General features: G+C 52.7%; 58 protein-coding genes (1 of these 58 running past the window's edge). 31 read left to right on the top strand and 27 right to left on the bottom strand.

Going from position 1 to position 57,233, the window contains the following annotated elements:
• The 3 genes from ACO0LF_RS18240 to ACO0LF_RS18230 all read left to right on the top strand — a co-directional run.
• Positions 1-1,250, top strand: the 3' portion of a protein-coding gene (locus tag ACO0LF_RS18240) for a tetratricopeptide repeat protein (protein WP_423016519.1). Its footprint begins 181 nt before the window's first position; only the last 1,250 of its 1,431 coding nucleotides appear in the window; its start codon lies beyond the left edge, outside the window; the stop codon is at positions 1,248-1,250.
• Positions 1,251-1,378: 128 nt separating this feature from the next.
• Complete coding sequence (locus tag ACO0LF_RS18235) at positions 1,379-4,489, top strand: tetratricopeptide repeat protein (RefSeq protein ID WP_423016517.1); 3,111 nt, start codon at positions 1,379-1,381, stop codon at positions 4,487-4,489.
• A gap of 191 nt (positions 4,490-4,680) precedes the next feature.
• Positions 4,681-5,694 carry a tetratricopeptide repeat protein gene (locus tag ACO0LF_RS18230; RefSeq protein WP_423016515.1) on the top strand — a complete coding sequence of 338 codons (1,014 nt, stop codon included), beginning with the start codon at positions 4,681-4,683 and terminating at the stop codon, positions 5,692-5,694.
• Between the two features lies 1 nt (position 5,695).
• Here ACO0LF_RS18230 and ACO0LF_RS18225 read toward each other — a convergent pair whose 3' ends face one another.
• The 3 genes from ACO0LF_RS18225 to ACO0LF_RS18215 form a co-directional block, all read right to left on the bottom strand.
• Complete coding sequence (locus ACO0LF_RS18225; RefSeq protein ID WP_423016513.1) at positions 5,696-6,286, bottom strand: DUF4865 family protein; 591 nt, start codon at positions 6,284-6,286, stop codon at positions 5,696-5,698.
• A 523-nt stretch (positions 6,287-6,809) separates the two neighbouring features.
• Entirely contained in the window at positions 6,810-7,214 is a 405-nt protein-coding gene (locus ACO0LF_RS18220) for a tautomerase family protein (RefSeq protein ID WP_423016511.1), read from the bottom strand.
• 3 nt (positions 7,215-7,217) lie between these two features.
• The gene (locus tag ACO0LF_RS18215) at positions 7,218-7,586 is read right to left on the bottom strand and encodes a carboxymuconolactone decarboxylase family protein (protein WP_423016509.1); all 369 of its coding nucleotides are present in this window, start codon (positions 7,584-7,586) and stop codon (positions 7,218-7,220) included.
• A gap of 126 nt (positions 7,587-7,712) precedes the next feature.
• Between ACO0LF_RS18215 and ACO0LF_RS18210 the strand changes: the two genes are divergently transcribed.
• Complete coding sequence (locus tag ACO0LF_RS18210; RefSeq protein WP_423016507.1) at positions 7,713-8,612, top strand: LysR substrate-binding domain-containing protein; 900 nt, start codon at positions 7,713-7,715, stop codon at positions 8,610-8,612.
• Positions 8,613-8,744: 132 nt separating this feature from the next.
• A complete protein-coding gene (locus ACO0LF_RS18205; protein WP_423016505.1) occupies positions 8,745-9,119 on the top strand; it encodes a VOC family protein in 375 nt (124 codons plus the stop codon).
• A 4-nt stretch (positions 9,120-9,123) separates the two neighbouring features.
• Here the strand turns inward: ACO0LF_RS18205 and ACO0LF_RS18200 are convergent, their stop codons facing one another.
• Together ACO0LF_RS18200 and ACO0LF_RS18195 are read right to left on the bottom strand one after the other, a co-directional pair.
• The gene (locus ACO0LF_RS18200) at positions 9,124-9,537 is read right to left on the bottom strand and encodes a hypothetical protein (RefSeq protein WP_423016503.1); all 414 of its coding nucleotides are present in this window, start codon (positions 9,535-9,537) and stop codon (positions 9,124-9,126) included.
• Positions 9,538-9,564: 27 nt separating this feature from the next.
• Positions 9,565-11,040, bottom strand: coding sequence for a DUF6892 domain-containing protein (locus tag ACO0LF_RS18195; protein ID WP_423016501.1), 1,476 nt, complete (start codon positions 11,038-11,040; stop codon positions 9,565-9,567).
• A 136-nt stretch (positions 11,041-11,176) separates the two neighbouring features.
• Between ACO0LF_RS18195 and ACO0LF_RS18190 the strand changes: the two genes are divergently transcribed.
• Positions 11,177-11,365, top strand: a complete 189-nt coding sequence (locus ACO0LF_RS18190) for a hypothetical protein (protein WP_423016499.1) — start codon at positions 11,177-11,179, stop codon at positions 11,363-11,365.
• A gap of 367 nt (positions 11,366-11,732) precedes the next feature.
• Here the strand turns inward: ACO0LF_RS18190 and ACO0LF_RS18185 are convergent, their stop codons facing one another.
• The 8 genes from ACO0LF_RS18185 to ACO0LF_RS18150 all read right to left on the bottom strand — a co-directional run bounded on the left by ACO0LF_RS18185 (position 11,733) and on the right by ACO0LF_RS18150 (position 24,703).
• Positions 11,733-12,077 (bottom strand): hypothetical protein, encoded by a 345-nt coding sequence (locus ACO0LF_RS18185; RefSeq protein ID WP_423016497.1) that lies wholly within the window; start codon positions 12,075-12,077, stop codon positions 11,733-11,735.
• Between the two features lie 29 nt (positions 12,078-12,106).
• Positions 12,107-12,400 carry a hypothetical protein gene (locus tag ACO0LF_RS18180; protein WP_423016495.1) on the bottom strand — a complete coding sequence of 98 codons (294 nt, stop codon included), beginning with the start codon at positions 12,398-12,400 and terminating at the stop codon, positions 12,107-12,109.
• Between the two features lie 177 nt (positions 12,401-12,577).
• Positions 12,578-13,492 carry a hypothetical protein gene (locus ACO0LF_RS18175; protein ID WP_423016493.1) on the bottom strand — a complete coding sequence of 305 codons (915 nt, stop codon included), beginning with the start codon at positions 13,490-13,492 and terminating at the stop codon, positions 12,578-12,580.
• A 586-nt stretch (positions 13,493-14,078) separates the two neighbouring features.
• Complete coding sequence (locus ACO0LF_RS18170) at positions 14,079-14,732, bottom strand: hypothetical protein (RefSeq protein WP_423016491.1); 654 nt, start codon at positions 14,730-14,732, stop codon at positions 14,079-14,081.
• A gap of 140 nt (positions 14,733-14,872) precedes the next feature.
• The gene (locus ACO0LF_RS18165; protein ID WP_423016489.1) at positions 14,873-16,189 is read right to left on the bottom strand and encodes a c-type cytochrome; all 1,317 of its coding nucleotides are present in this window, start codon (positions 16,187-16,189) and stop codon (positions 14,873-14,875) included.
• Positions 16,186-17,250 (bottom strand): SCO family protein, encoded by a 1,065-nt coding sequence (locus tag ACO0LF_RS18160; protein ID WP_423016487.1) that lies wholly within the window; start codon positions 17,248-17,250, stop codon positions 16,186-16,188. Before ACO0LF_RS18160 ends, ACO0LF_RS18165 begins: the two co-directional genes overlap by 4 nt.
• A 23-nt stretch (positions 17,251-17,273) precedes the next feature.
• Complete coding sequence (locus ACO0LF_RS18155; RefSeq protein ID WP_423016485.1) at positions 17,274-19,241, bottom strand: hypothetical protein; 1,968 nt, start codon at positions 19,239-19,241, stop codon at positions 17,274-17,276.
• Positions 19,241-24,703, bottom strand: coding sequence for a hypothetical protein (locus ACO0LF_RS18150; RefSeq protein WP_423016483.1), 5,463 nt, complete (start codon positions 24,701-24,703; stop codon positions 19,241-19,243). The genes ACO0LF_RS18155 and ACO0LF_RS18150 overlap by 1 nt, the downstream gene beginning before the upstream one ends.
• Positions 24,704-24,945: 242 nt before the next feature.
• Here ACO0LF_RS18150 and ACO0LF_RS18145 point away from each other — a divergent pair, with 242 nt between their 5' ends.
• From ACO0LF_RS18145 to ACO0LF_RS18120, 6 genes are all read left to right on the top strand, one after another.
• Positions 24,946-25,383 carry a hypothetical protein gene (locus ACO0LF_RS18145; protein ID WP_423016481.1) on the top strand — a complete coding sequence of 146 codons (438 nt, stop codon included), beginning with the start codon at positions 24,946-24,948 and terminating at the stop codon, positions 25,381-25,383.
• Between the two features lie 50 nt (positions 25,384-25,433).
• Positions 25,434-26,165 (top strand): ATP-grasp domain-containing protein, encoded by a 732-nt coding sequence (locus ACO0LF_RS18140; protein WP_423016479.1) that lies wholly within the window; start codon positions 25,434-25,436, stop codon positions 26,163-26,165.
• Positions 26,166-26,198: 33 nt separating this feature from the next.
• Positions 26,199-26,669 carry a YbaK/prolyl-tRNA synthetase associated domain-containing protein gene (locus ACO0LF_RS18135; protein ID WP_423016477.1) on the top strand — a complete coding sequence of 157 codons (471 nt, stop codon included), beginning with the start codon at positions 26,199-26,201 and terminating at the stop codon, positions 26,667-26,669.
• Between the two features lie 51 nt (positions 26,670-26,720).
• Positions 26,721-27,215 carry a hypothetical protein gene (locus ACO0LF_RS18130; protein WP_423016475.1) on the top strand — a complete coding sequence of 165 codons (495 nt, stop codon included), beginning with the start codon at positions 26,721-26,723 and terminating at the stop codon, positions 27,213-27,215.
• Positions 27,216-27,372: 157 nt separating this feature from the next.
• A complete protein-coding gene (locus tag ACO0LF_RS18125; RefSeq protein WP_423016473.1) occupies positions 27,373-28,041 on the top strand; it encodes an O-methyltransferase in 669 nt (222 codons plus the stop codon).
• A 363-nt stretch (positions 28,042-28,404) separates the two neighbouring features.
• Positions 28,405-29,508 carry an SMP-30/gluconolactonase/LRE family protein gene (locus ACO0LF_RS18120; protein WP_423016471.1) on the top strand — a complete coding sequence of 368 codons (1,104 nt, stop codon included), beginning with the start codon at positions 28,405-28,407 and terminating at the stop codon, positions 29,506-29,508.
• Positions 29,509-29,514: 6 nt separating this feature from the next.
• Here the strand turns inward: ACO0LF_RS18120 and ACO0LF_RS18115 are convergent, their stop codons facing one another.
• Complete coding sequence (locus ACO0LF_RS18115) at positions 29,515-30,189, bottom strand: hypothetical protein (protein WP_423016469.1); 675 nt, start codon at positions 30,187-30,189, stop codon at positions 29,515-29,517.
• Positions 30,190-31,071: 882 nt separating this feature from the next.
• Here ACO0LF_RS18115 and ACO0LF_RS18110 point away from each other — a divergent pair.
• The gene (locus ACO0LF_RS18110; RefSeq protein ID WP_423016467.1) at positions 31,072-32,109 is read left to right on the top strand and encodes a serine hydrolase domain-containing protein; all 1,038 of its coding nucleotides are present in this window, start codon (positions 31,072-31,074) and stop codon (positions 32,107-32,109) included.
• A 15-nt stretch (positions 32,110-32,124) separates the two neighbouring features.
• Here ACO0LF_RS18110 and ACO0LF_RS18105 read toward each other — a convergent pair whose 3' ends face one another.
• A complete protein-coding gene (locus ACO0LF_RS18105; protein WP_423016465.1) occupies positions 32,125-32,916 on the bottom strand; it encodes an alpha/beta fold hydrolase in 792 nt (263 codons plus the stop codon).
• A gap of 138 nt (positions 32,917-33,054) precedes the next feature.
• Here ACO0LF_RS18105 and ACO0LF_RS18100 point away from each other — a divergent pair, with 138 nt between their 5' ends.
• From ACO0LF_RS18100 to ACO0LF_RS18085, 4 genes are all read left to right on the top strand, one after another.
• Positions 33,055-33,495, top strand: coding sequence for a MarR family winged helix-turn-helix transcriptional regulator (locus ACO0LF_RS18100; RefSeq protein WP_423016463.1), 441 nt, complete (start codon positions 33,055-33,057; stop codon positions 33,493-33,495).
• 432 nt (positions 33,496-33,927) lie between these two features.
• Positions 33,928-34,524: a hypothetical protein gene (locus ACO0LF_RS18095; protein WP_423016461.1), complete on the top strand. Its 597-nt coding sequence runs from the start codon at positions 33,928-33,930 to the stop codon at positions 34,522-34,524.
• A 35-nt stretch (positions 34,525-34,559) separates the two neighbouring features.
• Complete coding sequence (locus tag ACO0LF_RS18090) at positions 34,560-35,207, top strand: GNAT family N-acetyltransferase (RefSeq protein ID WP_423016459.1); 648 nt, start codon at positions 34,560-34,562, stop codon at positions 35,205-35,207.
• Positions 35,208-35,343: 136 nt separating this feature from the next.
• Positions 35,344-35,700: a hypothetical protein gene (locus ACO0LF_RS18085; RefSeq protein ID WP_423016457.1), complete on the top strand. Its 357-nt coding sequence runs from the start codon at positions 35,344-35,346 to the stop codon at positions 35,698-35,700.
• Positions 35,701-35,716: 16 nt separating this feature from the next.
• Here ACO0LF_RS18085 and ACO0LF_RS18080 read toward each other — a convergent pair whose 3' ends face one another.
• Positions 35,717-36,115, bottom strand: coding sequence for a GFA family protein (locus ACO0LF_RS18080; protein ID WP_423016455.1), 399 nt, complete (start codon positions 36,113-36,115; stop codon positions 35,717-35,719).
• Between the two features lie 129 nt (positions 36,116-36,244).
• On the opposite strand from ACO0LF_RS18080, the gene ACO0LF_RS18075 reads away from it, so the two are divergent.
• On the top strand, positions 36,245-36,871 hold the full coding sequence (locus tag ACO0LF_RS18075) for a GNAT family N-acetyltransferase (RefSeq protein ID WP_423016453.1): 627 nt from the start codon (positions 36,245-36,247) through the stop codon (positions 36,869-36,871).
• A gap of 633 nt (positions 36,872-37,504) precedes the next feature.
• On the opposite strand, the gene ACO0LF_RS18070 is transcribed toward ACO0LF_RS18075, so the two are convergent.
• The 7 genes from ACO0LF_RS18070 to ACO0LF_RS18040 all read right to left on the bottom strand — a co-directional run bounded on the left by ACO0LF_RS18070 (position 37,505) and on the right by ACO0LF_RS18040 (position 43,036).
• The gene (locus ACO0LF_RS18070; protein ID WP_423016451.1) at positions 37,505-37,864 is read right to left on the bottom strand and encodes a DUF1801 domain-containing protein; all 360 of its coding nucleotides are present in this window, start codon (positions 37,862-37,864) and stop codon (positions 37,505-37,507) included.
• A 114-nt stretch (positions 37,865-37,978) separates the two neighbouring features.
• Positions 37,979-38,401 (bottom strand): hypothetical protein, encoded by a 423-nt coding sequence (locus ACO0LF_RS18065; protein WP_423016449.1) that lies wholly within the window; start codon positions 38,399-38,401, stop codon positions 37,979-37,981.
• A 9-nt stretch (positions 38,402-38,410) separates the two neighbouring features.
• Positions 38,411-38,782, bottom strand: a complete 372-nt coding sequence (locus ACO0LF_RS18060) for a hypothetical protein (RefSeq protein ID WP_423016447.1) — start codon at positions 38,780-38,782, stop codon at positions 38,411-38,413.
• 116 nt (positions 38,783-38,898) lie between these two features.
• Positions 38,899-39,723: a hypothetical protein gene (locus ACO0LF_RS18055; protein WP_423016445.1), complete on the bottom strand. Its 825-nt coding sequence runs from the start codon at positions 39,721-39,723 to the stop codon at positions 38,899-38,901.
• 328 nt (positions 39,724-40,051) lie between these two features.
• Positions 40,052-40,702, bottom strand: coding sequence for a hypothetical protein (locus ACO0LF_RS18050; protein ID WP_423016443.1), 651 nt, complete (start codon positions 40,700-40,702; stop codon positions 40,052-40,054).
• Between the two features lie 259 nt (positions 40,703-40,961).
• The gene (locus ACO0LF_RS18045; RefSeq protein ID WP_423016441.1) at positions 40,962-41,768 is read right to left on the bottom strand and encodes a hypothetical protein; all 807 of its coding nucleotides are present in this window, start codon (positions 41,766-41,768) and stop codon (positions 40,962-40,964) included.
• 74 nt (positions 41,769-41,842) lie between these two features.
• Positions 41,843-43,036, bottom strand: a complete 1,194-nt coding sequence (locus tag ACO0LF_RS18040) for an HPP family protein (protein WP_423016439.1) — start codon at positions 43,034-43,036, stop codon at positions 41,843-41,845.
• Between the two features lie 140 nt (positions 43,037-43,176).
• On the opposite strand from ACO0LF_RS18040, the gene ACO0LF_RS18035 reads away from it, so the two are divergent.
• From ACO0LF_RS18035 to ACO0LF_RS17995, 9 genes are all read left to right on the top strand, one after another.
• Complete coding sequence (locus ACO0LF_RS18035) at positions 43,177-43,929, top strand: SIMPL domain-containing protein (RefSeq protein ID WP_423016437.1); 753 nt, start codon at positions 43,177-43,179, stop codon at positions 43,927-43,929.
• A 94-nt stretch (positions 43,930-44,023) separates the two neighbouring features.
• Positions 44,024-44,572 carry a DUF6714 family protein gene (locus ACO0LF_RS18030; RefSeq protein WP_423016435.1) on the top strand — a complete coding sequence of 183 codons (549 nt, stop codon included), beginning with the start codon at positions 44,024-44,026 and terminating at the stop codon, positions 44,570-44,572.
• Positions 44,573-45,200: 628 nt separating this feature from the next.
• Positions 45,201-46,349: a serine hydrolase domain-containing protein gene (locus ACO0LF_RS18025; RefSeq protein ID WP_423016433.1), complete on the top strand. Its 1,149-nt coding sequence runs from the start codon at positions 45,201-45,203 to the stop codon at positions 46,347-46,349.
• An 11-nt stretch (positions 46,350-46,360) separates the two neighbouring features.
• Positions 46,361-46,615, top strand: a complete 255-nt coding sequence (locus tag ACO0LF_RS18020; protein WP_423016431.1) for a hypothetical protein — start codon at positions 46,361-46,363, stop codon at positions 46,613-46,615.
• 133 nt (positions 46,616-46,748) lie between these two features.
• Positions 46,749-47,525 (top strand): hypothetical protein, encoded by a 777-nt coding sequence (locus ACO0LF_RS18015; RefSeq protein ID WP_423016429.1) that lies wholly within the window; start codon positions 46,749-46,751, stop codon positions 47,523-47,525.
• Positions 47,526-47,598: 73 nt separating this feature from the next.
• On the top strand, positions 47,599-47,940 hold the full coding sequence (locus ACO0LF_RS18010) for a low molecular weight protein tyrosine phosphatase family protein (protein ID WP_423016427.1): 342 nt from the start codon (positions 47,599-47,601) through the stop codon (positions 47,938-47,940).
• 98 nt (positions 47,941-48,038) lie between these two features.
• The gene (locus ACO0LF_RS18005) at positions 48,039-48,248 is read left to right on the top strand and encodes a YgaP family membrane protein (protein WP_423016425.1); all 210 of its coding nucleotides are present in this window, start codon (positions 48,039-48,041) and stop codon (positions 48,246-48,248) included.
• A 1-nt stretch (position 48,249) separates the two neighbouring features.
• Positions 48,250-48,834: an RNA polymerase sigma factor gene (locus ACO0LF_RS18000; protein WP_423016423.1), complete on the top strand. Its 585-nt coding sequence runs from the start codon at positions 48,250-48,252 to the stop codon at positions 48,832-48,834.
• Positions 48,824-49,030: a hypothetical protein gene (locus ACO0LF_RS17995; protein WP_423016421.1), complete on the top strand. Its 207-nt coding sequence runs from the start codon at positions 48,824-48,826 to the stop codon at positions 49,028-49,030. The genes ACO0LF_RS18000 and ACO0LF_RS17995 overlap by 11 nt, the downstream gene beginning before the upstream one ends.
• A 394-nt stretch (positions 49,031-49,424) precedes the next feature.
• Here ACO0LF_RS17995 and ACO0LF_RS17990 read toward each other — a convergent pair whose 3' ends face one another.
• Positions 49,425-49,925, bottom strand: coding sequence for a hypothetical protein (locus ACO0LF_RS17990; protein WP_423016419.1), 501 nt, complete (start codon positions 49,923-49,925; stop codon positions 49,425-49,427).
• A 260-nt stretch (positions 49,926-50,185) separates the two neighbouring features.
• Between ACO0LF_RS17990 and eat the strand changes: the two genes are divergently transcribed.
• The 3 genes from eat to eutC are packed head-to-tail and all read left to right on the top strand — an operon-like array spanning position 50,186 to position 53,801.
• Positions 50,186-51,604, top strand: a complete 1,419-nt coding sequence (eat, locus tag ACO0LF_RS17985; protein WP_423016417.1) for an ethanolamine permease — start codon at positions 50,186-50,188, stop codon at positions 51,602-51,604.
• Between the two features lie 2 nt (positions 51,605-51,606).
• Positions 51,607-53,004, top strand: a complete 1,398-nt coding sequence (locus ACO0LF_RS17980; protein ID WP_423016963.1) for an ethanolamine ammonia-lyase subunit EutB — start codon at positions 51,607-51,609, stop codon at positions 53,002-53,004.
• On the top strand, positions 53,001-53,801 hold the full coding sequence (gene eutC / locus ACO0LF_RS17975) for an ethanolamine ammonia-lyase subunit EutC (RefSeq protein ID WP_423016415.1): 801 nt from the start codon (positions 53,001-53,003) through the stop codon (positions 53,799-53,801). Before ACO0LF_RS17980 ends, eutC begins: the two co-directional genes overlap by 4 nt.
• Before the next feature lie 129 nt (positions 53,802-53,930).
• On the opposite strand, the gene ACO0LF_RS17970 is transcribed toward eutC, so the two are convergent.
• The gene (locus ACO0LF_RS17970) at positions 53,931-54,305 is read right to left on the bottom strand and encodes a terminase (protein WP_423016413.1); all 375 of its coding nucleotides are present in this window, start codon (positions 54,303-54,305) and stop codon (positions 53,931-53,933) included.
• Between the two features lie 138 nt (positions 54,306-54,443).
• Positions 54,444-55,208: an SDR family NAD(P)-dependent oxidoreductase gene (locus tag ACO0LF_RS17965; protein WP_423016411.1), complete on the bottom strand. Its 765-nt coding sequence runs from the start codon at positions 55,206-55,208 to the stop codon at positions 54,444-54,446.
• A 22-nt stretch (positions 55,209-55,230) separates the two neighbouring features.
• Between ACO0LF_RS17965 and ACO0LF_RS17960 the strand changes: the two genes are divergently transcribed.
• On the top strand, positions 55,231-55,887 hold the full coding sequence (locus ACO0LF_RS17960; RefSeq protein ID WP_423016409.1) for a Crp/Fnr family transcriptional regulator: 657 nt from the start codon (positions 55,231-55,233) through the stop codon (positions 55,885-55,887).
• Positions 55,888-55,905: 18 nt separating this feature from the next.
• Here the strand turns inward: ACO0LF_RS17960 and ACO0LF_RS17955 are convergent, their stop codons facing one another.
• Positions 55,906-56,754: a hypothetical protein gene (locus ACO0LF_RS17955; RefSeq protein ID WP_423016407.1), complete on the bottom strand. Its 849-nt coding sequence runs from the start codon at positions 56,752-56,754 to the stop codon at positions 55,906-55,908.
• Positions 56,755-57,233: the final 479 nt, after the last annotated feature.

Genomic DNA, 57,233 nt, shown 5'->3' with positions numbered 1-57,233 from the left:
AACAATACTTGCCCGTGCTGATCACGGCCATCAACCAGTTGGGCAATATCTATCACCATGCAAACCACTATCAGCAAGCCCATGCTGCCTATGCTGAAGCCTTGCAACTCTGTGAAAAAGCAGAAGCCGACAAGCCCGGTAAATTCCAGGCCCTGCTGTATATGCTGTTCAACAATCAGGCCCTGCTATTCGAGACAGAAAAAAACTGGACGCAAGCAATTCTGTTCAATGAAAAAGCGGTCGCTGTCAGCCGCCTGCAGGCAACAAAAGATAGTGAAACTTATTTACCACAACTGACCACGGTCTTATATAACCTGGCGACTCTGTACAGGGAACAAAGGCTTACTACAGAGGCAAAGGCAGCTTATGTTGAAGTGATAGAGCACTGTCGGAAGTTGATCAAAAAAGATGCAGCATCTTATGAGCCAGGCCTGGCCGCTGCCAACTTTTATCTGGGCTTGATACATTATGCTGAAGAAAATTATTCGACTGCAAAACAATGCTTTGAAGTTTCATTGCCGATATACCGGGCAGCAATTACCAGCGATCCACGCCGCAACAAAGAGCTTGCTATCATCCTGGGCAAGCTAGGTCACATCAACATGCTGGATCATCAGCATGTCAAAGCGCGGCAACTTCTTGATGAAGCCAGGCTGCTATATCAGACGGCGAGCTCCAAAAAAGACGCTGCTGACTTGTTTGATTTTGCCGAGGTACTCAAAGACCTGGGTGACTTGAACATGACAGAAAACCAGCCGGCACAAGCGCAAGCGGCCTATGAAGATGCTGCCAGCATCTATAGAAAGCTGCCAGCCAATATTCTGGACATTGCCCGCCCTTTGTTTGCCTCTGTACTGACAGAACTGGGCAATAGCTATGCCCAGGAAAGGAAGGCTGAGAAGGCGCGGGTGGTTTTTGAAGAAGCGGCAGAACAATGGCGCAAGCTGGCCGCCACCGAAGCTGATCTATATGCTCTGAGCCTGGCCAGAATGCAAGTACAGCTAGGCCTGATCTATGTCCATCAGAATAAGTCACCGCTGGCACAGGCTGCATTTGAAGAAGCCTGCACATTGTATGCTGCTGCACGTCCAGAAAAAATCCCAGATGCATTGTCTGATCACATCCTGGCGCTATCCCAATTGTTGAGACTCAGTGTGGCAGAAAAGCGTGATGATGACACACGCCAACTGTCTGACAGACTGAAGCCGCTTTTGCGTCAACAAGCCCAGACCCATTCGGAAACGAAGTGATGAAGTGAAACAGTAGAATAAAAATCGGCAAGCTCTGTGCAAAGTTTTTTTACGGCGCTTTGTAGCAAGCTTTTTAAGCGACGCACCAGTACAATACCGGCTAATTCATTTTCCAATATTACAAGATAATGCCGGTTAAATTTCGCCCTCTGTTCTGCCTGGCCCTGATGCTGCCTGCCGCCTATGCCCCGATAGCCTTCGCCTCGACTGAAAAACAGGCCACGATCACCAGTGAGAAGATCAAGAAACAAATGTCTTCTGATGAAACGCAGATCAATGATCTGCGCAGACTGGCAGCAGAGAGCCCTGACAAATATCTGGCGCAACTGATCACAGCCATCATCCGGCAAGGTGCGGTTTATCATCAGGAAAACCGTTATCAACAGGCGCACACTGCCTATCAAGAAGCGCTGGAACTATGCGAAAAAGTGGCCGTTGACAAAGCCGGAAAGTACCAGGATAACCTGTATATGGTGCTCAACAACCTGGCATCACTGTATCAGACAGAAAAAAACTGGCCGCAGACCAGGGTCTATCTTGAAAAAGCGCTCGCTGTCAGCCGCCTGCAGACAGAAAAAAACCACGATGCCTACTTGCCGCAACTGACATCGACTTTGTATAGCCTGGCAGATTTTTACAAGAAGCAAGGACAACGCCCCCAAGCACTGGCGGCCTATGATGAAGTCATCGCCAACTACCGCCAGTTGATGCTGCAAGATGCCTATACCTATACGCCCAGGCTGGGCAGCGTGCTTTTTTATGCGGGGGTGGCGCAGTATCAGGATAAAAAAATGCCTGAAGCAAGACAGATGTTTGAAGAGTCCATTGCGCTTTACCGTCTTGCCATACTCAAAGAAGAAAAATTCAAACCGGAATTGGCGCTCAGCCTGTCCAACCTTGGCGTCGCCAATAAGGCCGACAATAAGTATGCTGCGGCGCGACTGGCTTTTGATGAAGCCATCACCATCTATCAGGCTGATAACAAAAAAAGCGCCCATACCCAGTTTTCCTATGCCCATACACTCACCAGCATGGGAGACTTGAATGCAATCGAAAAAAAGAGAGAACTGGCGCAAACTTCCTACGAAGAAGCGGTTAAGGTGTACCGGCAAATCCCTGCCAGTCACGCGATTGAGGCGCTGCCATACTTTGCCTATTCGCTGCTTGAACTTGCTGGCATTTATAATCAGAAAAAACTTTTCCCACAAGCGATCAGCACCTATGGTGAGGCCATCGCCAATTATCGCCAACTCAGCCAGAAAGATACTCAGGCTTACACACCAAATCTGGCCAACGCACTGCTGAATCTGGGCTTAGTCCTGCATAATAATAAAAAATATACGGAGGCAAAAAAAACGTATGAAGAATCAGCAGATTTATACCGTCATGCCGCACTGAAAGAACCCAGGTTCAATGCCGGGCAGGCGTTGGCCCTGAGCAATGTTGCCCTCATCAACAAGCTGGAAAACAAAACCCATGAAGCCCGGCATGTATTTGAAGAATCCATCGCCCTTTATAAAGAAGATATAAAAAATAATCCCGCATCCCTGCATGGTTATGCGGTGACACTGGAAGCCTTTGCCGAACTCAACAAGAATGAGAACAAGCTGGTGCAGGCCCAGGCAGCCTATGAAGAAGCTGTCAGCGTTTACAAGCAAGAGCTGGATGCAGCGCCCGCCCAAGCTTTACCGGCGCTGACATCGGCACTCAATAATCTTGGTGACTTGTACCAACAATTGCAGCTTGCTGACAAGACGGCCAGTACCTATGAAGAAGCCGTCAGCTACTTGCGCAAACCAGCCGCCGCCACACCAGACCAGTATGCGACGAGTCTTGCAAGAGCACTCGTAACTCTGGGTATTTTATATATTGAGAAAAGCAAGCTCCCGCAGGCAAAACAGGCGCTGGAAGAAGCCATCCAGCTGTATGCTCCCTATCTCGAAAAAAATCCGGGGATGACCAACAATCTCGCGCTCGCTTACAGCAAACTGGCTGACATCTTGGATAAAAAAACCCAGACCCAGCAAGCCTATACTGCTTATGCCCAGGCATTGCCCCTGTACCGCAAACTGACCAGGCAAGACCTTGACAAATACTCGCCTTTTTTAGCGCACACGTTGCTCAACCTGGCCGAGCTTGAATATCAGAAACTACACTATGATGTAGCTTATGCCTTATATGAAGAGGCAATCAAGGAATACCGCCTTTTGTATTCAAAAAATGCGCCTCTCTACGCTCCCAAACTGGCAAAGACACTATGGCATATGGGAAGCCTTCTTATCATAAAACAAGATAGCCGACGCGCAGAAACACTGCTCAATGAGACAATCGGACTATACCGTTCCTTCGCCAGCAGAGATACTACCTATTCGACCGAATTTTCCAGGGTAAAAATTAATCTGGCGGTGCTTTTTACGCAGCGATCCAGGCCAGCCGAGGCCAGAAAGATCTATGAAGAGCTGCTCCCACAAATCCGTGCGCTTGCCAAAAACAATCCCGATCTGAACATGGATCTGATTACTACACTCTTCAACTTGTCAAACATTAATTTAAAAGAAGAGCGCAACGATGAGTTAAGCAAGAACTACGCAGAGTTGCTGCCACTCTTGCGCGCGCAAGAGGGTGAAATATCGGAGTACATCAATCAGCTTCTTGCATGGGTACTCAGAGTTTCAGGTATCACGGCAATGCAAGACAAAAATTATACCCAGGCGAAAACACTGCTGAGGGAAGCGAACAGCATCTATCGCAAGCTGATAGAAAAACATACTGAACTATTGCCCACTCTCGCTAACAGCATCTATTACCTCGGGCACGTGGAACAGCAGGACAACAATATAAGCAATGCATTCAATGCGTATCAGGAAGCCTATGTCCTCGTACAAAAACAGGCTACATTAAGCCCCGAACAGCAAAATGAAAAAGCAGACATGCTGGCAAGAATGGCCAATATCAACATCACCAATGGGGACCTGGACGCAGCACAAAATCTGCTTAAAGAAGCGCTATCTATCCGCAAAAAACTGGCCAAAGAACAGGCCGATCTTTATATGAAAGACCTGATTCTCACTCTTTTAATGCAGTGCCGTCTCCACATCAAAAACAAGGATCAACAAAAAACCAAGGATGGCTATGAAGAAGTAGTCAGGCTCGCCAGGCGCACAGAATCATTAACGCCTTATCTGCAATCACGTATAGAAGAATTGAAAAGAATTATCGACAGCTTTGAAAAAAAATAGCACCTGGCCAGGCGCCAATTACGCCGTGCTCTAGTGTCATTGATGAGCTGCTTAAAGTTTATATAAGTCCCAGATTTAGTAAGGGCAAGTTTGCCGATCACCAAACCGCCCTCTTCTTAAGATTAAGATCAACTACACAAGATACAGTATACTCAGGCAATCAGATCCACTTACCTTGGGCCATCTAACGTATGCACCACACCAACCAGACAAATCTTCCGAGCGCAGAAGCGATTAATGCCCTGGTCGCTGAAGCCAGGCAACTGGTGCAACAAGACACAGCCCAGTACCTGCCCAAGCTGGGCATGGCATTACGCAGCCTGGGTAGCTGGCATCATATGCAAAATCAGCCGCAGGAGGCGCATGTCGCGTTTGAAGAAGCGCTGGATATTTTTATTAAACTTGCCGCTGATGATACAGCGACTTACCGCCCACTGGCAGCCTCGGTCTTGCTGGAGCTGGCAAAAATCCATTCGAATGCCTACCAGCTGGAACAGGCCCATCACTACATCACCCCTGCCCTGGATGTCTACCGGCAGTTGGCGGATCATGACCCCAGCAGCTATGCCCGCCCGCTGGCAGATGCCCTGGTGATTTTTGCGACCATCATCAATTCAGACGAACGCAAGCAAGAAACACAGGATGCCTTTGCAGAAGCCCTGCATATCTATCGTCAACTCGATGACAGTAGCGGTGCCAATTATTTACTCTACCTCTCCAGCGCCCTCAGCAACCTGGGCTGGCTACACATCCATGATACAGATCCGCAGCTGGCCATAGGCTATTGCCAGGACGCCGTAGCGGTGTATCGCCGCATGCTGCAAAGTGAGGAGTACCAGCATGGGCCCAGTCAGCTAGGCCCGCTGAGCGCATCACTGGAAGACCTGGGTATACTATATGGCCTGCACCAGCGCATACCCGAAGCCATTACGACTTTTGAACAGGCAGTGCAAATACGCCGCCAACTGGCACAGCAAAATCCAGCCCACCAGATGCCCAAGCTGGCCAGCGCCCTGTTTAACCTCGGCTATATGCACCAGGTGAGCAGCAACTACCCGCAAGCCCGCATCGCCTATGAAGAAGTGGCCACTACCTTATCCACCGTAGTAGACCAATTCCCGCAATTGCAGGCAGATATAGACAAGGCCAGGCTGGCGGCGCAAGAAATGCTGGAGTTTGCTGGCGGCATGGATGCCCGTGCCTAGATCAATACCCCGGTGCCGATACATGCCCCACTTCATACGCCTGCACAATAGCAGGCAAACCCGCTACTTGTGCGGCAGTTTTAGCCGCTGCCGCATCGCGCCATAAAGTAAAGCGCACCAGCGTCCATTCATTGGGATCAAAGGCCACCACTGTTGCCAGCACACCGTCTTGCTGGCTCAGTTTTTTTGCGGCGCTGGTTTCTTCTTCGCGCAAGCCACCCAGTGCAGTGTAAGGCGCAATAGCACTGACCTGGCGAGTAGCGAATTGTGCACTGCGCACCTGCTCACCGACATGGCTATGCCATACCGACCATTGCTTGACCGCAGGCCAGCCAAAGGCGTGAGAGACGGCCTTGAAACCATCGCCACAGAGGAAATTATTCAAGCCTTCATTATCATTCCACAGATAAAAAGGGGCGTAGACATTCTGGCTCGATGCCGTGGGTTCGCTGTCTTTGCTGGCATGCAGATAAGCCTTGAAAGCCAGGCCAGGGAAGTTGTCCAGCATATGGCCCTTGCTGGCAATCCGCTGGCGCACGATGTCCATGTCGTAGTCGGCAGGGAGGGTGAAGTTGTATTGCATGGCGAGCATTTTGGGTGTCCTTTTGACTCAGGTTGGTAGGAAAATTTCTTTTATAGATTGCAATTGTCGTAGGTTGGGCTACGGGGTATCAGCCCAACACTCGGCATTTAAATGACGTATACGTTTGCAAAGGCTCATTGTTGGGCTGGTAAAGCGTAGCCTAGCGAGGCCCGGCCCAACCTACGGCACTAAAGACCAAAAATCTCACCACAGAGACACAGAGGCACAGAGATGGCACTGAGGTTTTAACAATGTGCACGTTGAAGCTCTACCATCCATGATGCAAACTTCATCTTAAATGCTTTGCTCTGTGTCTACTCTGTGTCTCTGTGCCTCTGTGTTGAGTGGTCTTAAGGTTTTGATTCGCAGGTTGGGCCGGGCCTTGTTAATTTCGTAGGTTGGGCTACGCTTCATCAGCCCAACACTCGGCGTTTAAATGACGTATACGTTTGCAAAGGTCCAGTGTTGGGCTGATACCCCGTAGCCCAACCTACGAAATTAACTAGGCCTCGCCTACGTCATTGCAATTGCCTCACTCATACCGCGCCACCCCGTCATACATCACGCCACCACTAAACGACCAATCCTCGGCTGCGGTGGTATTGATGTTGACCATGACATCCTCTGCCCGCAGCCCTGGTGACATTGCCAGCAGCGCCACCAGGCGCTGGTAAAACGCCGCCTTGGTGGCAGCGCTGCGCTGGCGGCCTGCGGTGATCTGTATCATCACAAAATCATCCGACCTGGGCTTGCCCTGGTGGCTGATGTAATCGCGGTCAAACACCAGCTCATTCGCCTCATGCTGCTGGATGATCTGGAAGCGGTCTTTGAGTGGCACTTCATAGGCATCGACCAGGGCTTGGTGCAAGGCATCAGACAAGGCTTGCAGATATTCAGGTGATTTTCCTTTTAACAGGGATACACGGCTCATGGGCATGATTTACTCCTTCGTTGGGGCTGGGGTTGTGGTTGGGGTTACAAGTAATTGACGTAGCGCGCTCACAGCCGATGCCGCCGTTGGCCAGCCCGCATAAAACGCCAGGTGGGTGATGATTTCCACCAGTTCCGCCTGCGAGATACCGTTGTCCAGCGCGCGCTGCATATGGAAGGGTAATTGCTCACTGCGGTTCAGGGCGATCAGTGTGGCGACGGTAATCAGGCTACGGTCACGCGCTGGCAAGCCCGGCCTTTGCCAGATGTCATCGAACAAGACCTTATCGGTCAACTCGGCAAATTTGGGGGCGATGTCGCCCATCAGTTCGCGGGCGATGGTGCTGGGACTATGGCTGAGTTGGGGGGTGGCTGGCATACGGTAACTCCAAAAGAGAGGTTGACAGGCACAAGATAGCCGATTATCTTCATCCATAAAATCAGATAATTTCAAACCAATCATTCCAAAAAACGGGATGATTGACAAAATTTTAAGGAAGCAGCCGTGAGCAAGATCACCTTTGACCTCGACGTCATACGCAGTTTTGTGACTGGCATAGAGCTGGGCAGCTTTGCCAAGGCGGCCGACAGGCTGGGCCGCTCCACCTCTGCCGTCAGCGCCCAGCTCAAGAAGCTGGAAGAACAAGTCGGCAGCCCCATCCTGCGCAAATCCGGGCGCGGCATGGTGCCCACGACCGCGGGCGAAACCCTGCTGGCCTATGGCCGCCGCCTGCTCGAACTCAATGATGAAGCCGCTGCCGCCGTGCGCGGTGTCGATCTCGAAGGCTGGATCAGGCTGGGCATACCAGAAGACTTTGGCGAGCGCATACTCACCGACGTGCTGGGCCGCTTTGCCCGTGCCCACCCCAGGGTCAGGATAGAAGCCAGAATCGCCCGCAATGCCACCCTGCTCGAGCTCATCACTGCAGGCCAGCTGGACCTGGCCCTGACCTGGGATGGCAATATCAGCAGCCCGCACAGCGAACACCTGCGCAACTTTGCCTTGCACTGGATAGGCGCGGCAGACACGCAACTGCAAGCCAGCTATACCACAGACGACCCGCTGCCCCTGATCGCCTTCGAGTCCCCCTGCCTCATGCGCAGTTATGCTACCAGCGCGCTGGACCGTGCCAACATCCCCTGGCGGTTATCCTTCAACTGCCCCAGCCTGTCCGGCATCTGGGCCGCCGTCGCCGCCGGCCTGGGCGTGACCGTGCGCACCGCCGTTGGCCTGCCCCAGCACCTGCGCATCATCCACAGCCCCACCCTGCCCGCCCTACCCATGCTGGGCCTGACTTTGCATCGCCTGGATGCTGAACCTGACATGGCCGTGCAGCGTTTGCGAGAGATTATTCTGGAGACCCTGATGGAAGAGGATGTGGGGCTGCAGTTGAAAGCTGCGTGATGGTTTGCAGCTCTCATGAGCAAGCTCATGGCAAGCCCGTTTGCACATGATTAAGTGCTCATGTAGTATCTGCGACAAGAGATAGTCTGATTCAATCAACTCTATTTCAATAGTTACCCTCAAGGAGGCAATATGAAACGTGTGGTTGGCATAGGCGGCGTGTTTTTTAAAGCAAAAGATCCTAAAGCCCTGGGCGCATGGTATCGCGATCATCTGGGTTTTGACCTGAGCGAATGGGGTGGCGCAGTGTTTGAGGCCAATGGCAGCGACAAGGATGCAAAAACCGCCTGGTCTTTATTCCCTGCAGACTCCACTTACTTTGCCCCCAGCACCCAACCCTTCATGATCAACTACCGCGTCGATGATTTGCACGCCCTGCTGGCCGCCCTGCGTGCAGAAGGCTGCGATGTCGATGCCAGGGTGGATGAATCAGAATATGGCAAATTCGGCTGGGTCATGGACCCCGAGGGTAACCGGGTGGAGTTGTGGGAACCACCGGCAAGCTGACGTGTCATATCGTTGATTGTAGTCTTGCATCATGGAGCACATGGCGCACCGGTGCTTTACCATGCGCCCTGTCTTCCGGCCATGTAGCACTTACACCTGTTTCTCTATGATCCTCCCCCGTCATACCGGACTTGATCTGGCATCCCATGTTCTTAAGCCCCGGGTGCAAATATTGTTGATCTTTGCAGAAGAGTATTTTCAGCATCCTGCTCCCAAAATACCGATGCCAGTTCACTACGAAAGCCGCTGGATGCCAGATCAGGTCTGGCATGACGGTTGGGAGGTTTTCATCTTGTATAAGCTGCGGCTTTTTTTCAGGCTTTAAAAACAGATTGACTGGTGCTTCCTTTATCAGTCTGACTGTAATACCTGGCGCTTTCCTTAGCGATTTGAGCCCATGAAGCTGAAGGCGCATCAAGCAACGCGCCCTGCATCGCTAACGCACCTATGGGTGATAGCTTAGCTCTATCGATTTTTTACTCAACGCCACCCCATGCAGTTCGATGAACCGGGTCGGCATGGATGACATGCGTTTCAAGTGGGGGACGAGCTTGATGTCTTCTGCAAATGTCACATCGAAGGTGTCGCATTCCCCATCCCAATACGGGAAAATTTGATGATAAATTTTGTTACCGCCGTCAAATGCCAGCTTGTCCACTTGCGCCAAAAGCGATGGAGGAATTAACAGGTTCTCAAAATACGCCAGCACTTCGGGGATGACATCGTAGCCTTCTTTCTCTATCATGATCTCGCGGTCCGTGTGTTGACGGATGAACTCATGCACATCAAAGCGTGGCAAGAGTTTTTCCTGGACGTACATTAGCTCCTGGATGACAAGCAGCTTGAAGTTGAGGTCTTTAAATTGATGCCGTCCGTTACTTGGCATTGCCTGATCCGTGGCTTGTGTGCCCATTACCTGATGCAGTGCTCTTAAAGCATCAATGTGCGTACCGGCATGCCCGCTATCGACTATCATCTTCAACAAGCGCATGACTTTCTTCGATTTTTTTAACAGCAGGCGTCTGTCCTCATCGGTGCTCAATCTGTAAAAAAAAGCATATTGGGCAAAGGCATCAAACTGGCTGGCTGTCCATTTCTTAGCGAAGACTTCAAGCTGCCGTGTGATCTTATCCAGATCATCATAGATAAAACTACTACCGCTATTGTCCACCAAATCCAGCATGATGTTATAGAACATGCCCTCCCGGTTCTTGTGCACATCATTGATAAGATAAAAATCGATGAGCTGGCTTAAGATAGTTGAGCGCTCGGGAGCATGCTCAAGCAAAGCAAGCGTCATGATATTTCCAAAATCTGGATTTGCCTGCACAAGAGCGAATAGTAATCCAGATGCATCCGCCCTCAGATCGTCTGCCTGATCTATGCCCAGGTGATAATAATAAATCTCCAGCAGTATTTCAATCGCATCAGCACCAATACCAGTATGCGGTTTGACGGGCATCGTGAACAGTGTCTGTGTTGAGTATGCAACGATGTTTTTGATCAAATCCAGAATAAAGGGCGAATGCCGTCGCAGCGCCAGGTGCAAATACTTGTTTGAACCAGGAAGATGCAAATGGTTATCGTGAAAAGCATAGAGCAGCTGGTAAGCGACTTGTGCCTGCTCGGCACTTGTCCATGTGGTTTCCGCCAGCGTCTTGATGACGGCGTCGTATAGACGATGCGCATTCAGCGGCGACTGCTCGCTATACACCAGCCATGCACGATTAATAGCCTTGATGATGTGCGTGTACTTGGCCTGCGTCGGCGCAAGCTTCTTGACCACTTCCATGGTTTCAGCAACGACCAGCCAGCCTTCTTCCTCGGAATACTTTTTAATATCACCGCTAAAGTCTTCCAATAGCCGGGTCATGTGCTTGCTACGCGTCTGCAGAGCGTAAAGCAGGTCTTTGCTGATCATGTTGATATCCAATTTTTTACGACATGGCGATTATACGATTAAATATACGGCCAAATTTCGGTGCGTTGCAACGCACCCTACGGATACGGAGCTGGCAGTAGGCCATGTGGGCTAGTGGTGGAATAAGGAGATTGCCATGCATAGTCTAATTTTTTGTTCGCAAGCAAGCGGTAAAGGCGCGGCGACCTTGAACAAGATGCCCACAACTCGGCAATTGCTTGGGGTAGGAGCGGCTTTAGCCGTGAACGTGTTTGCCGAGCTGCTATTCGCGGCTAAAGCCGCTCCTACGGGGATAAGTTTCAATGTAGGTGTTGGACAGAGTTAACACGTATCGTTCCTTTCTACACCGCATGCTTAAGGCCGCCATGCCGGACTTGATCCGGCATCCAGTGTCGTTAGGTCCTGGTTACAAATACTGTTGATTTTTGTAGAAGACGTGGACAGGATCCTGTTCCTGAATACCGATGCCAGTTCACGACGAAAGCCGCTGGATGCCCGATCGGGTCTAGCATGACGGTTTGGAGGTTTTTATCACGCATAAGACACGGTTTTTTTAGACATACAAAAAATTCCGTTTTGATATGATGGATCGAGCAATCTTGTGCTTCGATTAAGTCCTCGTAATTACTTCGATAAAAGTAAATACACGATTCTTAACAAAAAAGCGAATCGCGCTTAAGTGGATAACAATGCTATAAAAATTTACCCGATGCTTCATCTAACATCCCAATCAACTCTACGGCACTGATTCTGACGCTATTAAAATCTTGCACATCACCCCATGCCTCATGTTCTGAGATTTCCATGATAAATGGTTCCAGGCCCAGCATTATCAAACCAGACAGGAGTGTGCGAATATTTTTATCCACTTCTGGATGATCGTTTAAAAAGAGTTCAGCGCAAAAAAACACGCCTTCTTTCCCTCTGGCCAATCTGCTGAATATAGAGTCAATCGACAGGCCTACGACAGCCCTGATTAAGCTAACTGCTTCCAAGCTACGTGCTGGCGTTGCGATGGAGATAGAAATTTTAGACATAAGAACAGCGCTTTAAATAGGCGGTGGATTCACTCTCGCCAACGCCAATAGATACTTCCATCATCAAGGTAAATTGCAGGTAGCGATATGCCGCGTATTGCTGAAGACTCAGTATCACGAAGGCTCCAGTTGTTTTCATCTATCCATCCAGGTGGCCATTTAATTTCAACTATGTCATTTTCGTCAACAAGATATTCAAAAAAAGAACGCATGTCGTCACTTGCCGAAGACAATTCAATATCTCCAGTAAACCATGCGCCGTCATCATGCAGTACCTTACTCACGTATCCGACAATCGTATCGTAATATAAAAGCTCAAGCATTTTGAATAGCAAGAAGATTATTGCTGATTTAAAAGGGAGGCCGAATTGCCTTAGTCAACTAAGAAAAATACAAAAATTGGAGTGCACTGCCTGTTAGGGTGTTTAAAAATTTCAGCGCTTGTGCTGCCTTTTCTCGATACAAGAGACCAGAGACCATACCAATTTGTGTTGCATCGCTCACGCAGAAATCATATCGTTCTTATGCTGCAACAGATACGCGATGGTTTTTTCAAGGTATTTGCGCTCTTCTTTTGTATCATCTTTGCTTTTTTCGCGATAATAATCCACCAACTTTATTAAATTCGGGTTATTCGCCAACCAGGCTACTATCAATGCCCGATATTCAATATCTACCATTGTGTCTATGCCGGGCAAGATGGCTGGATTCATTTTTTCATCAATAGAAAAAATGTCCTGACATTGATCAAGATAGGGAATGATTTTTTCCACCAGCAATACCCCTAAATCTTCCAGTATGACGAGAAATTCTTGCAAATTATTAGCATCTTCGCTTGTTACGGTGCCGGTGAAATATTCTTGGCCGATTTCCATATACGAGCGATAGGCGCGGGCATGAATTTTTCTACTCAAATCATCGATCACATCCAGGTAAGTATAGGTCGTCAATACTACCCGATATGGCAAACTGAAATCGTAAGATGCCAATACGATGTCCTGGCTGCCACCTTTTATCTTTCTGGTAAATTTTTTCTCCGAAATGCCCTCGTTCTTCTTCAATGCAAACCCAAGTCGCGCCAACACGGGTTCCAAATAAGAAAACATCATGTCTTTTAAGGTACTTCTATTCCAGGGAAGCTCCTCCAGCTCCAGCTGTTTTTGTTTTTGTATAAACTGCACAAGCTGCGCACTGCCAGGGCGATATACTGCAGCCGTTTGTGGATCAATGATACTGAGTTTCAGCTTGTCGGCACATAACAGAATGTAGGACAAAACTTCTCCATGGCTATGGGAAATACCCAAAATCGCCACACGCCCACCAAAGTTGTCTATCAGCGGGCCATCCGACCATGGGCATTCATCCATGCTCTCATCATCGTCTTCATAACTGGACAGGCAGGGATACAGTTTCACCAATTGCGTATGCAATTTGCGCAAGCTGGCATGCGCTTTATTGCTTTGCTTTGACCTGGCCTGTTTAATCTCATCTGCCTGCGCCAGGGCTTGCTGATCGTCATCTGACAGCACGTCAGTAAAAATTTCTATCGTATAACTCATATCAGTAATAAAGTGAATTGCTTTTGTCCATCAAACGGCATATATCATAGCCCCAAACAATCGTTGCAGGAAACCTTAATTAAGACAGATGTGGCCGAATAAGGATGGATGCCAGATGTCGTTAAACCTTGGCTGAAAATGCTACTGAACTTTGCAGAAGACGTGGACAGCATCCTGTTCCTAAATGCCAGTGCTAGTCCGCGACGAAAGCCGCTGGATGCCAGATCGAGTCTGGCATGACGGTTGGGAGGTTTTTATCTGAAATAAGAAACGGTTTTTTGCAGGTTTTCAGCAGGACAGATTTACTGGCTGAAGCTTTTCGTGCGAAACATGGTCGGCTATGTGTTGCTATATACGGCCATTTATCGGTGCGTTGTAACGCACCCTACCGGTTAACGTAAGTAGTACCGCCCTGTCAATTTTCTCAGGGCAGCCTGGATCACTACTTGCACTTGCCGGTGACTGCATTATAGGCTAGCGCAGCGACTGCCAAGTAGCCGACGAAAGTGGTTTGGCCTATGGTGACGCCTGCATCAGAGTTGGGTCTGATGCAGTCTTCTATCTTGGCCTTGCTGACTTCGTGTCCGAATTGCCGGTTTTTTTTGGCCTCTGCGGCTTCCAGGGCTTGTATAGTTTGGCCAGCTATTTTTGGCATATCAGTGCGACTGTCTGCATAGGCTTTGGCGATCGCCTCTTTACCAATATTCAATCTGGCTGGCGCACTGGCTTTGTCTTCAGTGGGCAGGTCTTTGCCTGCGTCGGGTATGTCTGGCGGCGTTATTGTCTGCTGAGCTTGCGGTGTTGTGCTTGCCGGTCTGGATGTTGCTTGTTCCGTTTTTTCTGACTTATTGGCTACATTATTGCTGGGCTTTTTTTCTGGCTTGCTCTCTGTTTTTGGCGGTGTGGGGAGTGTAGGAATGATTTTGAGCAGAGGCGAAAAATCGAGGGTGAGATAGCTGCTTTCTGGCACGGCATTTTTATGCCAGGGTTTGATCAACTGGAATAAGAGCAAAGCGGTAATCAGTGTAGCGATGGTGAAGGAAACCATGGGTTGCCATAGAGTCTGACTACCCCACATCAGCTTGCGTTCGTGCATCTTTAACCTTCAACATGGAAACAGCTGCTTCGACCCTGGCTTTGATGAAACAGTTCCGCCTAGGATCTTCTCCCTGCTATTCGCGTAATAAGCGCTTATTCATCCTTATTTGTTGATATTTTTGGTGGCATAAGCGATGCTTACCAGCTACGCAAAGTCGTAAACCTACCATGCGCTGCATCTACCGTGAGTAATTGCCCGCCCAGGCTGGCGTGGGCCTGGCCTGGGCGCAGGCTGATTTTACCCAGGCCGGGAATCATCAAATCCCTGAGTTGCTTTAGTTGTTGCAGTAGCTCAGCACGGCTTAGCTGGCGGCCACTGCGTTTGAGTGCTTCTATCAATACCATGCCAGAGGCATAGGCGGCGTCGCTATAGGCGCCGGGCAAGTCAAACACGGTGCTGCTGGTGCGCCAGGGTAGCAGCAAGCGCAGGCGGGCTGCCTGTGCAAGCGGCAGTTGCAGGCTGGCCGGGCCGATATGGATGGCGCTGGCATACACCAGGCCGTCGCCGCTGTTGGCCAGCATGGCGGACAAACCGGCGGGGCCACCAAGATAAATCACCGCTTCGCCCGGCTTGCGGACCTTGGCAGACCAGATTTGCTCGCGCAGGGATTGGTGATTGGCTCTTGCTTGCTGTCGCAACTCCTGGAGTAAAGCAGGCAAGGCGGGATCATTGCCCATGTCATAGATGAGGGTCAGTTGTTGTGCTGCTTTATCTTTGGGCGCATCCAGCGCGGCCTGGGCCAGTAAAGCGCTGGCGTGTTCGCGCATTGAAGACAAGATGGGGAAGCTGCCCGGCGCAAGGCTGTCAGAAAAATTGGCAATGCCTGGCATGGGCAAGGGGCCGATGAGCGCTGGCCTGTCTGCTTCCACAACAGGATAGGGGGTAGCTTGAAGTTGAGTTTGAAATTCAGGCCGCGAAGTATCTTGCACGCTGGCGACCTCGACAAATGCCTGCCCTGCTGTCGGGTTAATGAGCAGTTCCAGCCTGCGCCCATACACTTGCTGATCGAAAGCCTGACTCAAGCCTGCCTGTATGGCAGCACCATAGACATTGGCAGGCAAACGCACGCCTACACGCAGCAGGGTGTCAGTCAGGCCAGGTGTGTCTTTGGCGATAACATGCAGGTAGGCGATCAAGTCATCCAGGCTGGCGGTATCTATCTGATAACGTGGCATGAGCGGGTGCAGGCTCAGCCCATTGCTGCCCAGGCCGTCCAGCAAGGCACGTTGCAGTAGCAGGCGGTCTGCCTGGCCTGCCAATGCCGGGGCGCTCAGGCCGCCCTCTTCCCGCCCTTCGCCGCGGCTGCCATGGCAGCGTACACAGGCTGCCTGGCCCTTGCTGCCCTGGTGATAAATGGCTTGCCCGCGTTGCCAGGCGCTGTCCTGGGCTGCGGCATAGTCAGGCAAGAGCAAGCACAGCAAACCGCAAAAAATAGCCTTGAAGCTTGCCATCATCTCGCAGACAGCAACTTTCCTACGGCTAAGGCGATGTCTTCAGGTTTGGCGGTGGCGTATATTTTTTTCCAGTCGCCGGTCTGTACATTGCCTGCCAATAAAATGCCGCTGTGGGCATCTTTATCCTCACCGCTGCCGCCCAGTTTTTTAGCCACTGCGGCAATATTCTCAGAACTGCCGGTCAAAAATAACCAGCCTGGGCGCACCTGGAACTTGCTGGCAAAGTCTTTTAATACCCTGGGGGTATCGGTATCGGGGTCTACCGTGATGCTGACCATTTGCACGCGGGGGTCCAGCAGGGGTTGCACCCTGGCCAGGTTGGCGGTCATGGGGGAACAGATGCCGGGACAAGTGGTGAAGATGAAATTGATGAGCACGACTTTGTCTTTCATGACGTCATCAAAGAAGTGCACGGTTTTGCCATCTTGTGTTTGCAAAGGCAAATTGGGGAAGTAGCGGCCGTTGGCAGTTTGCAGGGCGGGGTCGGGGCCAGCTACTTGTTCTACGGTTTTCAGGATGAGTTTGGCTTCTGGCATGCTGGCCAGCTGTTGCCAGGCATTCTTTTTTTCATTGATGACCAGCACTAGGCCACTATGATTGCTGATGTCACCGACACCGGCATTCAGGGAGCGTAATAATTTATCGACGATGGCTTTGTTACCCGTCAAAAATTCCCAGCCCGGGCCTGCCTCAAACTGCTGGGCAAAAGCTTTCAGGCGTGCAGGCTGGTCGGTGTTGGGGTCTATGCTGACAGAAATGAAAACCACGTCGCGCCCTACCCGCGTGCCCAGGTCGCGTTGTACCTGGCGCAAGGTGGCGGTCTGGGTGGGGCAGATCATGGTGCAGGAAGTGAAGATAAAATTGACGACCGCCGTCTTGCCTTGCACCAGGTCACGGTAGAAAGCCACATTCTTGCCATCCTGGTTGATGAGCTGGGCCTCAGGGATGGCGCGGCTTGCCGCCAGTGTGGACGATGCCCAGAACAGGCCCAGGACGCAATAGCTGATGCATCGCATGATCTGGGTCAGCACAGCCTGCAGGTTTTTTATGTCTCGCTTCATATCGATCCCGATTATGGAAAACCCTATTTCACCGTCAACACCAGTTGTGTCGTCTGGTTCCAGTTCATGCCCAGCGATGCTGACTGAAAGTAAACATAGTAATGACCACTGCTGGGTGCTGCAAATGTGATGCCATATGCACCGCTGTCCAGTGCGCTGGCATCGAGTTGCAGTTGCTGGTTGTTTGCGCTGTTAAACAACAAGACTTGCAGATCGGCTACGCCAGACTTGGCTGCGCCGCTGACAGTATCACGGATAATAAATTGCAGCTTCTGACTTGTGCCTGTATTCAAAGCCGATGTAGAACCAGCCAGTGTCACTACATAATGCGCTGGTGTTGGCCTGGCCGGATCAGCCTGCACCGTGAGTGGGAAGCAATGCAGCATCCTGGGTGAGTCGAGATAAAACACCAGCTGATAATTGCCCGCCTTGGGCAAGCGGGCGCTGGCCTGGTACAGGCCGGGCTGGCGCTCTTGCAGGCTATGGTCCAGCACCAGCACGGCACGTGGTTCGTGGCCATAATTGCGGAAGCTGCCTGCGGGCGCACTCATGCCTTCCTGGTAGTAATAGATGGTGCGGTCTGCCGGGTTAGCCAGCAGGGTCGCGGCACCATTGGGCACCATCACTGTGGTGTCGGCCAGGCTGCTGGCACTGCGCCCCTGGTCGGGTGCTTTTTGTCCATTGCCAACTGCTGCCAAGGCCAGTGGCTGGCCGGTTTGTATGGCATGCTCTATCGCATCGAGTGGCAGCAGCTGTACGATTTCGCTATGACGCCGCCGGATATAGGCGATGCGATCAGAGAAGGTCACCTGGTCAGGCCCATGCGTGACATCTGCAACTTTTACGATCTGGTTGGTAGCGGCATCAAGCAAATCGAGTTTGTTTTTTTGCGGGTTGAGGATAAAGCCATAGCGGCCATCCGGTGCGAAGCGAATGGTGGAGATGCCCGGCAGCGCCTTGATACTGGCCGCCTGCCTGCCTGCCACATCAAAGGCAAGCACCTGGCCATCGCCTTCGTGGGCGACGTACAGCAGTTGTGCCTTGACTGACCATGCCATGGCGACCGGCTTGTCGCCAACGGCGATATCTGCAATCTTCTTGAGGCTGCTTGCGGCTATGAGGCTGATGCTATTGTCAGCAGCATTGCTGACGAACGCGCTCTTGCCGTCATCACTGAAGGCGATGGTGTGCTTGCCAAGTCCAGTCTGGATCGTGGCCAGCACTTGTGCACTGTCCGCCGCCAGCACCGTCACACCGTCGTCGGTCAATACCCACACTTGCCGCGTACCTGGGCGCAAGGCCATTTGCCCAGGATGGCCAGGCACGGGCACCTGGGTTTTGACTTGCCAGTTGCGGGTATCGACCAGCGCCACCTCATGCACCTGGGGCTGGCTGACCCAGAGGTTTTGCTCAGGGGTCAGCAACCAGTCTTGCCCTTGCCCATGCAGTATCACCATGGTCAGCAGCTTGGAGCCACCAAAGCCGGTTTGTGGATTGATGACGGAGATGGAATTATCTTCATTCAGGGCCAGCACGTAATAAGCATTCAGGCTCAGTGCAGGTGCATGGAGTAAATCGCCACCGATGAAAGTCGCCACCTTGCGGCGGCAAGCCTGCTCGCTATTATTGTCGTTATTATTGTCGCTGTTGTTGCCACTAATATCATCGCCCTTGCCTTGCCAATCGACCCAGGCGATAGGTCGCGCATTGCGTATGGGATTTGCACTGGCGGCATCGCGCAGGTTCAGGCTGAAGCGGGCTTCTGCCCCCTCTTGCATGGATTGCGACATATCCAGTTGCAGGGAGACGCCATCCTTGATGATTTGCCCGGACTGTACAACAGCCCCGGTGCTGGCCTGTGTGGGCGCTGCTGTCTCGGCAGCAGCTGCAAGCCCGGTCACCAAAAAAACCGCTCCCAGCATGAGCCCCGGCAGTCGCTGCAAGCTGCGCCAGTCGTGCAAGGAAACGTTTTTTTTGTTTGCAGATGCCATCAGCGCGTCCGTCGTTTAGTCAGTTGCTCAGGTACCAGCCGCTTTGCTGGCCCCGGTGCATCTGGCGATGCTGCTGGGGCATCGGCCCCTACCAGTGCGTTTTGCAGGAGTGCCGCGGCTTTGGCCATATCCACGGGCTGATGAAGCGCCAGCCCGCCCAGATGTGAACGCACTTCCAGGGTCTGCGGCATTTGCGCAGTCGCACTGTATTGCCAGCGTCCGCTTTGATCGACCTTGACAGTGGCCACTTCTTTGCCATCGGCCACGATGGTCACAAATTCTGCAAATGACCATTGCAGCTTGCCAGGGAGGGCCGTGACGCGGCCTGCCAGTTGCAGCTGGTCGCCATTGGACTGCACCTCGTCGATGACGACGGTATCAGAAAAATCGATCTGCTCGCGTGGCGCAATACGGTTGACCCGCAGCACGCCCCAGCCGCCCGTTGAGTACTGTCCGTTTGGCCAGCTACGGTACAGATAATCACCGGGCACGGCGAAGTTGCCACCAGCCTTGTCGACAACCACATCAAAATGCGAGGATGTGCCATAGCCGGAAGTGGTGCCAGTCTCTGGTGAGGTCGGGCTGCTGCCTATCTTGCTGGACTGGTTGATATACGGGACAAATTGCCATTGATGCCCGGTCAGCTCAAAGACATTGAGCGCATCGGCAGTGCCTGGCGGGCCAAGCAGGCGGAAGCGCACCGGTGTGCCCGCATTGGCGCTGAAAACTGGCGTTTGCGGGTCCCTGCCTATGAGCGTGTTTGATACTTCGGCAGTGGTATTGATGTTGGGCAGTACCCCATTGATATTGCCGCCGATATTGCTCAGGTCATCTTTTTGCAGATTGCTCCAGTTGGGGATGGGCAAATTGTTTTGCTTGAACCCGGGATTAAGCAGTGCGCCAAAGCGGTAGAAGAAAGGCTCGGTACGGTAATTGACAGCCATCATAGGCATGCCCGCTTCGTACAATGAATTACCACCCAGCTGCATGGCGATATCGGTTTGCATGAACACGGCAAAATCACGGAAAGCCTTGCCGCTGGCTGGCACCACAGTGGCAGAGACATGGGTGCCGGTGTCGTCTTGCCATTGTGAACCCAGGGGTTCTATGATCATGCCGCCAAACAGGCCGTGGTAAGCCTGCATCAGCATATCGGCAGGCGTCAGGTTGAGTGCGCCAAATTCTATGGGGGTGGCCCTGGTGACGCCGTTTTCATTTTGCAGGTTACCGGCATACCAGGTATAGATAATGGAAGGCAGCGTGCCAGTACAAGGTGCCGGGTTGCAGGCGGCCACGGTTTGCACAGGGTTATTGCCTACATTCATGCCATCACTTTGGCTGATATCCATCGCCAGCATTTGTGGATGCAAGCCAGCCTGGCTGGATGGCAGCAGTTTGATGTTGCCATAAGCATTGGTAAAACCATTGAAAGGGCGCGTTGCGGATTCACCCGTCGTAAACACGGCAGCTTTTGCATTGACGCGATTACTCAGTTGCAGCTGGATCACATCGCCTGCTGCGGCGCGCAAAGTCAGTGGTTCTGGTTTAAGGCCCGCCTTCAGTGTGCCATCCGGGTTCAGGTCCTGGTCTTGTACATAGATGATGGCATTCGGGTCATTCAGGCTTTGTGTGGAAAATGGCCCGACTTTTTGCCCTGTACTCAGATTGGCACCGCGGCTGTTGTATAGCAGCGTGCCATTTGGGCCCAGCAATTGTTGTATCGTGGTTGCCGACACCTTGAACTGGCGCAGGCAGGGCTGGCGCAAGCTGCAATCCGGGCTGAGCTTAGGCATGCTGGTGGGCAGGGGTTTGATGCTTTGGTTGCCAGGCAAGGGAGCCAGCCAGGACACTTGCTGGTTGTAGCTGCGCATCAGATTCCATGCGCCACTGAGCAAGCCGTCATATGCACTGCCAGGGTTGACCAGATAATCGAGGTTCTGGACTTTGCCCGTTTGCGGGATAGTAAACAATGCTTCGAAATGCTCAGACAAGCCCATGGTCTGGCTGCCACGATAACCGGAGTCAGGATTGAAGGGCTCGAACAGCCATTTGTTGCCATTGACGGTGAGGTTGTGATTACCAACCAGGGCACCATCGATCAGACGCAATTGCACAGGGTCATTTTCATAGACATGCAAGAGCGGTGTGTAAGGATCGGTTTTCCCCATTTGTGCGCTGATGGCTTGCACAGGGAAGATGAAGCAGGGATTGCTGGCCGTTCTGATGCACTTGGGATTGATGGCCGAGCCGCCCGCAGGCTGCACATTCAACTGCGCATCATAGCGCGTGATGGAGCGAAATGCCATTGCCGAATCGGTCGCAGAGTTAATCGCTCCTGTCGGTGAGGCAACCCGCAATGCCAGTGACTCATTGCGGTAATTGAGTACCGAGACACCGACACCAAAACCGGCAATGATGCTGGGTGTGGTGGTGGGTGCGGAGGTGGGTGACTGCGCCGGATTGACAGGATTGCTGATCGCTACCGCCAGGCAGCCATTGCAGTTGATGCCGTTAAGTGGATCAGCCCAGCCGGTATAAGTGCCCTTTGTATTTGGTGTGCAGCCACTGTATCTGGGCTCTTGCCCCGGATAGCAATCAAAGCTGCTGCGGCTGCCTGGCAGGTAGGCAAATTGCGAGTCTGCAATCGCCAGGCCAAATTCGCGATAAGCCTTCCCCTGGCGCGGCAGGATGTTGGCGGCATAACTGGTAGGGCCGCCATCAGTGCGAGTGCCCATCCTGGTTTTGCCATCCGCCGAAGTCCAGCTTGAGCCTGTCGGCTCTATCACCAGCCCGGCGTACAGGCCCACCATCTGGTGCGTCGATGGGCCAAAATGGTCATGGGTAAATACCGTCAGCAGAGTACGGTCTGCCTGCTGTTTATCCAGCACTGGGTCTACCCACCAGCGCTGCACCGTGGCCTGTGCGCCTAGCCATTGCATGCTGCCTGGTGTGGGGCCATTGCCAAATGCCGGTATGGTTTTTGGGCTCAATTTGACTTGCTTACCACCTACGGCAATACCGCCAGCCTTATTAATGGCATCGATACGGCCACGTACTTCATCGGGGCTGAAGGTGCCGTCTTCATAGTTAAAACCATTGGCGGCACCATCCGATGCCAGTACATCAAACTTCACCAGGTGGATATGCTGGCCTATGATGTCCGTCGGTGTGCGCACCTGAAAATCATCCAGCTCATAATAGCTGGGCACCAGGTTGGCATGCCAGTATTCAACCAGGTCATTGCTGTTGGCGCGGAAGAATAGCGGCTCTGGCGGTTTCTCACCGCTGATGATGGGTTTTACATCCTGCCACAGCGCCAATATGCGTTGCTGCGGGAAATGCCAGCCCTTCTTGTTGAGCACGACATCGGTCTGCATGGCCGCACCCTTGTAGATGCGTAAGGGTGGCGTACCCACTGCCCCTCTGGCGGGGTTGGCAAACGGTGCACCGGGCGCACGCTTCAAGCCATTCATGGCGAATTGTGCAGGGCTGCCATCGGGCAAGCTGGTGGTGACTGATTTTTGTTCATGCATGCTCATTGCCGCCTGTTCTGTGGCGGTGCCCTGCTCAGGCAATTCTATGGCATTGATGAGACTCATCTCTTTGGTAAAGTCGGTCGGCGTGACTTTATCGACAGAAATCCTGCCACCGGCAATCACATGGCGTGGCAGGCCGCCATTCAGGGCGACACCATTCTCGACTGCAAAATCATTCGGTGGATGTGGCGCACGGTGCCCGGCGATGCCAGGTACAAAAAATGGATAACCGGGGTTACCTGTGCCCGTCACCCTGGCCTGGCCCTTGTCGATATGCACGGCCGCTGGCAATGGTGCCATGGCGCGGGTAGGCAAGGGTACGACGCCAGGGATAGGCGTGCCAGCCACAATCTCGCCATCCGGCAGCGCCCGTGAACCCGGCCTTGGCCTGCCAGCGCTGTCCAGGGGCGTGCCCAGTTCCAGCACATCATGGACGCGGAACAATGCCCACATGCCGCTGGCAAAATGGGGATAGAAATGGCAATGGAAGATAGAGTCACCCGGCGTCAGGTTACGGTTACCACTGCCCTCGTAGACCAGGTCCATGGTATAGGATGAACCCGGGCCTATGGTCTGGCTGTCGAGATAGCTGCTGGTGTCGCTGTCAGGTGTATACAGCCACTGGTGGGCATGGTGATGATGCACATGGAAAATGCCCTGCCCCGCATGCAGGACGCGGAAGCGGGCGCGGTCACCCTGGTAAGTGTGATACACATTCGATGGATCATCCGGGAAGCGCGCCAGGGTGGCTTTGGGCGGGGTACAGGGTTGCTGAGGGCAAGTCAGGTTGGCGGGATTATCCACCACCATGGCAGGGTCACCACCCGCCCAGGAACTCAGGAAAAATTCTTCAAATTTACATTCAGGGCAATCAGCCGTCGGCCCGACCTTGAGCCGGTTGGCGAGGATTTCAGCAGAAATACCGGCCGAACCATAATTGATGGAAAACGCATCGCTGGCACCATTCAAGACCTTATTCAAGGGATCGCTGGAATTATTCATCTGCGGGAATGCCTGCACCAGCGTGAATGACTCATGGTACATCACCGTCACTTCACGATAAGGTGACTCGGGATTGGGGTAGGATGGATTGCGTGTGCCGCTGACAGCAAAGGGGCCATGGTTGGGCCCGGTGATGATGGCCGTCAAATCGCTGTGGACTATATTGTTTCTGGCATCCAGCATCTTCAGCACTGGCTTGCTGCTGCCGGGTATCAGCGCATCATAGTTAATCACCGGATAGCCGGTCGCGCTGGTGCCCGATGCCTGTTGCATCTCCGCCTGCGTGACCTGGCTGCGATACCATTCCGACCCGCGTGGCTGCACATTGACAGAACCAAACAGACCATAGGTCAGTTGCTCCTGCCCGGCCATGCTATACAGCAAGAACGTGCCCTCTTGCGCCGCAAACAGGCGATAGGTGATGGCTTTGCCGGGGGCTATGATACCGCTATTGTTGCCACCAGCTGTAACAGGATTATTGCCAACAAAGCTGCCATCATCGGCGATGGATTGCACCAGCTCCAGGCCAGCTACATGGACAGAGACATTGCGTGTCGCTGGCTGGTCAGTATTGGCATTGGGCAGCTTGAGCCAGTTCTGGAAATTCACCACCAGGCAATCACCGACATTCGCCCGCAAGACCATGGGACGCGGACGCTTGCCAGGTCGCAATTGCGCATTGCCCGGCCCAGGCGTGCTGCCGCTGATGGCCACCACATCGCCACGCAGCGCATACACCATGCCACCCGGCTGTGAAGTGCCCAGGCGGTTAATCATCATGGCCTGGTCTATCGCCACCACATCGGCAGAGATGCTGCGTTCGCAGCGCCCGGCAACAGCATTCTCAGTCACCGCCTGTGCCTGGGCAGCGAGCATGAGCAGTATGGGAGCGAGGCTAGGGCCTATCATAGAAAGGATTTTCATCTCAGTTCCATTTCAAGAAAGTGGGGGGAGTCACAAACCTTGGCGCAGCCAGGCAGAGTTGCCAGCTGTTGATATTTTTAATTGCATTTTTTACAATTACACAATCACTATACTCCTAATTCTTAGGTTTTTAATAATCAGGGAGAATATTTTAATTAAGCTAGAATGAGCGTTGTGTTTTTAATACAGACTGGCACCGCAGCCAGACCGTCAGCATCAAAAGAAAGCCCTGATCCACACCCATGACAAATACACCCGAAGTTAACACCAAAGTTAAAAGAAGCGGCAAACCAAAACACCTGCTTGCCTGGTTAAGGCTGGCGCTATTTTTCTGCCTGATGCTGTATTTCCTGATGCGCGCTATCGATTATTTACACCAGGCTGGTTGCGCGCAAAGCCCTGCCGTTGGAGCGACGATCGCCTCTGGCGACCTGGGTTTCATTTCTGCTGGCTATCAATGGCTGGTGATGTTATTGGGTGCCGCCATCTTCGCTACCTGGCCAGGTGTCAGTCGAGGGCGTGGCATGTGGCGCGCCTTGCTTTTTCTCCTCATCAGCTTTTGCCTGTCCATCGTGCTATCGGTCTGGTATGAAGATGTCGCAGCAGAAACCTGCGTGCGGCCAGTTGCGGCAATACAGCCCGGTGCTGGCAACAACATGATAAGCAGCATTGCCAGATGAGCAGTTTCACGTATATAGTCTTTGCTTCCATGCAAGATTAATCACTCACCATGCCTACCCTGATTTTCACGCCACGTTATAGCGATGACTCACAAGCCTTGTGGAAAGCAGCAGGGGCACTGGGCTGGCAAGTAGAACGCCTGAGCAACTGGCGCGTGCCTGAACATATGCAGCATCTGGACGAGCCAGTCCTGTACGGCGAAGCACTGTTTGGCCCCACGCTGGCAGACCAACTGGGCCTGCGTTTGCTCAGCCCGCCCGAAGACTGGCTGGTGCGCCTTCCCATGAAATACAAGTTGCGCGAAATAAGCCTGCAAACCCTGGGCCAGGCACGGCAACTGAACCAACCCGCCTTCATCAAACCACCAAATGACAAGAGCTTTCCGGCGGATGTGTACACCGGCGCAACGCTGCCAAATGAGTATGACGACGATATGCCTGTGTTGGTATCGGAGGTCGTCCAATGGGAAAAAGAATTCCGCTGCTTTGTATTACAGCGCCAGCTCATCAGCTATTCCATCTATTCCCGTTTTGGCGATGTGCAGCGCGAGAATGGCTTTGCCAGCAGCGCAGAAGAAGACCAGGCGCTGGAAGCTTTCATGAACAAACTGCTAGCCGATGATAGCGTGGACTTACCGGATGCCTGCGTCGTTGATGCTGGCATGCTGACCACAGGTAAATGGGCTTGCGTGGAACAAAACGCTGCCTGGGGTGCGGGCATTTATGGCTGCGACCCCGCCAGGGTGCTGCAAGTCTTGCAGCATGCATCGATCAGGATTTAAAAAATTACGACAATACCTGTCAAGAAAGGCACCATGTTCGAGCAATTGAAGACCCTGCTGCAAACCAATAATGCCCGCTTTCGCGTGGTAGAACATCTGGCCGAGGGCCAGTCAGAAAAAGTCGCCGCCATCCGTGGCACTGAGGTTGGCCAGGGTGCCAAGGCCATGCTATGCCAGAGCAAGGATGACGCCGCCAAACTGATACTGGCAATCTTGCCAGGTGACCAGAAGATCGATTTCAAAAAACTGGCGACTGCCGTGCAAGTCAAGAAAACCAGCTTCGCCGCGCCTGAGGCAGCCATGGAAAAGACCGGCTGTGTTATCGGCGCGATCCCACCCTTTGTATTTACTGAGGATATACAACTGGTGCTTGATCCTTCCCTGGTGGCGCGCTATGCTGAAATCGCCTTCAATGCCGGGCGGCTCGATACCTCCATCATCCTCAATACCGAAGACTATCTGCGCATTGCCCGGCCTTTGCTGCATGATATTTGTGCGGCTTGATACTGCTCGATAAAACTTAATACCGCTTGATTCCAACCAAGGCTAAGATCCATGTCCATACTGTTGCAGGCACGCCGTCACCCCTACTTTATTGTCATCTGGGCCGTCATCACCTTCATGTGCAGTGCCGAGCATGCGGGCTTCATGTTGTATCTGATCGCCATCCCCAGCCTGCTGTATGCCTTGATCAGAACTGCAGTCAACTGGCGCAAGGCAGATGTCCGCAATAAATATCTTTTGCTGATCGCCCTCATCCTGCTGTCAGCAGCGGTGGTGGCAGCTGTACATGTACAACGCCATCATCATGCCCGTTCCTATGCCGACAATATCATCAGTGAACTGGAAAAACACCGACAAGCGCATGGCGATTTCCCTGCCAGCCTGGACGATATCCCTACGCTGGCGAGCGCCGAAAGTCGCCCTCATATGCTGTTCTACAATAAGGGCAATGATGGCCCTTTCCTGACCTATGCCGCGACCTTTGTGCCCTTTGAAGCCTGGCACTATGACTTTAGCGAAAAAGCCTGGGTGTATGATTATGATTGAGTAAGTAATTGAGTGAGGCTGGCGTGGAATGAGCCTTCTTCCTTATCAAACGCCATCCTTATCTGACCTTGCTCATCCGATTTATTACTCAAACTATATGTTGCCCACATGAAGATCAGGGCTAAAATCCTATTTCCCTCTTCTCCAAGGACATCCCATGCAACAAGCCACCTGGACCGCTGTCGACGATTATTTTTCTGAACGCCTGATCCCTGCCGACCCGGTCCTCACGGCAACCTTGCGGGATAGTGATGATAGTGATTTACCACAGCAAAATGTGGCACCCAACCAGGGCAAGTTCCTGCATTTGCTGGCCAGGCTGCAAGGCGCAAAAACCGTGCTGGAATTTGGTACCCTGGGTGGCTATAGCGCGATCTGGCTGGCACGCGCCCTGCCTGAAGGCGGGCGGGTGGTGTCGCTGGAATTCAATCCACACAATGCCGCGGTAGCGCAAAAGAATATAGAGCGCGCAGGCCTCTCGCACATGATCGATATCCGTGTCGGCAAGGCGCTGGACACTTTGCCTCAATTGCAAGCCGAAGGCCTGCATCCATTTGACTTGATTTTTATCGATGCCGACAAGCCAAACAATCCACATTATCTGGAATGGTCATTGAAACTCTCGCGCCCCGGCACCCTCATCATCGGTGACAATGTGGTGCGCAATGGCGCCGTGATCGACCCGGCCAGCAGCGACGCCAATGTACAAGGCGTGCGCAGCTTCTTTGATCTCATGGCCAACAACCCGCGCCTGTCAGCAACCGCCCTGCAAACTGTAGGCAGCAAAGGCTATGACGGTTTCTCGATGGCGCTGGTGATTGCCTAAAGTTTGATGAACGCATGCGCACCATGCAGCGCATGCGTCGATCAAACCGGTGCGTTACAACGCACCCTACGGATTACCGTGTTTTGTAGGGTGCGTTGTAACGCACCGTTTTTGGACCAATGAATCAAGGCCATGGTGCGCACAGCCTGCCCTGCCACATTGCAGGTCTCGGATATTTCCTCTTCCTCATGCCCTGATCGGCTCAATATTCGCCGCTAAAGCCCCTCCTGCTTATCGCCTTATCAACTCTTGGTCAAAAGACCCTGGCCTCAGCCCAGCCTGATTTGCCAAGAGCAGCATTGTTTCATGTGACCGCTATGCTGTAATATGCGCGCAACCTATCACCACGACACAAAATTTTGCATGAAACGTCTTGCCCTGGCACTCCCGCCTATCCTGGCATTCGCAGCCTATCTGACGCTAGTACCCGTCCCCATCGTGCCTTTCGCCTGGCAAGCGCCAGTGACGAACGGCTATACCGGCGTGCATGCCACCAACACAAAGTTGCAAGATTTGCACAATATCGATTTGCATGGCGAAGTCGGGCCCGAGCATGTACTGATAGGCCCGGATGGCAAGCTCTACACTGGCCTGGCGAGCGGCAATATCTTGCGCATGCAGGCTGATGGCAGTGGTCAGGAAGTCTTTTGCAATACCGGCGGCAGGCCACTGGGCATGGCTTTTGATGCCGATGGCAGACTCATCGTGGCAGATGCCCTGAAAGGCTTGTTATCGGTAGCCGCAGATGGCAAATACACCATCTTGCTTGATACCCGCGAAGGCGGGCCGGTACGCTTCCCGGATGCGGTCGTGGTGGCTCGCAATGGCAATATCTATCTCAGCGATTCCACTGCCCGCTTCCCGGCCAGAAAATGGCACAGCACGGCCGAAGCCGCCATGCTGGATATCTTTGAACAATCCGCCACCGGACGCGTGCTGGAATACAAGCCGGTCAGCAAGGAAATGCGGGTGGTGGCACAGGGCCTGAGTTTTTCCAATGGCCTGGTACTTAGTGCAGACGAAACCAGCCTGTTCGTCAGTGAAAGCGGAAAGTACAGGGTCTGGAAAATCGCCGTCAATGCCGAACAACTCGATATTACCCGGGCGCTGACGCAAGTTACATCGCAAGCCCACCTGCTATTCGATAATCTGCCCGGTTACCCGGACAACCTCATGCGCGGCCTGGGCGGTAAGCTATGGCTGGGCCTGGCTGGCCAGCGCAACTTCCTCGACTACACCGCAGAGCGCCCCTACCTGCGCAGCATGGCCCTGCGCATCCCGCGCATGTTCTGGAAAATGCCAGCAAGCTATGGCCATGTCATCGCCTTCAACGAAGACGGCAAAGTCCTCAGCGACCTGCAAGACCCCAGCGGCGACTCTCCCACCGTCACCGGCGTCACGGAAACCGCGAACCGGCTGTATATCCACAATGTCAGTGGCAAGGGCCTGGGGTGGATGGCGAAGTAATCAGACCTAACGACTCAACTCAGTCTGTTGATGAAATCCATTCTGGTGGATGGACGACTTCCTGAAATACAATACGGCAAACATCACCATCACGATCACGCCCAGCACATTCGGCAAGATGCTGCTCCAGGGCTGCCACTGCTTGAACAGATTGCCAGCCCCGGCCGACAGCATGCCAAAGAAAACCGCCAGCATCTTGACGCCATGGTCTATGAATGCCGCGCTGGCTATCCAGCGCGCCTTCCAGTAAAAGCGGGACAGATCATACAAGGCAACCATGGCCAACCCGATCAAAGTGGCATTCGCCACGGCCAAAGGCACACTGGAGCGCGGTAGCACATAAGTACTCAGCACGCCTGCCCCCAGCAAAGCAGCAATCGCCATCCCCGCATCGATGAAATCCGGGCCTGATCTTGCAATTTTCAAAGCACGATAAGCACTGAAAAGCATATAGCTGGTCATCAGTGTCAGGCGACTGAGCATGGCAACGGTAGGCTTGTCGCGCAGAATAATCGATATCACCGAGGTGAGCAGCACAACAAACGCAAACAGTGCAAACACCTTGCCAAACCGCCGGTGCACCCTGCCCCCCTTCACACTCAAGATGGGGATGAGGCCGAGCAATAAACCTATAGTGCCTGCAACAATATGGATATTAATTTCAGGGAAAAAATGATTCATCAGTACGGCTCTTTCAAAGACAGATCAGCAAGCAGATTTGTTACGGTCTGGCTATTGTAAAAGAAGCCCTCAAGCCATGGAGAGCCATGCGACAGATTGAGGAAATAAAGCATCGACTTGCAGGATTTTCGTGTGATGACAATGTGCGTTATCAGGCTAACCCTCCTACGGGAGCTAAGCTCATATTTTATGACACTTTGAAATCAAGACCAAAAATCTCACCACAGAGGCACAGAGACACAGAGACACAGAGCAGGCACTGTGACTCATATGCAGTCAGTAGGGTGCGTTGTAACGCACCATATTCCCCTCTTGCGAGATGGTCGATGAAATAACCAGGGAAAGCGGTGCGTTGTAACGCACCCTACGCGGCTGATATTTAGGCTCATGCAAACAATATCGTTCGTCTATTTAAATGTACTCTCGATCGTCATTCCTGCGCAGGCAGGAATCCATGGTATTGGTGCCGTGAAATTTGATATGCCGCCACACTTGGTGACACGTATTCAGTCTTACCATCTCTCTGCGTTGATCCACAAACGTTACTGGACACCAGCCTGCGCTGGAGCGACCTTGCCTGGGGTAATGCTGGTTGGTAGAGCGCGGTGACAATAAGGTCAAGTGAAGGACCATGCTCCCTCTGATTCCACGTCCTGTACTTCGCTGTGGTGAGGTTCTCAGGTCTTATACTTTTCAACTGCCGATATGGTGCGTAGTGGTCTAATTAAAATCGTATCTGGGCAGGATTGACATATACTCTTGACATCATTATTTCTGACGAGGGCAAGCTTCTTGCCCCTTAAGCACATGGCGCATAAATATCTGATCGCTCTCATAGCTGCTGGCAGCTTGCTGCTGACAGTGACAAGGCTTGAGACAAGTATGGCAGCAGAGCAGCCTGCCACTTTCCAGCAACTGGCCAGCAAACACCAGGTTTGCGCAGCTGCCCTGGTGTATATCAAAGCCGGACAAATACAAGAACCGCAGTTTGCCAGCGGGTGTGAGGGTAGCGCCATGCCAGATGCCAGCAGCATCTTCCAGGCGGCTTCTTTGGGCAAGCCGGTATTTGCCTATGCAGTGCTGCGTCTGGCCGCGCAGGGCAAACTGGCACTTGATGAGCCGCTGCTGCAATATCTGCCGCAAGGCTATCAGCATGCATCCCGGCCTGGCGACAAGAGCAGCGCGCATGACCTGGTCAGTGACCCGCGCCTGCAAAAAGTCACGGCACGCATGGTCTTGCAACATACGGCAGGCTTGCCCAACTGGGAGAGCGGCAAGCTCAGATTTGAGTCTGAGCCTGGCAGCCGCTGGCAATATTCTGGCGAGGGCTATATGTTGCTGCAAGCAGCAGTTGAATCGATTACCGGCATGGACCTGGAAGCATGGATGCAGCAAACCGTCTTTGCTCCGCTGGGCATGCAGCACAGCAGCTATCAACCGGGCAAGGCATGGCAGGCGCAACTGATTGCTGGCAGCTTGCGCGGCAATGCCCTGTCCTTGCGTCCGCCGCGCTATGCCGTAGCTGCCGCCAGCCTGCATACCAGCATAGGCGACTATGCCCGCTTTGTGCAGGCGGTACTCCAGGATAGCGCCCTGCAACAGCAAATCCTCGCTCACCCCGTCACGACAGACCAGGCCAATCAACTGGAATGGGGTCTGGGCTGGGGGCTGTCATTGACCCATGGCGCTACCCCCGCACCCTTGCTCTGGCATTGGGGTAATAACTATGGCTATCGGGCATTTGTGATTGCCGCCCCAGACTCTGGCGATGCCATGGTCTTGCTGACCAATAGCGACCAGGGTTTGAAGCTGGCACCGGCCCTGACAGCCAGCATCATACCGGGTGAACTGAGCCTGTTTCAGTTTTCCATGCTGGGCCTGAAGCCGGGCATCATGTGTCAAATTCTTGATCGGTGCTAATCGCAGGCTCAGGGTTCATTCAGGCTTGCCCTGCATGAAGCCATCGATGATGGCAAAAGTAGTTGCAGGCTGCTCCAGATGTGGCAGATGGCCTGCCAGTGGTACAGGCGCAAAGCGGCTATGGGCAAATGCTGACGCATACGCCTGGCCATAAGCGGTCGTGACTACCCTGTCGCTCGTGCCCCAGACCACCAGCACAGGAATCGTGATTTGCTTGAGCCGCGCACGCAATTGCGGGTCATGCATGAAGGGTGCGCCAGCAATGACACGCATGGTCGCCATGTTGGCGCGCTGCATGGCTTGCAGTTCTGCGGGCAGGCTGGCGGGGTCGATAAAGAATTTATCCGGCTCGTGGAAGGCATGTTCGGCCAGGCCACGCGGGCCCAGTACGAAGGGGTCGGCAATTTCTTCGCCCTCGACTTTAATGCCAACGGCATTCACCAGCACGAGGTTGCTGATGCGTTTTCCTTCATCCTGCAAGGCCATTTCTGTCGCTATCCAGCCGCCTATTGATGAGCCTATGACGGTCACATCGCTTAGATCCAGATGATCCAGCAAGAGCAGGTAGGCGCGCGCCAGGTCAGCCACGCTGTGCAGTTCATCCGGCCTCGGTGTGCCATGCCAGCCGGGGTGCGTCGGCAGGATGGTAAAGGCAATGTCAGCCAGGTGGCGAGCGATGCCAGCCACGGTGGGCGTGCCACCGCCACCATGCAAGATCAGGACTGGTCGCCCCTGGCCAGCCTGTTCAAAGCGTATCGACAAATTGGGGCGCAAGTCTGCAACCCTGGTTTCTGCTGTGCCTGACATGATGAGTACTCCTGGAAAATTGCAGACCGGTTTGATCTGGCGATTATTATACGCATATTATATACACATATTTATATAAACATGTTGATATAAATTTCTTTATATCAGCTGATTTATATTTTCTGCTAAACTGGCTGCATGCCAAATCACCTGCAACTAACTCATCTCCAGCAACTGGGCCGTGCCGTCAAGCAAGCCCAATACCGCCAGCACCGCGCACTGGAAAATGCCCTGGCAGCGGCGGGCACTACCCTGGCCCAATGGGACGCCCTGCGCGCCATCGCCCGCACGCCGGGTGCCTCATCGCACGACCTGGCGGTGGCTACCTTCCAGACTGACCAGGCCTTTGGCACACTGGCCAATCGCCTGGTGGCCCAGGGCCTGATAGAACGCCGCGCTGGCGAAGGCAGACGCATAGAGCATTTCCTGAACCAGCAAGGCGAGCACATACTGGCCAGCGGCAATGAGATTGCCAATCAAGTGCTGGCCGATAAATTTGCCGCTCTCAATGCGACTGAACAAAAACAATTGCTGAAACTGCTGACGCGTCTGGTCGAGTCTGACCAGACAGATGAATAGGGACAAGTGCTGCGTTACAAGGTCGCCTAAGCCTGACGGTTTTGTAGGGTGCGTTGTAACGCACCATTGATGATCCACGCTGCTTAAATAAAACGGTGCACATGGCGCCCCCTACTGACTGAGTAGATAGAAGCCTCCGTGACAACTCTATACCTCTTTGGTGAGGCAGTTCATCTTGACCCCGGGATTTTGTAGGGTGCGCCGTGCGCACCAAGCCCTGGGTGTTAAGAAAAGCGGTGCGTTACAACGCACCCTACGGATGACGGTTTTTGTAGAGTGAGCCGTGCGTACCGCGTCTCAGGATTTTTTGCTTCTGAATGTAACAAACGCCCGTAAATCGCTGGTTGCCGGCCTTATTGCGTGTAAAATTATTGCCTTCACATCAACATACCACTTGTGGTTAAGTGGCAATTAAGCGGCGGTTAACACGACATGACGACAGTCGATCCCAATGATATCTTGTTCAGCGTTCCGACTTTATCGAACGAACTGGCCACCCTGTTGCCTGTGACGGTACAGCCAACGGCAGCAGATTTCCTGTTGCATGAAGATGAATGGGAGCAGATGGAATTCTTTGCCGGTGAACGTGTCGATGAAGTGCAAGCCACGCTCCAGGAATACCACTTGTTTGAAGCCGAGCATCGTGCCGAAGTCGGCTGGCGCAAGGCGTATCTGCGTCAGCTTGCCAGGACCACGGTACTGAACTTGTCAGTAGCCAAACTGGCTGCCGCCCTGGGTGGCGAAGTTGGCCCGGCCCCGCTACTGTATTACGGCAACACCCTGAGTGGCCAGGTGCAGGATGGTTTTAGCATCACCGTGGGTGGCAATGTCAGCCTCTATGGTTATTCTGATGCCCATGGCATCCCTGTGCTGGGTGTCAACATGGGGCCAGAAGCCGACAATAACAAACTGGTCGCCGCCTTTAGCTATCTGCATGCCAATCATGGCCTGATCCTGGTGGACTGGCGTTCGCAAATGCTATTGCGGGCAGCCAATGCCGCAGGCCAGCTTGATATCTGGCGGCCTTGATTGAAGCACGCAGCGTCTCTTACCCAAGGACTTTGATGAGCCAATTCAGCATACCGGACCAAAACCAGTTGCTCAGCGCCTGGGCACATGGCTGGACTATTTCTCGCGGCACCGATGCCCCTATTCCGCTGGCCGATTTTGGTTACCGCATCCAGGTAGGCTTGCCTGGCCACCTGGAACGCTATGTCTTGCAAGGACATGTGCTGACTGCGGTGCAAAGGCTGGCACAAGAAATCGACACGCCCGATACCTGGCTAAAGATATGCGCACCACACAGCAGCGTCGCTGGCCTGCTGCCAGAGCGCTGGCAAGTCAAAGCGCCCGAATACCTGATGAGCAAAGAACTCAGCCACACCACGGTCAGCATGCCCGACAGCTACAGCATAGGCTTGACGGTCGATGGCAATGCCGTCACTGCCCGCGCCTGCAATAAAGATGGCCAGCATGCCGCCACTGGCCGCATGGCCATCCACGGCAAACATGCGGTGTTTGACCAGATCGTCACCGAGCCTGCCCACAGACGCCGCGGCCTGGCCAATGCCATCATGCAAAGCCTGGGCAACCATGCCGTTGGCCAACAGGCTGAGCAAGGCGTGCTGGTCGCGACGGCAGAGGGCCGCGCCCTTTACACTACCCTGGGCTGGCTATTGGCTTCCGATATCACGGCAGCGGTGCTGGTGTAATGCGCTAACTGCAGACTGCAGCAGAAAACCCTGCTGTGGCATGCGCCGTGCAAGCCATCAAGGATGGCAGATATTCTGCCGCCTGCTTTTCTTTCATTCCCATTATTCATTTTCATTATTCAGATAGACCAACTTCATGCAAGCAGCTAAAACTGGCAATCAATTTTTCTGGCTAAGCGCGATCTGTGCCAGCGTGTTTTCTTTATTACTGGGGCTCATGGGTTTTTATTTCATCCCGTTTTTTTATGAGTTACATCAGTCTTTTAACCTGCAACAGGATTTCATCATCACCAAATTTGTTGATGACTATGGCCGTTACTTATGGCGCGCTGGCCTGCCCTGCCTGGCGATCTGGCTCAACTGGCTGAGAGAGCGCTCCAAGCCACAGGCAAAAGCCCGCGCCAGTCAGGCATTTGCCGTGCTGGCGGCAGTACAACTACTGGCAATGGTCATCGTGATCTGGGCCATGTATGCGCCGATCACGCATATGTGACAGGCACTGGAACATTTTATAAATACCCCACGTCAGCTGGCGGCGTATCCCAATTATCATTGAGGCCATCGACATAGGTCACGGGCGCGTTCGCCAGCTCTGTAATCGCCGCATCATCAAGACAGCTGACGCTGACACCATAGAATAAGCCACGCCTGGGCGACCGGGCGATACCAAAAGGCCGCACGCCACAATGTTTGCAGAAAAAGTGGCGTTCATGCTTTGCACCAAACTGATATTCTGCCAAATCCCCCTCGCCCGCCAGCAGACGAAAAGACTCAGGTTTGACGACTGTCGCCCAGCAACGTATCTTGCGGCAAAAGCTGCAGTTACAACGCATGGTGCCGGCGGCCAGATCGAGCTCGGCTGCAAAGCGTATGGCCTGGCAATGGCAACTGCCGTGGTAGGTTTTCATGGTGCCCCCCTGGGGTTCTCAAAATGCTGCGCTTATTGCACTGATAAGACACATGGCAGCAATGGCGTTTTTCATCTATGATTGTACACAGACTTTCTGCCATGCCTGTCCATGCATACGCATAGATACTTGTGCATATTTATAATAGATCAGACTACTACCAGCCCCTATCTCATCATGCCCTCTTTCGATCAGCTTACATTAGATACGCCACGCATGACCATGCGCCCCTTGTGTCTGGACGACGCCCCAGCCATCTTGCGCATGCGTTCCAAACCGGAAGTCATGCGCTATATGACCACGGCACCGTGGACCGACATCGCCCAGGCCATCGCCATGGTAGAACGCGACCAGGTTGCCGTGCTCAAGGGTGATATGGTGCGTCTGGGCATGATACGCAAGTCTGACGGTATGTTTCTTGGCAGCTGCATCCTGTTCCATCTGGACGCCAGCTGCCGCCGCGCAGAAATCGGTTACGACATGGACTCCAGCTTCTGGGGACAGGCGTATATGCATGAGGCCCTGGTCGCCTTATTGGATTATGGTTTCTCGGAAATGAATCTGAACCGCATCGAAGCCGACATACATCCAGACAACCTGGGTTCAGCCAAGACTCTGGAAAGGTTGGGCTTTATCCGCGAAGGCTATTTGCGCGAACGCTGGATCATCGAAGGCGCGGTGTCGGATTCGGCGCTGTTTGGTTTATTGCGCAGTGACTGGCTGGGGCGGGTGCCAGCTTTGCGCAGTCCCACATGAAGCGGTGAAATCAAGACCCAAAATCTCACCACAGAGACACAGAGACACAGAGGTGCACTGAGGATCATGCCCTGCTGGTTGATGCATTGCGCCTGCGCCTCATCTTAATTTGGCACCTGCAGCCTTGTAGGGTGCGTTATAACGCACCATCACCTTCGCATCAATGAAAACGGAGTACAAGACACACTCTGCACCTCTTGTAGAAGTGACTTCAGTCGCAAATTGGTGGGCACGGCAAGTCATTCGCGGCTAAAGCCGCTCCTACAAAACCATTGTTTAAATAAGTCTGGCAGGGTGCGTTGTAACGCACCACATCACTCTCTGCCAGTCTAAAAAATGTCATGCATCAGCAATTTACATTCATCAACAAAGCAATGTCTTTGATCTTTTTGGAAAAATGCGGTGCGTGTAGTGATCTAATAATAACGCACCATTGCCGTCATGCTCAGTGTCGAGTGTAGATGAAAACCGGTGCGCGCGGCGCACCCTACCGTCGTCATATGCCTTTCACCTGCACTTACTCCGCCAGAAAGCCAGCATCAGCGCCCGGCTCATTTGGTAGCGGAGATGCTATCTGCAAACCACAGCAGCTTATGTCATTCAGCCTGGGGAGGATGAAGATAATTTCTCTACTCATTCCTGTGCTGCTTCCTTCAGAGCCAGCTGCAGATAAGCATGCACATGCTTGTCTTTTATCTCTTGTGGCGTAGTCAACCTGATATGACGGCGGTACTTGCCCTCGCCTTCCAGTGTCTTGTATTTGTCTGGCAGGGATGCACCGCGCCCAAACTCCAGCGTCACATGCCTGGTATAAGAAAATACGCCACAGAAAGGCCTGGTGGAAGAGAACAGCAAGCCGCCATATTTGACTTCTTCTGTCACACCCTGGTCTAGCTTGAGTATCTGTTCTCGCAATGCCTGTACCAGAGCATAATGGTCTTCATTAAGCAGGCGTATGTCTTGCAAGAGTTTGTCGATTCGGTCGGCACTCATGGATCATGCTCCTTCATCATAGGCAGGTTGATGTTTCTGCTTCAGGATTTTGCGATGATGCATCAGACAAAGCCGGACAAAGCTCTACAACTCAGCCTGTTTATGAAATGAGTTCTACTCTTTGCAAGCCAGTTTTCTGAGAGCGGATTTTTCCGTTACCGCCACCAGGACCGCCGTATCAACACCATCACCCTCTCCATTATAGCTGACATAATTAACCACTTTTAATGCAGCCTGTCCTGAGATGCCACAATTTTTTCCCTTGAACTGCTCGGGGATATTCAACAGCTTTTTGGATTCATCTTTATTCTTGAAACAAAACCAGGCCAGGCGTTTATCAGCTGGCGAGCGTGGCAAGATTTTGGCTGAATCCGGGCCTGGATAAAAGCAAACCAGGCCACCCAGCATGTCCTGGCTTTGGGTATCGGTACGAAATTCATAACGGCCCTTGAGTGCGATCTCATTCGCAGCCTGGCATTCATACGCAATGGAAAGTGCCGCAGTCAATGTCAGCAATGCGTTGATCCTGTAGTTCATCTTATATCTTTATTTCTTCACTTGCCCAGGTTGCAGCAGCAACCTCAGCTTGTTGCTGATGAGGCTGGCTTTGTCATTACTATCGCTATAGGAAGCACAGGTTTCCGGCAACAAGCGCTCCTTGCTCTTGCCCGGCTGGGAAAAATACAATTGATCCACATCACAGCGCAAGCGAGCCTTAAGCTTGCCTGTGGCTTTTATTCTTACCTCAGCCACCCAGCAGGCATCTGCACAACCGCTGGAATGATAAGCCAGCAACTCGCCGCGCACGGGCCAGTCCAGGGCGTATTCACCGGTGCCGCCAGATGCCCAGGCATGGCTGCCACTTACGAGTAAAACCAGTGCAGCGATGCGTATCAGATAGTATTGATATTTAGCCATATAAAAACTTTCTCATTAATAGGCATTAATAGACACTCACAGACATTCACAGACATTCATAGACAGTGGATATGACATCTTGAGATAGTAGCAGTTGCCATCAGGTGCAGCCGCATTCAAAAGCCACGGGCACGCTTAAAACGCTCAACTTCCAGGTGGGCATGGTCATAACCATAGGCAGTCAGACTGTTATTATCTCCTGCATAAATCATATAGACATGTCGGACGGCACCATCTTCGAGCAGATATTCATAGACTTCCCAGCGATTACTCCATTTCCCCGTGGGCGGGTCTAAGGTCATAGAATCCCAATAATGATCGTCGAGCAATTCACGGCTCATTTTTGTGGGAGTAGCGATGATCGTCTTTGGCGGCCCTATCAGCGCATATACTTCCGCTTTTTTCGTATGACCATGGCTGACTCTCCCATATTCACGCTTCAACTTCGACCCCAGGCGCTCTTGCCAATAAGCCAGGCTCCACAAGTTGGTATTTGCTACCCAGCCACGCAGCAACTGAGTATTGGGATCAAAGAATAAATAGATGCAACGCATACCGGGACCACTAAGATAATCCACTTGAAAAAAAGGGGTGCCATTGCTGACCTGCTTCAATACATCGTAAGGGAATTGTTGAGCCCGGTAAAAATCGAAGAGGTGGGAGTCAGGGCCGTCCTGGCAGAGACTTGGGTATCTGACACACTTGGAACCGACAGTATCGTTCACTCTTCGCACAAATGGCGGGCCTGCTGCTTCCAGCCTGTCAAGCACCTTATTGGCTTCACCCTGGCTCATGCCGACACGCAAGCCCTGGTAAACTTCCAGATCGAAATTCTGGGTAGCGCATGCACACAGTGGCAGGACAAGAACAGCGAAGTAAAGCCGGGCGCGGATACACCGTTCAGCAAGCTTGTTGAAAGCAATGACCAGGTAAGCAAACATATCTTCCTCCCGTCGCAACGGAGAATACAGGTTACCATGTCCGGGGCTATGTCTCAGGCTCCAGAACAAAGAACGACAGTCGCGGACAGTTTTTGAAAAAATACCTGCCCGGCAAGGGGGCAGATCACCGATGAGGGCGATGATACTTGAGGTATTCGGCCCTGGCTATCAGCACTAATCAATGCCGAATTTAATTACCGTGGATTTTAGTGTTTTTACATGACAAGATCTCTTGTGGTTTGTCATATTATCCACGAATCAGATTCAACCAGCAGTCACTTCTAGCATCACTATCCGGCCATACTCATCTTTTACAGACGATTTAAACTCAGCAGTGATATCCAATTTCCTCTGCATCGATCAAGATATCTTCCAGCGTCCGCGAAGTTGAAAAAGCTGCGACTAACTCAGCTGTCAATGGCTCGTGCGCAAAGATCCTGGTAATAGCTGACAGGTCAACATCAAGCTCATAATACTCTTGCGCGAAAGCCTGGTAAGTCTCTGGTTTTCCATCTAAAGGCGTCAGCATCCACTGTGAACCATCAGGGTCGTCTTCGCCTTCTGGAAACTCTATCACCCCGCATGACCATGCAGCATCGCCAGCCTGGCACCAGATGCAGAAAGTGGTGTCCTGCATGTGAAAGGCTGCTTCATTCAACGAACTGCGAAATACCGACGGCACAGTATCAAGCACCCCTGGCCAGACTTGAGAACTGGCATTGTTGGCAGGAGCCATCGCAGCTTCATGAGCAAAACCACGCAGGAAGCAACCACAGGCATCAAACACGGCAAAGAAGTCATCCCCAGAACCCGTGCGCATGGATGCCATATGCTCGGTCTCTGACCAATGGGCGTTATAGGAATAATAGCGATACTCCCACTCCTCTTCCAGGATAGCGTCCAGCATGGCCAGGGCCTGCAAGATGCTACGTAAACTTGAAGGCAGGGGGAGTTGGGACAATTGGCGAGTAGAGATCATCGTAGGTTTTGCTTAGTTTTCGAAAAAATTTATGCGTTGTAGCAAGCTTAAAATAATGATTATTATCAGACAAAAATTAAGAATACGCAGGAAAATCCTGAATGACGTGCATCGTCATTTAAATATAAGAAAATATCAATCAGAAAATAAAAAGTGTTGACACTTTTTTATGCAAGCAGCGCAATTCAGTAAGAATACTCGCTAAGAGCATCATGCATAAGCACATATAAACTGGTACACACATGGGTTGGAATATATTTCATTTATCCCAAATTTTCACGACAAGTTTCAATGGCTTGAGTGACATGGCATCTGTTTTTAATTTACTACTTTCATTGGCATCAGCATTGATCTGAATTGCTTGCTGCACTGGTGCAGCATTCTCATTTCTTCGCCTCTGTATTTCGATTACCATTTGTTCCTCCCAATTTAGTGGTTGCTTGAGTGATCCGCCCCCTTTATGTGGTGTTTGTACATAATTTTCCGGAGGACATGGCAATTTTTCTTCGCATGATATCGAACAAGCATTGACAAGCAAAGGAACAACGTCAGTCCCGATTCGTAAGCTAATCCAAAGTTGATTTGTTTCAGCATAGCTGATGACACGGTGACAGACACTACACGTCAATATCTCACCATCATGCCTGACCGGATTTTTCGTCAGACTGGGAAATCCCATTCTATGTTTATAATTCCCATACAAAGCACGGGTACTGATACGACTGGAAATCAGCTTCTTACACCGGGTAATTTCATACGGCAACCAATGCAAATCATAAGACGTATAAGGATCAAAATACTCCAGCGAAGTCATATATCCTATTTCTGGAGGTATTCTCTTCAGTTTGCTGCCATATAGCCAGATCTTCCTGACCTTGTCCAGCTTGGCAATAGATGCGGGCAGAGTCTGTATCTGGGAAAAAATCGTATTGCCTAAAAATTCTAGTGGAGAAAATTCTTCTCCTCCGCTTACTGCTAACTGATCGATATAATCACATAGCTTTTTCCATGCGAGGGAATTTTTATCCTGGACATCATTGTCTATTCTTGAAATAAATTGCTTCACCTAAGCTCCCCTAACTGCAGATTTATCTGGATGGATTTTGAGTAGAACACGTATTTCCAGCTCACTTTTGCAAATTATATTTCAGTATCCGCCAGCTTGCCCCGGTACAAAGCCGCCACCAGGTCTGATTGCGTAAGCATGCCTATCAGGCGACGCTCCTCATTGATGACGGGGATATGATGCAAGCCCTGGTCGGATAGCAGCGGTACCAGTTCGACGATGTGCATATCATGGCGGGCTGTGCGTACCGGGTGACTCATGATCTGGCCGACGACTTCTGGTTTGCTGGAATGCATGAGGCGGGTGCGGCGCAAGAGCTGGCGCAATTTTTCTTCAACATTTTCATGAACATCCAGGTTGGCATTCTTCATGAAATCCACCTGGGTGACTATGCCCACCACGCGGCGCGCCTTGTCGATGACGGGCAAGGCCTTGATCCTGTGCTGGCGCAGCAGGGTCCAGGCTTCTTCCAGGCTGGCGCCATATTCTGTGGTGATGACATCTTTCGACATGATGTCGGCGCAAGTGATTTCGCCAAAGCGGCGACGGTAAGCATGCATCTCGGTTTGCAGGAACAGGGATTCGAGATCATCGCGGCTGACATCGAGCACCTGATTGTATTTTTGCAGGACTTCATCAAGGTCACGTGTTTGAAAGCCCAGCCTGTCTATAGGACGCGCATCCCCCGTACCATGTTTGCTGGCATGGTCAGGCTGGGCCGCATGCGGATAACGGCGGCCCGTGGCATTGTTATAGGCCAGCGCAAACAAGGCTAGCAAGACAGAATTGATACCCACAGGTATCAACACAAACTGGTAACCCAGCCCCAGTATCACCGGCCCACCCAGCACTGCTGTCAGAGCCACTGCGCCACCGGGCGGATGCAGGCAACGCAACAAGAACATGGCGGCCACCGCCAGCGCAGTCGCCAATGCAGCGCAGGCCAGCGACGCCCCCAGTATATGCACGCACATGACGCCGACCAGGGCCGACAACATATTGCCAGCGACGATGGACCAGGGTTGCGCCAGCGGGCTGGCAGGCACGCCAAACAACAAGACAGCAGAAGCACCTATAGGTGCCAACAACATGGGGATGGCGGCATCTGAACCCAGCATCGCCCGGGTCGCCAGGCCTGTCAGCAATAAACCCGCCAGCATGCCAGCACAGGCGCGCAGGCGTTCACGATTGTCAGTGCCGATTTGTGCCGGGGAGAAAGTCTTGCACCAGACGAGCAGACTTTCCAGAGACGACCATTTTTTTCGCATGGTTTTATATGAATTTGCAACAAAGTGCAAAGTGTATAGGGAAAATAAAAGCTTTATCGCAGTATGTATCACTGCCTTGCCCTATTTTAACAGCGATCGCAAAGCCGATTTTTGCATGGCAATATCACCCGGAGATTGAAATGAATAAAGACTTATCACGCGCCCTGGTCATGCTTGGTATATTGCTGGCCCTGGGCATGTCGGCTGCCGCCTTCATTTTTGGTATGCAGGCCAGGCACATCGGTGCGGGCAAGCAAAGTATCTCCGTCAAGGGTCTGGCAGAAAAACCCGTGCAAGCCAATTATGCAGAATGGCGTATAGGCGTGGCCGTAGTGGCACCCAGCTTTGCCGAAGCCCTGGTCAAACTGCGCAAATCGCGTCCTGTGCTGGATGAGTTTTTAAGCAAGCAGGGTTTTGAAAAAGCCGCTTTAAAAGAATCAGAAGAAGCGGTGGAACCCAATATGGTCACCGAAGAATTGCCAGAAGGCCGCAGCCGCCAGGCACAGCGCGGCTACAAGGCAGCGCAAAGCATATTGGTAACATCCAAAGACCTGGCCAAGGTCACCAATGTCAGCCGCGCGGCCCTGCAACTGGAAGCCGATGGCCAGCCAGTATTCCACAGCGCACCACAGTTTTTGGTGGCCAACCTGGAAGACATCAAGATGTCATTGATAGGCGCAGCAACAGAGAATGCCAACAAGCGCGCCAGCGAATTTGCCAAATACGGCGCAGTCAAGGTAGGCAGCATGCGCTCTGCCTCGCAAGGGGCTTTCTACATCCTGCCAGTAGGCACAGAAACCAGCTCGGATGAATACGGCGGCACCTATGATAAATCAACGATAGACAAGGTAGCGCGGGTGGTGGTGACGATAGAGTATGGGATAGAGCGTTGATGAGGCATGATGAAATCCAAACCAAACAATGTCACGCGCATGATGCAGACAATGGTGTCGCACATAGAACGCTAAAGAAATATATCATGTAGCAATGTACTATCCTACACAAAAAGACATAGACGACGCACGTGCTGCCGGTTACGATGAAGCCATCATCGAACAAGCGCAACGCAGAATCAGCCTCGGCTTGCGGGCTGTCGAACTCAGGCAAGAAATCCAGTATGCATTTGCCGGCGTGCAGTTGGGAGACGGCATAGGTTTGTATGAAGCTCGGGGAATTGATCACCACGTCAGCGAAGAAGACTGCGCAGCCTGCCGGGCCAATGATGAGAAAACTGACTGGCGGCGCATCAAGTTAGAAGATCTTAATAGATGCAATAGCAGCCTATCTTTCTTTGATGCAGCTGGCATGCGCTTTCACCTTCCCGCATTCATGCAGGCAGATCTGGGCGAAGACGTTGAATTTGACCTGATCTACCATCTGGTCTTTGGCAGCCAGCTAGAAGAGTTGCAAGCGCTTTTGAATGACACTCAAAAGGCCGTCGTCATCAATTACCTAAAACTACAGCTGGATGATGTCTATCAGAGGCATCATTGGGATACCATTTCTGATGCTCTGCTGGGATATTGGAACCAGTGAGTAGCGTGCGCTATGCACACCGTTTTTTTAACATCTGGAATCATTGATGGTGCGTTACAACGCACCATCCCGATTACGGTGATTTGCAGGCCCATTTTAATTCACCAGGTTTTTCGTAGGAGCGGCTTTAGCCGCGAATGTCTTACCGTGTCCACCAATTCGCGGCTAAAGCCGCTCCTGCAAAATGCGGAATCAAGATTAGAACTAGGGCGCGTTGTAACGCACCACAACCATCACACCCGGTGCGTTACAACGCACCCTACCAATTACGGTTATTTGTAGGGTGCGTTGTAACGCACCATTTTTACTTTCCCCAAACCTCTCACATCACGAGGTATGGTACAAGCCATACCTGGATTGCCCTCTTCCATCCTCATGCACTTCTCTGTAGTGAGTTTTTTGGTCTTGCGTACCCCCCCAACAGACAGGCTCAAACCGGCAGCCACTCCTTTGCAATCTATCCCCCAGGTTTGCATTTTATTCCCCTGTTTTTGCAACTCATCATTTCCCTGTGGCAGCTTTTACTAGTTAGCAATACAGTAAGCCCATGCTTGTCGCAGACAAGAAAAAAACGAGGCCGGTGAGGTGTTAAGCCAGCATCCATGTTCATGAAAACCAGGAGAATAAAATGAAAACCTCAAAGAACTCAGGAACAAATCTGTCAAAAAAATATGGCATGGCTGCGCTTATGCTGACTTGCATGACGATCGCTGCCACGCCCTTACTGGCCCACGCCGATGCCACCGATGATTTTGTGCGCGCCGAGATGCAAAAGCGCCATATCCCTGGCATGTCGATTGCTGTGCTGCGCGATAACAAGATCATCAAGGAAAGCACTTATGGCCTGGCCAGCATAGAACACAATGTGGCAGTCAAGCCTGAGACGGCATATGTGCTGGCCTCGATGACCAAGACCTTTACCGCCAGCGCCATCATGTTGCTGGTGCAGGATGGTCGTCTCAATCTCGATGACTCCATCACCAAGATACTGCCACAATTGCCTGCTGCATGGTCTGGCATCACCATACGCCATTGCCTCTCACATACATCTGGCTTGCCGGATGCGATTACCGATGACGTCAACATCACTACCATCAGCGGCGACCGCGAACAGCTCTTGAAAGAACTGGCCAAGCTGCCCTTGCAGCCTGCTGGTGAAAAAGCCGTCTACAACCAGACTGGCTATATGTTGCTGGGCATGATTATAGAAAAAACCAGCGGCATGCCGTATGAGCAGTTTGTGCAAACCCGTTTATTCAAACCCATGGGGCTGAGCGGTGCACGCTTTGGGGATGCCTGGTCCATCATCCCTGGCCGCAGCGATTTATATACTTCGCTCGACATCAGCAAAGACCATAGCAAGCTGGAAATCAAGGATGGCCGCCCTGTCGTCATGCAAGACAAGATCCATCATTATGGTGCCAAGTTCATGCCCGACTATCTGGCACCAGCCGGACTCTTGAATGGCAATATCCAAGACTTGATCAATTTTGAGCAAGCCCTGGCCGAAGGCAAGATCATCAAGCCCGCATTGTTGAAAGAAATGACTACGCCCTATAAGCTGCGCAATGGTCAGAACGGTGACTACGGCCTGGGTTTTATCTTCATGCCTTTTGGTAAGCAAACAGCCATCTCTTATGGCGGTGGCGCTGCCACCTGGCGTGTAAGCCTGCCTGAGAAACGTTTGACGGTGGTGGTGCTGACCAATTTGCAGGGCTCGCAACCGCATGCCCTGGCGGGTGGTATTGCAGCACTCTATGACACGGAAGCGAAGTAAGACCACTGCCCTTGCTTGATGAAAGCAAGGGCCATCTAAGCCGGGCCTGGCTATTGGTTGGCCTGCGTAAAATAGCTGGCCTGGCCGCAGCAACTGGCATATTTTGGCGGCTCTGGTTATTTGCCTGCCCATGTCATGCAACGATACCGCTCAGTTTGTCGTTCATCGCACTCGCACTGCTGGCAGCGAATAGTTCACTGGATGGCCGCTGGTCTGTCACCATCGTGGAAATTATTTATGGTGAATTGCAGCATTATAAAAAGTAAGCTGCCACAGGTGCACAGCCAACGACGACCAACTACAGCCAGACTGATTTGTTACCTGGAGTAAAAAGCATGGCAACGCCAGGCTTGCTCGTTTATGTTGGCGGCTTTTGTGATTTTCTCTCCTATCCGCTCTATGAATAAGCAGGTTCGCGTTGTTATTGTTTTTATCAGTGTTGCAGTACTCATTGCGGCAGCATGGTCGTGGCACACCTGGCATGAGGGTGAGACGGCAGCTGGCAAGCCTGTCGCCAGCGCATCTGTCAGCTCCCCCGTGGTCACTGCAGCCAGCGCCAGCAGTGCTGCCTCTGCCGACAAAGAAGAAGAAATCATCTATATGCCCGGCTATGATGGCCGCTTTGGCTTGCAAGCAGCACCAGAAGCTGAGAAATTTGAAAAAACCGTGCTGGAAGACCGTGCCGCACTAGCTCAATACCTGACCCCGGCTCAGCATAAGCAAGCGCTGGCCTTGCTCAAGAACCAGCATTGTGAATCCCCCAAGATCACTGTTTACAGTAAAGCAACCCTGGCAGAAAAACTATTGGTCAGTGATTGCTACTATGCAACTGACACGGGTGACTCCATGGTAGACCCTTATTTTGATACCAGTTATGGCATCATGCTGTCCGTCACCCTGGGTGGTGTGTTTGAACTCAAGGCTGCCAAGCATTTTGTCTATCTGTATGAAACCAGTGAGCTGGTTGCCGTCACCAATCTCAAGAAAGACGGCCATCTGCAACTCTGGCTCAACGCCGACACCTGCATACCTGAAGCAGAGGAAGAACCAGCCCCTGCCATTGTGGCCAGCGCGGCAAGTACAGCCAGCAACACTGCCGCCCCTGCACCGGACACCTGCAAGACCACCGGCATTATCGAAGTCATCAATCATGAGATGCGTCTGATGAAGCGGTAAATAAGAGGTAAACAACAAGCCCCCAAGCAAGCTGATTCTGGCATGATGATGGTTTTTACCAGCATCATGCCCCATGCCTGACAGCCCCATCAACGCCCTCTTCGTCTGCAGCCGCAACCAGTGGCGCAGCCCTACTGCCGAGCAAGTCTGGCGCAAGCATCCCCTGGTGCGCGCCCGCTCTGGCGGCACCAGCCCCAATGCCCGTCATCCTGTCTCTGCTGCTGACATAGAATGGGCAGACCAGATCTTTGTCATGGAAGAAAAACACAAGTCACGCCTCATGGCCAGCTATCGCAACCTCATCGGCCACAAGCCTGTGCATGTGCTCGACATACCCGATGAATACAAGTACATGGATGCAGAACTGGTGGAGCAATTGCAACACGCTATAGGCGATATTCTGGGTTTGAACTGATTTTCCCTATTATTTTCAATTATTTTGAAAAAGCCTGAATCCTTTTACGCGGATGGATACTCTTGCTCAGTGTCATCCATTACAAAGAGGAGTTCACCATGTTTCATTTCAAACGTAATTTGCCCCATTGGGAACGCGCACTGCGCGTCATCAGCGGCCTGCTACTGTTCTGGCTGGCGTACAGTGGTCAAGTTGGTGGCATGCTGAATTGGCTAGTCATCGCCAGCGCTGTTACCATGGTCATGACCGCCTTTGTCGGCTTTTGCCCCGCCTGCGCCATGGTGGGGCGCAAATACCTGGATAACTGAGATGAGCCTGTCTCGCCCTCAATTGATCGAAGCCGCCCGGCAAGGTGATGGTAAAGCCATAGCCGCATTGCTGGAAGTCTGCCAGCCCGACCTCAAGCGCTTTGCCCGCCGTACCTGCTCAAATGCCGAGGATGCCGAAGACGCGGTGCAGATGGCCCTGTGGTCACTCTACCGCAAGGTAGGTGCGCTGCGCTGTGCAGCGACCTTTGCAACCTGGATGTTTCGCATCATCGAGCGCGAATGCTTCCGCCTGTTCCGCATCAAAAAATACCATGATGCCCTGGATGAACTCGCTGAAGCTGAAATGCCAATAGCCGCCACTGTGCCCACCGATCTGCGCATGGACCTGGTACGCGCCATGGAGCGCCTCTCGCCCCCTTACCGCGAAGTGCTGATCCTGCGCGACGTGCATGAGCTGACCGCGCCCGAAGTTGCCGCACAATTGGGCCTGAGCCTGGAAGCGGTCAAAAGCCGCCTGCACCGCGCCCGTGCACAGGTGCGTGAGCAATTGCTGGGTAGTGGTTACTGGATGAAGGATGGGGCGCCAGAAACACCGACAAATCATGGAGGCCATCATGTTTTGTAGCACGTCTGTGACGGTGCACTTGCTGCGCGGTCTTGGTGCACTGGCCCTGGTGATCGCCGCTTTTTTGCTAGAACCCCTGGGCATGATCTGGGCAGGGTTGGCCCTGATTGCTGCATTCTTACTGATGCGCGGCTGCCCCATGTGCTGGATGATGGGTTTGATTGAGACGATTTATGAGAGGCGGAAGAAGAAATAGCCGTAGGTTGGATTTCCTGTAGGTTGGGCTACGCTTCACCAGCCCAACACTGGGCCTTTGATAAGCTGTATGCGTTATTTAATCGCGGAGTGTTGGGCTGTGAAGCGTAGCCCAACCTACAAAGGCTGGTCTTTCTGGAGCTCGGCTTATCAATCATCTTGCAGGGGCTGGCACTCATAGCTGCATTCTTATTGATGCGCGGCTGCCCCATGTGCTGGACTATGGGTTTGATTGAGACGATTTATGAGCGACGGAACAAGAGCTAGCCGTAGGTTGGCTTACTGCAGGTTGGAAAATTTTCGTAGGTTGGGCCGCTCCTCGTAGGTTGGGCTACGCTTCACCAGCCCAACACTCGGCCTCAATAGACATATACATTATTTTTAAACGCCCTACTCTATTTCTGTGCTTCTATAGATGCGATAAAGGTCGTAGAACCATCACCCTCCCAGTCTGAACTGGTTTGCACATAATTGGTGAGTTCCTGGAGATATTCGAATTTAAAGAATGCGGAGATATCGTTAAGGATTCGGCTATCCGTTCCACGAGATATTTTCCTCGCGAGAAGTCTGGCAATCAACTGTTGATAAGAGTGCCCTAAAATCTCAAATTCAGATTCCGACGGCCCGTCTTCCATATGCCAGCGCACATAAATTTTCTGCGCTCTCAGGTAAGCAGTGATGGAATCGCCATTTGTCTGCCACAGCATCAGGAATTCATCTGCACACGGGAATGCGTCTCGATGCTCCATGAAAGCGTTGAACAGGGTATCCGGCGATTGACAAGTATGCTTGATTTCATCGGGCAAAGTCCCTTCCCAAATAGCAACTATATCCAAAGGAATATTTTCCCTCCTGATTGCGTCAAATAGTTCTTGCTGACTTTGAACGACGTGCATTGAGTGATCCTATATAAACTTAAAATCATCGAATTGAAATTGCCCGTGAAGCGCATGGTATGTTAACCGATGAGTTAACCATGTGCAATTGCCTCACTCCGACGGTCAGCATTTCAATAAACTTCACGTTTGTTAAGGCCGAGTGTTGGGCTGGTGAAGCGTAGCCCAACCTACGAAGTTGCCCACATTGTATCCAGCACTTGTGATCAGCCCCCGAATCATGGATACTTGACTCACCCTACCCCACAGTGAGGCTATCCATGACACCCGATCAGGCAAGCTCAGGCACAGATGCGCAGTTAAAACCTACGCTGGGCAGTTTGCAGTTGTGGGGCATCGCGGTGGGCCTGGTCATCTCGGGTGAATATTTTGGCTGGAGTTATGGCTGGGCTTCTGCGGGAACGCTAGGATTCACGGTGACGGCGCTGTTCATTGCGGCGATGTACACCAGCTTTATTTTCAGCTTCACAGAATTGACCACGGCCATCCCCCATGCGGGCGGGCCGTTTGCCTATAGCAGGCGGGCGTTTGGGCCGCTGGGCGGTTTCTTTGCCGGCGCGGCTACCCTCATAGAATTTGTATTTGCACCGCCGGCCATTGCGCTGGCGATAGGTGCTTACCTGAATGTACAATTTCCTGAAATCAATCCCAAGACGGCGGCAGTGGGGGCCTACATCGTATTCATGGCTTTGAATATCATAGGCATACAAATCGCCGCCAATTTTGAGCTGGCTGTCACGCTGCTGGCGATCTTTGAATTGCTGGTCTTCATGGGTGTAGTGGCGCCGGGTTTTCACCTGGACAATTTCACCAGGGGCGGCTGGGCCGGGCAAGAGCATTTCAGTGCAGCCTCGCTGCCTGGCATGTTTGCGGCCATTCCGTTTGCGATCTGGTTCTTTCTGGCGATAGAAGGTGTGGCGATGGCGGCGGAAGAATCACGCAATCCGCGACGCTCGATCCCCATCGCTTATATAGGCGGCATCATCACCCTGGTGTTGCTGGCGATAGGCGTGATGGTGTTTGCCGGTGGCGTGGGTGACTGGACCAAACTGGCGAACATCAATGACCCGCTGCCGCAGGCAATGAAGCTGGTGGTCGGCAATAACAGCAACTGGCTGCACATGCTGGTGTGGCTGGGCCTGTTTGGTCTGATTGCGTCTTTTCACGGCATCATACTTGGTTACTCGCGGCAGATTTTTGCGCTGGCGCGGGAGAATTATCTGCCGCATTTCTTTGCCAAAATCCATCCGCGCTTCAAGACCCCGCACCGGGCAATCATCGCAGGTGGCCTTATCGGCATCGCTGCGATTTATAGCGATGAACTCATCAAGATAGGTGGCCAGAGTCTGACGGCAAATATACTGACGATGAGTGTGTTTGGTGCGCTGCTGATGTATATCGTCAGCATGCTGAGTCTATTCAAACTGCGACGCACTGAGCCAGATATAGCTAGGCCATTCCGCGCGCCGTTTTATCCATATTCACCCGCCTTCGCCCTGCTGGCAGCCTGCATTTGCATGGCCACCATGGTTTATTATAATCTGTTGATATTCGGCGTTTTTTGCCTCTTCCTGGCACTGGCCTATGTCTACCATATCATGACAGTGGGCAAGCGCACTGGCATAGCCCAGGATGAAGAAGCGGACAATGCCATGACCACAGAAACCGCTACAAGATGAGCATGCAGCCTGCACAATTCAGCCACATCGTCGGTACGCACACTTACCAGTTCCGTGACCTCAAGGACTTGCTGGCCAGGGCTACGCCGCTGCGGTCTGGCGACTTGCTGGCAGGCGTAGCCGCAAGCACTGCAGAAGAACGCGTGGTGGCGCAAATGTGCCTGGCAGAGCTGCCGCTGAAAATCTTTCTCAATGAAGCCCTGGTGCCTTATGAGAGCGATGAAGTGACACGCCTCATCATCGATGAACATGATGCTGCCGCCTTCACCACAATCAGCCATCTGAGCGTAGGGGATTTTCGTAACTGGTTGTTGTCGGATGCGGCAGATACGGCAACGCTGACTGCACTGGCAGCAGGTATCACGCCGGAAATGGCAGCCGCCGTCAGCAAACTCATGCGTGTGCAGGATTTGATCTTGGTGGCAAAAAAATGCCGCGTGGTCACGGCATTCCGCAATACCCTGGGCCTGGAAAACCGCATCGCCACCCGCCTGCAACCCAACCACCCCACTGACGACAGCACCGGCATTGCCGCCAGCATACTCGATGGTCTCTTGTATGGCAGTGGCGACGCCGTGATAGGCATCAACCCCGCCAGCGACAATGTGCCGCAAGTCATCAAGCTGCTGCATATGCTCGATGCCATCATAGAACAATATGCGATACCCACCCAGTCTTGCGTACTCACCCATGTGACCAATACCATGACAGCCATAGAGCGCGGTGCGCCGGTCGATCTGGTGTTCCAGTCCATCGCTGGCACCGAAGCGGCCAACAGCAGCTTTGGCATCAACCTCGCCTTGCTGGCAGAAGCACGCAGCGCCGCCCTGTCGCTGGGGCGCGGCACGGTGGGCCAGAATGTCATGTACTTTGAAACCGGCCAGGGCAGCGCGCTGTCAGCCAATGCCCATCATGGCATGGACCAGCAAACCTGCGAAGCACGTGCCTATGCCGTGGCGCGCAAATTCCAGCCGCTGCTGGTGAATTCTGTGGTTGGTTTCATCGGGCCTGAATACCTTTACGATGGCAAGCAAATCATACGCGCAGGCCTGGAAGATCATTTCTGCGCCAAGCTGCTGGGCTTGCCCATGGGTTGCGATGTCTGCTACACCAACCATGCCGAGGCTGACCAGGATGACATGGATATTTTGCTGACTTCGCTCGCGACCGCAGGCTGCAATTTCATCATGGGCGTGCCAGGCTCGGACGATATCATGCTCAATTACCAGAGCACCTCTTTCCACGATGCGCTGTACCTGCGGCGCGTGCTGGGCTTGCGGGCCGCGCCTGAATTTGAAGCCTGGCTCAAGCGGATGGAGATTTATAAACATGATGAGCAATTGCATTTGCATGATGCCTTGCCATCTGGTTTTGAAACAGCTTTACGACGCTTGACATGAACGCACCCAAGCCACCCGTCCATAGCAATCCCTGGGCAGCCCTGCGCCAGTTCACCCAGGCCCGCATCGCCCTGGGCCGCGCCGGTGTCAGCGTGCCGACTGGTGCGCAACTGGCTTTCCAGCTGGCCCATGCGCGCGCCCGTGATGCCGTGCATCAGGCTTTGGATGTGAGTGAATTAGCGCAGGCTTTGCAGCAAGCAGGGTATGAGAGCCTGCACGTCAACAGCGCCGCGCATGATCGCAACAGCTATCTGCAAAGACCGGACCTGGGCCGCAGATTGAATGAGGCCTCACGCCAGCATCTGCAGCAATTATCATCGCCGCCAGCAGACCTCGCCATCGTCATTGCCGATGGTTTATCTGCCCCCGCAGTTGCGCAAAATGCCCTGCCCTTGCTGGAAAACCTGCGGGCGCGGCTTGCACCTGACAACTGGAGCCTTGCTCCCATCGTCATCGCCACCCAGGCCAGAGTCGCCATCGGTGACGAGACAGGCGCGCTGCTGAATGCCAAGGCCGTGCTGGTGCTGATAGGCGAGAGACCGGGCCTGAGCTCACCCGACAGCATGGGTGCCTACCTGAGCTGGTCACCCCAGCCTGGCCTGACCGATGCTGCCCGCAATTGCATCTCGAATATACGCCCGGATGGCCTCAGCTATGAGCAGGCGGCCTACAAACTGAATTACCTGCTGACAGAAGCCCGCAAGCGTGGTCTGACGGGCGTGGCTCTGAAAGATGAAACAGAAGCGCCGGTACAACTGGGCAGCCAAGCCACATCCAATTTTTTGCTGGAAGTGTAGGGTGCGTTATAACGCACCCTACAATCCGCAGCACGAGCCTACTTACTCACTCTGTGCCTCTGTAGTGAATTTTTTGGTCTTTATTTTCAATATTAGATAACCTGATAGGGCAATAATCAGCCCCGCACATCAACACGCACGCAAGGCCTTCAACCATCCGCCAGAAATCACAAAGCGCGGAAACGTGATCCACTGTTCCAAAAAAATCCTGGTGATGGCATTCATGGGGCTGCTGAAGGGGATGGCCGGATGCTCTTCTTTCTTGTGGCCCTTGCCCTGCACTGCCATCGATACCGCCATCACAATGACAGAGAGAATAGCCGCTACAAATGAAAGTTGCGCCATGGCGACCAGCAGGCTGATGTTGGCCAGCAAGAACAAGGGCACGGCAATGATGTGCATGTAAAGATTGGCGCGTGACTGGTGAAATTGCGCATAGCCATTCCATTGCCATTGCAATATTTCACCCACACTCATGCTCTTACCTGCTGTTATTTTATCCACGATAAGCTCCGGTTTTAATATTCGTTTATGCCATGCAGGCAGTGTAGTTCAGGCATATGCAGGCTGCCATTATCCAGCGACTACAGGTTTAAAAATGTCGCCAGACCTGTAAAAAATGTCGTGAACTGTCATCTTGCGCTAAGAATGTTGCGGCAGACGCTGGCTTTCTGGTGGTACTTGCAAGATGCGCCTGAGGATGTAAGGGGCAAAGCGCAGCAAGAAGGGCAAGAGCCTGCTCTTGCCCACATACAGCATGGGGCGGGCGGGCTGTTGCAAGGCCAGCACGATTTCACCGGCCGCTTGCGCAGGCATGATTTTGCCGCGTCCCCGCCCTGCTGTCATGGCGGTATCCACCAGAGGCAAAATACATTCCGTAACTGTCACCTGGCTTGCCTGCAATTGTAATTGCAAGCCTTCGCTCAAAGAATGGATAGCAGCCTTGGTGGCACAATACACGGCAGATTCTGCCTTGGGCATCAGGGCCAGGCCGGATGACATCATCAGCACTCTGGCTTGTGGCCGAGTTAGCAAATGCGGTAACAGCAAACGTGTCAGCTCTATTGGTGCAAGCAGATTGGTACTGACCTCGGCCATGATGTCGGGCAAGCCATAGTCAGCATCCAGCAATTGCTTCGCATGCTGTATGCCCGCGTTATTGATGAGGCAGTCTATCGTCATATGGCTCAACAGCGTAGCGACCGTCTGTTCTAATTGTGCCACTTGCGTCAGGTCGACGACTTGCACCTGTATATTGGGATGGCTTGCCGTCAGTTCTTGCAGGCGTTCAGCATTGCGCCCCCAGGCGATGACGTGCGCACCTTGCTGCGCCAGTGCCACGGCCAGTGCCCGGCCTATGCCTGCACTGGCCCCGGTGATCAAGAAAGTTTGCTGTGCGAGTTTCATGCTGCCCCCCCCGTGTAATGGAATGGGCAAACTGTATAATCTGCAAGACATCCACGCATTAACCCGGGTTAATTTATCCATGCCGACCACCTCTCCATTAACACTGAGCCAGCAGGTATTTCGCACCCTCGCGGGGCAAGACTTGCCACACTGGCCGCAAGTAGCTGCCAACCTGCAAACCCGACAGCTGGGTGCACAGGAATGGGTATTCCATCAGGATGAAAGCCACCCCTATCTGTATGTGATCGTCAGTGGCTGCGTCAAGCTCATGTATGTGCAGGAAGATGGCAAGGAATGGATCAAATCCTTTGCCAGCGAAGGCCAGGTCTTTGCCAGCATGGCTGCTCTGACTGCGCAGGGCAAGACCAGCTTTGCCGTACAGGCCATTAGCCCAGTAGTGCTGGAACGTATTCCCTACGCCATCCTGCTCAGCCTGGCGCAACAGGAACTGGCCTGGGCCACTGCCTTGCGGCAGGGTTTCCAGGCTTTTGCTGCACGTAAGGAAAAACGTGAGCGCGAATTGCTCACCCTGACACCCGAGCAACGCTACCAGGCTATCGCCAGGGAAGAACCAGCCCTGATCCGCCGCATCTCACAAAAAGACCTGGCCAGCTATGTGGGTGTCACCCCTGTGGGCCTGAACCGCATCATCCGGCGGCAGATTGCTGATGTACCATAAATTCAGATAAGTATATTTTCAGAAGCGCACTTTCACATAGGCTGAAGGGCCATTCAGACGCAGATTCAGTTGTGCGCTGTCGTCACGCTCAAGATCACGTGTGAGGCTGATTCTGGATACCCCATAGTCAGCCACGATACCCACATTCTCCAGCGGGAACCACTCCACCCCCATGGTCGCGGTATAGATATGCCCGTTGATGCTGCCACCATTTTTCTTGACGCCTGAGGCTTCGGCAAACATGCGTGTCGACGGGGTAAAGGCATGACGCCAGCCCAGTTCAAGCAGGGGCGCAAAGGTGCTGCGCTCAAAAGTATCTGCGCCGCTGCCATTCATGCCAGCGGCTGTTGCAGCAATTGAGCCATCTACCGTTGCCCGGTAATAGGCCGCCCCCAGGCCCAGTCCCACCACGTCCGCGCCCTGCCCCAGCCACCACCTGTAGGCCACCTGGCCGACCTCCAGCCTGGCATCGGCAGACAATGCCGCAGTACCGTTCAAGGGCTGCCCATTCAAAGTGGTGCTGCCATTCAGGCTGGATGAATAGGATTTGTCATAGCGGTAATAGTCCAGCGAAATGCCCTGGCTATGCCCGAGTAAAAAGTCCGCCCTTATCCTTGGTATGGTCACACTTTCACCATCGTAGCTCGGGGTCTCATATCGCCCGGCACTGGTGCTGACACCAAGCTGCAAGCTGGTATCTGCGCGGACAGCACCAAGAGAAAGGCTGGCCCGGTCCAGCGCAGGCGACACATCAGCCGCCACCGCAGATGACATCATGCCAGCCAGGGGGATAGCCGCTACCAGAACCGATCTGGCCACTTGCCTGGAGCAAACAGGAAGAATGAGATTCAAGAATGGCTTGGACATGAGAAGACTCCAGATGATGAATTGAGATTGCGAAAGTGCACGTACGAGATTAATAAAGCATAGCAATCCCGCAGCACAGATCAAATGGCGGTTTTCTCAAAATTGGGTCAGTGGTGTCCTACAAGAAGATTGAGCCAGCGTAGATACTGTTATTCCAGTCAAGCGAAATGCAAGCTAGCCAGTGTAGGTACGATTAGCGCAGCGTAATCGTACGCATGATGGGACTGAAATAAGGGTCTCCCCAAAAAATTCTCATGATAGCCGCGTTTCCATTTTTGTATGGGCGTGGTTTATACTTGATTCACTACTCTGAAGCAGGCGATAGGCTCAGGCGTCATGAAAAATGACGATTACCATGCGTACGATTACGCTGCGCTTGTATGGTTATAAGTGACGATTTCTGGGAAACTAGAAAGCGTTGGGGTGGAGGGACAACGCTGCGCATCTGCAGTTTTAGCTGACAGACTCGATTAGAACTC

It is taken from the genome of Undibacterium sp. Di27W (genome assembly GCF_049340345.1).
GTDB lineage: Bacteria > Pseudomonadota > Gammaproteobacteria > Burkholderiales > Burkholderiaceae_D > Undibacterium.
Note: the sequence above shows the minus strand (reverse complement) of the source record. Positions and strands in the feature narration are given on the sequence as shown.

Coding starts and splice junctions, on each gene's coding strand:
- ACO0LF_RS18235 (WP_423016517.1), top strand. CDS start 1,379: ATGCCGGTTAAATTTCGCCCTCTGTTCTGCCTGGCCCTGATGCTGCCT.
- ACO0LF_RS18230 (WP_423016515.1), top strand. CDS start 4,681: ATGCACCACACCAACCAGACAAATCTTCCGAGCGCAGAAGCGATTAAT.
- ACO0LF_RS18225 (WP_423016513.1), bottom strand. CDS start 6,286: ATGCTCGCCATGCAATACAACTTCACCCTCCCTGCCGACTACGACATG.
- ACO0LF_RS18220 (WP_423016511.1), bottom strand. CDS start 7,214: ATGCCCATGAGCCGTGTATCCCTGTTAAAAGGAAAATCACCTGAATAT.
- ACO0LF_RS18215 (WP_423016509.1), bottom strand. CDS start 7,586: ATGCCAGCCACCCCCCAACTCAGCCATAGTCCCAGCACCATCGCCCGC.
- ACO0LF_RS18205 (WP_423016505.1), top strand. CDS start 8,745: ATGAAACGTGTGGTTGGCATAGGCGGCGTGTTTTTTAAAGCAAAAGAT.
- ACO0LF_RS18195 (WP_423016501.1), bottom strand. CDS start 11,040: ATGATCAGCAAAGACCTGCTTTACGCTCTGCAGACGCGTAGCAAGCAC.
- ACO0LF_RS18190 (WP_423016499.1), top strand. CDS start 11,177: ATGCATAGTCTAATTTTTTGTTCGCAAGCAAGCGGTAAAGGCGCGGCG.
- ACO0LF_RS18185 (WP_423016497.1), bottom strand. CDS start 12,077: ATGTCTAAAATTTCTATCTCCATCGCAACGCCAGCACGTAGCTTGGAA.
- ACO0LF_RS18180 (WP_423016495.1), bottom strand. CDS start 12,400: ATGCTTGAGCTTTTATATTACGATACGATTGTCGGATACGTGAGTAAG.
- ACO0LF_RS18170 (WP_423016491.1), bottom strand. CDS start 14,732: ATGCACGAACGCAAGCTGATGTGGGGTAGTCAGACTCTATGGCAACCC.
- ACO0LF_RS18165 (WP_423016489.1), bottom strand. CDS start 16,189: ATGATGGCAAGCTTCAAGGCTATTTTTTGCGGTTTGCTGTGCTTGCTC.
- ACO0LF_RS18160 (WP_423016487.1), bottom strand. CDS start 17,250: ATGAAGCGAGACATAAAAAACCTGCAGGCTGTGCTGACCCAGATCATG.
- ACO0LF_RS18155 (WP_423016485.1), bottom strand. CDS start 19,241: ATGGCATCTGCAAACAAAAAAAACGTTTCCTTGCACGACTGGCGCAGC.
- ACO0LF_RS18150 (WP_423016483.1), bottom strand. CDS start 24,703: ATGAAAATCCTTTCTATGATAGGCCCTAGCCTCGCTCCCATACTGCTC.
- ACO0LF_RS18145 (WP_423016481.1), top strand. CDS start 24,946: ATGACAAATACACCCGAAGTTAACACCAAAGTTAAAAGAAGCGGCAAA.
- ACO0LF_RS18140 (WP_423016479.1), top strand. CDS start 25,434: ATGCCTACCCTGATTTTCACGCCACGTTATAGCGATGACTCACAAGCC.
- ACO0LF_RS18135 (WP_423016477.1), top strand. CDS start 26,199: ATGTTCGAGCAATTGAAGACCCTGCTGCAAACCAATAATGCCCGCTTT.
- ACO0LF_RS18130 (WP_423016475.1), top strand. CDS start 26,721: ATGTCCATACTGTTGCAGGCACGCCGTCACCCCTACTTTATTGTCATC.
- ACO0LF_RS18125 (WP_423016473.1), top strand. CDS start 27,373: ATGCAACAAGCCACCTGGACCGCTGTCGACGATTATTTTTCTGAACGC.
- ACO0LF_RS18120 (WP_423016471.1), top strand. CDS start 28,405: ATGAAACGTCTTGCCCTGGCACTCCCGCCTATCCTGGCATTCGCAGCC.
- ACO0LF_RS18115 (WP_423016469.1), bottom strand. CDS start 30,189: ATGAATCATTTTTTCCCTGAAATTAATATCCATATTGTTGCAGGCACT.
- ACO0LF_RS18110 (WP_423016467.1), top strand. CDS start 31,072: ATGGCAGCAGAGCAGCCTGCCACTTTCCAGCAACTGGCCAGCAAACAC.
- ACO0LF_RS18105 (WP_423016465.1), bottom strand. CDS start 32,916: ATGTCAGGCACAGCAGAAACCAGGGTTGCAGACTTGCGCCCCAATTTG.
- ACO0LF_RS18100 (WP_423016463.1), top strand. CDS start 33,055: ATGCCAAATCACCTGCAACTAACTCATCTCCAGCAACTGGGCCGTGCC.
- ACO0LF_RS18095 (WP_423016461.1), top strand. CDS start 33,928: ATGACGACAGTCGATCCCAATGATATCTTGTTCAGCGTTCCGACTTTA.
- ACO0LF_RS18090 (WP_423016459.1), top strand. CDS start 34,560: ATGAGCCAATTCAGCATACCGGACCAAAACCAGTTGCTCAGCGCCTGG.
- ACO0LF_RS18085 (WP_423016457.1), top strand. CDS start 35,344: ATGCAAGCAGCTAAAACTGGCAATCAATTTTTCTGGCTAAGCGCGATC.
- ACO0LF_RS18080 (WP_423016455.1), bottom strand. CDS start 36,115: ATGAAAACCTACCACGGCAGTTGCCATTGCCAGGCCATACGCTTTGCA.
- ACO0LF_RS18070 (WP_423016451.1), bottom strand. CDS start 37,864: ATGAGTGCCGACCGAATCGACAAACTCTTGCAAGACATACGCCTGCTT.
- ACO0LF_RS18065 (WP_423016449.1), bottom strand. CDS start 38,401: ATGAACTACAGGATCAACGCATTGCTGACATTGACTGCGGCACTTTCC.
- ACO0LF_RS18060 (WP_423016447.1), bottom strand. CDS start 38,782: ATGGCTAAATATCAATACTATCTGATACGCATCGCTGCACTGGTTTTA.
- ACO0LF_RS18055 (WP_423016445.1), bottom strand. CDS start 39,723: ATGTTTGCTTACCTGGTCATTGCTTTCAACAAGCTTGCTGAACGGTGT.
- ACO0LF_RS18050 (WP_423016443.1), bottom strand. CDS start 40,702: ATGATCTCTACTCGCCAATTGTCCCAACTCCCCCTGCCTTCAAGTTTA.
- ACO0LF_RS18040 (WP_423016439.1), bottom strand. CDS start 43,036: ATGCGAAAAAAATGGTCGTCTCTGGAAAGTCTGCTCGTCTGGTGCAAG.
- ACO0LF_RS18035 (WP_423016437.1), top strand. CDS start 43,177: ATGAATAAAGACTTATCACGCGCCCTGGTCATGCTTGGTATATTGCTG.
- ACO0LF_RS18030 (WP_423016435.1), top strand. CDS start 44,024: ATGTACTATCCTACACAAAAAGACATAGACGACGCACGTGCTGCCGGT.
- ACO0LF_RS18025 (WP_423016433.1), top strand. CDS start 45,201: ATGAAAACCTCAAAGAACTCAGGAACAAATCTGTCAAAAAAATATGGC.
- ACO0LF_RS18015 (WP_423016429.1), top strand. CDS start 46,749: ATGAATAAGCAGGTTCGCGTTGTTATTGTTTTTATCAGTGTTGCAGTA.
- ACO0LF_RS18010 (WP_423016427.1), top strand. CDS start 47,599: ATGCCTGACAGCCCCATCAACGCCCTCTTCGTCTGCAGCCGCAACCAG.
- ACO0LF_RS18005 (WP_423016425.1), top strand. CDS start 48,039: ATGTTTCATTTCAAACGTAATTTGCCCCATTGGGAACGCGCACTGCGC.
- ACO0LF_RS18000 (WP_423016423.1), top strand. CDS start 48,250: ATGAGCCTGTCTCGCCCTCAATTGATCGAAGCCGCCCGGCAAGGTGAT.
- ACO0LF_RS17995 (WP_423016421.1), top strand. CDS start 48,824: ATGTTTTGTAGCACGTCTGTGACGGTGCACTTGCTGCGCGGTCTTGGT.
- ACO0LF_RS17990 (WP_423016419.1), bottom strand. CDS start 49,925: ATGCACGTCGTTCAAAGTCAGCAAGAACTATTTGACGCAATCAGGAGG.
- eat (WP_423016417.1), top strand. CDS start 50,186: ATGACACCCGATCAGGCAAGCTCAGGCACAGATGCGCAGTTAAAACCT.
- ACO0LF_RS17980 (WP_423016963.1), top strand. CDS start 51,607: ATGCAGCCTGCACAATTCAGCCACATCGTCGGTACGCACACTTACCAG.
- eutC (WP_423016415.1), top strand. CDS start 53,001: ATGAACGCACCCAAGCCACCCGTCCATAGCAATCCCTGGGCAGCCCTG.
- ACO0LF_RS17965 (WP_423016411.1), bottom strand. CDS start 55,208: ATGAAACTCGCACAGCAAACTTTCTTGATCACCGGGGCCAGTGCAGGC.
- ACO0LF_RS17960 (WP_423016409.1), top strand. CDS start 55,231: ATGGGCAAACTGTATAATCTGCAAGACATCCACGCATTAACCCGGGTT.
- ACO0LF_RS17955 (WP_423016407.1), bottom strand. CDS start 56,754: ATGTCCAAGCCATTCTTGAATCTCATTCTTCCTGTTTGCTCCAGGCAA.